The organism is Nakamurella leprariae (assembly GCF_016918035.1).
Lineage (GTDB): Bacteria > Actinomycetota > Actinomycetes > Mycobacteriales > Nakamurellaceae > Nakamurella > Nakamurella leprariae.
Window position 1 is genome coordinate 286,377 of the sequence record NZ_JAERWK010000010.1, and the last position, 57,671, is coordinate 344,047.

The 57,671-nt window shown below is 72.6% G+C and carries 46 protein-coding genes, 5 tRNA genes and 1 pseudogene (2 of these 52 cut by a window edge); 34 read left to right on the forward strand and 18 right to left on the reverse strand.

The window, feature by feature from the left end; all coding sequences use genetic code 11:
- The 5 genes from JL106_RS08940 to JL106_RS08960 all read left to right on the forward strand — a co-directional run.
- Positions 1-625, forward strand: the 3' portion of a protein-coding gene (locus JL106_RS08940) for a type II secretion system F family protein (protein WP_205260339.1). Its footprint begins 197 nt before the window's first position; 625 of the gene's 822 nt are visible here — the last part of the coding sequence; its start codon lies off the left edge, out of view; its stop codon occupies positions 623-625.
- A gap of 137 nt (positions 626-762) precedes the next feature.
- Positions 763-1,350 carry a type II secretion system F family protein gene (locus tag JL106_RS08945; RefSeq protein ID WP_205260340.1) on the forward strand — a complete coding sequence of 196 codons (588 nt, stop codon included), beginning with the start codon at positions 763-765 and terminating at the stop codon, positions 1,348-1,350.
- 176 nt (positions 1,351-1,526) lie between these two features.
- Positions 1,527-1,766, forward strand: a complete 240-nt coding sequence (locus JL106_RS08950) for a DUF4244 domain-containing protein (protein WP_407940132.1) — start codon at positions 1,527-1,529, stop codon at positions 1,764-1,766.
- Positions 1,767-1,921: 155 nt separating this feature from the next.
- Positions 1,922-2,233, forward strand: coding sequence for a TadE family type IV pilus minor pilin (locus JL106_RS21575; RefSeq protein ID WP_328841850.1), 312 nt, complete (start codon positions 1,922-1,924; stop codon positions 2,231-2,233).
- A complete protein-coding gene (locus tag JL106_RS08960) occupies positions 2,230-2,652 on the forward strand; it encodes an Rv3654c family TadE-like protein (RefSeq protein ID WP_205260343.1) in 423 nt (140 codons plus the stop codon). The genes JL106_RS21575 and JL106_RS08960 overlap by 4 nt, the downstream gene beginning before the upstream one ends.
- A 50-nt stretch (positions 2,653-2,702) precedes the next feature.
- Here JL106_RS08960 and JL106_RS08965 read toward each other — a convergent pair whose 3' ends face one another.
- Positions 2,703-5,129 carry a DEAD/DEAH box helicase gene (locus JL106_RS08965; protein WP_205260461.1) on the reverse strand — a complete coding sequence of 809 codons (2,427 nt, stop codon included), beginning with the start codon at positions 5,127-5,129 and terminating at the stop codon, positions 2,703-2,705.
- Between the two features lie 326 nt (positions 5,130-5,455).
- Here JL106_RS08965 and JL106_RS08970 point away from each other — a divergent pair, with 326 nt between their 5' ends.
- From JL106_RS08970 to JL106_RS21580, 9 genes are all read left to right on the forward strand, one after another.
- Positions 5,456-7,792 (forward strand): sodium-translocating pyrophosphatase, encoded by a 2,337-nt coding sequence (locus JL106_RS08970; RefSeq protein WP_205260344.1) that lies wholly within the window; start codon positions 5,456-5,458, stop codon positions 7,790-7,792.
- Positions 7,793-7,935: 143 nt separating this feature from the next.
- Complete coding sequence (locus JL106_RS08975) at positions 7,936-8,625, forward strand: hypothetical protein (protein WP_205260345.1); 690 nt, start codon at positions 7,936-7,938, stop codon at positions 8,623-8,625.
- 218 nt (positions 8,626-8,843) lie between these two features.
- Positions 8,844-9,548, forward strand: a complete 705-nt coding sequence (locus tag JL106_RS08980; RefSeq protein ID WP_205260346.1) for a hypothetical protein — start codon at positions 8,844-8,846, stop codon at positions 9,546-9,548.
- 264 nt (positions 9,549-9,812) lie between these two features.
- On the forward strand, positions 9,813-12,650 hold the full coding sequence (topA, locus tag JL106_RS08985; RefSeq protein ID WP_205260347.1) for a type I DNA topoisomerase: 2,838 nt from the start codon (positions 9,813-9,815) through the stop codon (positions 12,648-12,650).
- A 114-nt stretch (positions 12,651-12,764) separates the two neighbouring features.
- Positions 12,765-13,490 (forward strand): hypothetical protein, encoded by a 726-nt coding sequence (locus JL106_RS08990; protein WP_205260348.1) that lies wholly within the window; start codon positions 12,765-12,767, stop codon positions 13,488-13,490.
- A gap of 73 nt (positions 13,491-13,563) precedes the next feature.
- Positions 13,564-15,699, forward strand: coding sequence for an MFS transporter (locus JL106_RS08995; RefSeq protein ID WP_205260349.1), 2,136 nt, complete (start codon positions 13,564-13,566; stop codon positions 15,697-15,699).
- An 87-nt stretch (positions 15,700-15,786) separates the two neighbouring features.
- Positions 15,787-16,629, forward strand: coding sequence for a class I SAM-dependent methyltransferase (locus JL106_RS09000; protein WP_328841856.1), 843 nt, complete (start codon positions 15,787-15,789; stop codon positions 16,627-16,629).
- Complete coding sequence (locus JL106_RS09005; RefSeq protein ID WP_205260351.1) at positions 16,626-17,822, forward strand: DNA polymerase III subunit delta'; 1,197 nt, start codon at positions 16,626-16,628, stop codon at positions 17,820-17,822. The genes JL106_RS09000 and JL106_RS09005 overlap by 4 nt, the downstream gene beginning before the upstream one ends.
- Before the next feature lie 94 nt (positions 17,823-17,916).
- Positions 17,917-18,753, forward strand: a complete 837-nt coding sequence (locus JL106_RS21580) for a PSP1 domain-containing protein (protein ID WP_205260352.1) — start codon at positions 17,917-17,919, stop codon at positions 18,751-18,753.
- Between the two features lie 77 nt (positions 18,754-18,830).
- On the opposite strand, the gene JL106_RS09015 is transcribed toward JL106_RS21580, so the two are convergent.
- Both JL106_RS09015 and JL106_RS09020 read right to left on the reverse strand, forming a co-directional pair.
- Positions 18,831-18,906, reverse strand: a tRNA-Thr gene (locus tag JL106_RS09015).
- Positions 18,907-18,976: 70 nt separating this feature from the next.
- A complete protein-coding gene (locus tag JL106_RS09020; RefSeq protein ID WP_328841858.1) occupies positions 18,977-19,468 on the reverse strand; it encodes a MarR family winged helix-turn-helix transcriptional regulator in 492 nt (163 codons plus the stop codon).
- A gap of 246 nt (positions 19,469-19,714) precedes the next feature.
- On the opposite strand from JL106_RS09020, the gene ribD reads away from it, so the two are divergent.
- Positions 19,715-20,812 carry a bifunctional diaminohydroxyphosphoribosylaminopyrimidine deaminase/5-amino-6-(5-phosphoribosylamino)uracil reductase RibD gene (ribD, locus tag JL106_RS09025; RefSeq protein ID WP_407940133.1) on the forward strand — a complete coding sequence of 366 codons (1,098 nt, stop codon included), beginning with the start codon at positions 19,715-19,717 and terminating at the stop codon, positions 20,810-20,812.
- 285 nt (positions 20,813-21,097) lie between these two features.
- Here ribD and JL106_RS09030 read toward each other — a convergent pair.
- Positions 21,098-21,170 (reverse strand) — tRNA-Lys (locus JL106_RS09030).
- Positions 21,171-21,304: 134 nt separating this feature from the next.
- Here JL106_RS09030 and JL106_RS09035 point away from each other — a divergent pair.
- The 7 genes from JL106_RS09035 (at position 21,305) to JL106_RS09065 (ending at position 27,421) form a co-directional block, all read left to right on the forward strand.
- The gene (locus JL106_RS09035) at positions 21,305-22,351 is read left to right on the forward strand and encodes an ABC transporter ATP-binding protein (RefSeq protein WP_205260354.1); all 1,047 of its coding nucleotides are present in this window, start codon (positions 21,305-21,307) and stop codon (positions 22,349-22,351) included.
- Positions 22,348-24,555: a YhgE/Pip domain-containing protein gene (locus JL106_RS09040; RefSeq protein ID WP_205260355.1), complete on the forward strand. Its 2,208-nt coding sequence runs from the start codon at positions 22,348-22,350 to the stop codon at positions 24,553-24,555. The genes JL106_RS09035 and JL106_RS09040 overlap by 4 nt, the downstream gene beginning before the upstream one ends.
- 151 nt (positions 24,556-24,706) lie before the next feature.
- Positions 24,707-25,288 (forward strand): MarR family winged helix-turn-helix transcriptional regulator, encoded by a 582-nt coding sequence (locus JL106_RS21990; RefSeq protein WP_205260356.1) that lies wholly within the window; start codon positions 24,707-24,709, stop codon positions 25,286-25,288.
- A gap of 145 nt (positions 25,289-25,433) precedes the next feature.
- Positions 25,434-25,506: transfer RNA gene (locus JL106_RS09050), tRNA-Glu, on the forward strand.
- A gap of 89 nt (positions 25,507-25,595) precedes the next feature.
- Positions 25,596-25,669 (forward strand) — tRNA-Asp (locus JL106_RS09055).
- Positions 25,670-25,718: 49 nt separating this feature from the next.
- Positions 25,719-25,795: transfer RNA gene (locus tag JL106_RS09060), tRNA-Phe, on the forward strand.
- Between the two features lie 84 nt (positions 25,796-25,879).
- Positions 25,880-27,421: a dihydrolipoyl dehydrogenase family protein gene (locus JL106_RS09065; protein ID WP_205260357.1), complete on the forward strand. Its 1,542-nt coding sequence runs from the start codon at positions 25,880-25,882 to the stop codon at positions 27,419-27,421.
- 99 nt (positions 27,422-27,520) lie between these two features.
- Here JL106_RS09065 and JL106_RS09070 read toward each other — a convergent pair whose 3' ends face one another.
- The 3 genes from JL106_RS09070 to JL106_RS09080 form a co-directional block, all read right to left on the reverse strand.
- The gene (locus JL106_RS09070; RefSeq protein ID WP_205260358.1) at positions 27,521-28,990 is read right to left on the reverse strand and encodes a sugar porter family MFS transporter; all 1,470 of its coding nucleotides are present in this window, start codon (positions 28,988-28,990) and stop codon (positions 27,521-27,523) included.
- Positions 28,991-29,161: 171 nt separating this feature from the next.
- On the reverse strand, positions 29,162-30,382 hold the full coding sequence (gene ribB / locus JL106_RS09075) for a 3,4-dihydroxy-2-butanone-4-phosphate synthase (RefSeq protein WP_205260359.1): 1,221 nt from the start codon (positions 30,380-30,382) through the stop codon (positions 29,162-29,164).
- Between the two features lie 227 nt (positions 30,383-30,609).
- Complete coding sequence (locus JL106_RS09080; RefSeq protein ID WP_205260360.1) at positions 30,610-31,779, reverse strand: ROK family transcriptional regulator; 1,170 nt, start codon at positions 31,777-31,779, stop codon at positions 30,610-30,612.
- A 124-nt stretch (positions 31,780-31,903) separates the two neighbouring features.
- Between JL106_RS09080 and JL106_RS09085 the strand changes: the two genes are divergently transcribed.
- The 7 genes from JL106_RS09085 to JL106_RS09115 all read left to right on the forward strand — a co-directional run bounded on the left by JL106_RS09085 (position 31,904) and on the right by JL106_RS09115 (position 38,750).
- Positions 31,904-32,980: a sugar ABC transporter substrate-binding protein gene (locus tag JL106_RS09085; protein WP_205260361.1), complete on the forward strand. Its 1,077-nt coding sequence runs from the start codon at positions 31,904-31,906 to the stop codon at positions 32,978-32,980.
- A gap of 163 nt (positions 32,981-33,143) precedes the next feature.
- Positions 33,144-34,166: a zinc-dependent alcohol dehydrogenase family protein gene (locus JL106_RS09090; RefSeq protein WP_205260362.1), complete on the forward strand. Its 1,023-nt coding sequence runs from the start codon at positions 33,144-33,146 to the stop codon at positions 34,164-34,166.
- Positions 34,167-34,183: 17 nt separating this feature from the next.
- Positions 34,184-35,269 (forward strand): zinc-dependent alcohol dehydrogenase, encoded by a 1,086-nt coding sequence (locus tag JL106_RS09095; protein ID WP_205260363.1) that lies wholly within the window; start codon positions 34,184-34,186, stop codon positions 35,267-35,269.
- Between the two features lie 59 nt (positions 35,270-35,328).
- Positions 35,329-36,336: an ABC transporter permease gene (locus tag JL106_RS09100; RefSeq protein WP_205260364.1), complete on the forward strand. Its 1,008-nt coding sequence runs from the start codon at positions 35,329-35,331 to the stop codon at positions 36,334-36,336.
- On the forward strand, positions 36,333-37,124 hold the full coding sequence (locus JL106_RS09105; protein ID WP_205260365.1) for an ATP-binding cassette domain-containing protein: 792 nt from the start codon (positions 36,333-36,335) through the stop codon (positions 37,122-37,124). The genes JL106_RS09100 and JL106_RS09105 overlap by 4 nt, the downstream gene beginning before the upstream one ends.
- A gap of 49 nt (positions 37,125-37,173) precedes the next feature.
- Positions 37,174-38,043, forward strand: coding sequence for a sugar phosphate isomerase/epimerase family protein (locus JL106_RS09110; RefSeq protein ID WP_205260366.1), 870 nt, complete (start codon positions 37,174-37,176; stop codon positions 38,041-38,043).
- Entirely contained in the window at positions 38,040-38,750 is a 711-nt protein-coding gene (locus JL106_RS09115; RefSeq protein WP_205260367.1) for a nucleoside/nucleotide kinase family protein, read from the forward strand. The genes JL106_RS09110 and JL106_RS09115 overlap by 4 nt, the downstream gene beginning before the upstream one ends.
- Before the next feature lie 98 nt (positions 38,751-38,848).
- Here the strand turns inward: JL106_RS09115 and JL106_RS22490 are convergent.
- From JL106_RS22490 to JL106_RS09130, 4 genes and pseudogenes are all read right to left on the reverse strand, one after another.
- Positions 38,849-39,046: pseudogene (locus JL106_RS22490) on the reverse strand (hypothetical protein); the annotation flags it as partial.
- A 215-nt stretch (positions 39,047-39,261) separates the two neighbouring features.
- Positions 39,262-40,254 carry a 3-hydroxyacyl-CoA dehydrogenase gene (locus JL106_RS09120; protein WP_205260368.1) on the reverse strand — a complete coding sequence of 331 codons (993 nt, stop codon included), beginning with the start codon at positions 40,252-40,254 and terminating at the stop codon, positions 39,262-39,264.
- Complete coding sequence (locus tag JL106_RS09125) at positions 40,251-41,522, reverse strand: iron-containing alcohol dehydrogenase (protein WP_205260369.1); 1,272 nt, start codon at positions 41,520-41,522, stop codon at positions 40,251-40,253. The genes JL106_RS09120 and JL106_RS09125 overlap by 4 nt, the downstream gene beginning before the upstream one ends.
- Positions 41,519-43,012 carry an NAD-dependent succinate-semialdehyde dehydrogenase gene (locus JL106_RS09130; RefSeq protein ID WP_205260370.1) on the reverse strand — a complete coding sequence of 498 codons (1,494 nt, stop codon included), beginning with the start codon at positions 43,010-43,012 and terminating at the stop codon, positions 41,519-41,521. The genes JL106_RS09125 and JL106_RS09130 overlap by 4 nt, the downstream gene beginning before the upstream one ends.
- Before the next feature lie 149 nt (positions 43,013-43,161).
- Between JL106_RS09130 and JL106_RS09135 the strand changes: the two genes are divergently transcribed.
- Both JL106_RS09135 and JL106_RS21995 read left to right on the forward strand, forming a co-directional pair.
- Positions 43,162-43,881, forward strand: coding sequence for a GntR family transcriptional regulator (locus JL106_RS09135; RefSeq protein ID WP_205260371.1), 720 nt, complete (start codon positions 43,162-43,164; stop codon positions 43,879-43,881).
- Positions 43,882-44,006: 125 nt separating this feature from the next.
- Positions 44,007-45,707: a sigma-54-dependent Fis family transcriptional regulator gene (locus JL106_RS21995; RefSeq protein WP_205260372.1), complete on the forward strand. Its 1,701-nt coding sequence runs from the start codon at positions 44,007-44,009 to the stop codon at positions 45,705-45,707.
- A 36-nt stretch (positions 45,708-45,743) separates the two neighbouring features.
- On the opposite strand, the gene JL106_RS09145 is transcribed toward JL106_RS21995, so the two are convergent.
- The 4 genes from JL106_RS09145 to JL106_RS09160 all read right to left on the reverse strand — a co-directional run bounded on the left by JL106_RS09145 (position 45,744) and on the right by JL106_RS09160 (position 51,328).
- Positions 45,744-46,775: an ABC transporter permease gene (locus JL106_RS09145; protein ID WP_205260373.1), complete on the reverse strand. Its 1,032-nt coding sequence runs from the start codon at positions 46,773-46,775 to the stop codon at positions 45,744-45,746.
- Positions 46,772-49,348 (reverse strand): ATP-binding cassette domain-containing protein, encoded by a 2,577-nt coding sequence (locus JL106_RS09150; RefSeq protein WP_205260374.1) that lies wholly within the window; start codon positions 49,346-49,348, stop codon positions 46,772-46,774. Before JL106_RS09150 ends, JL106_RS09145 begins: the two co-directional genes overlap by 4 nt.
- A gap of 11 nt (positions 49,349-49,359) precedes the next feature.
- The gene (locus JL106_RS09155) at positions 49,360-50,082 is read right to left on the reverse strand and encodes an SDR family NAD(P)-dependent oxidoreductase (protein WP_205260375.1); all 723 of its coding nucleotides are present in this window, start codon (positions 50,080-50,082) and stop codon (positions 49,360-49,362) included.
- A 67-nt stretch (positions 50,083-50,149) separates the two neighbouring features.
- On the reverse strand, positions 50,150-51,328 hold the full coding sequence (locus tag JL106_RS09160) for a substrate-binding domain-containing protein (RefSeq protein ID WP_205260376.1): 1,179 nt from the start codon (positions 51,326-51,328) through the stop codon (positions 50,150-50,152).
- Positions 51,329-51,564: 236 nt separating this feature from the next.
- Between JL106_RS09160 and JL106_RS09165 the strand changes: the two genes are divergently transcribed.
- The 3 genes from JL106_RS09165 to JL106_RS09175 all read left to right on the forward strand — a co-directional run bounded on the left by JL106_RS09165 (position 51,565) and on the right by JL106_RS09175 (position 55,058).
- Entirely contained in the window at positions 51,565-52,482 is a 918-nt protein-coding gene (locus tag JL106_RS09165; protein ID WP_205260377.1) for an alpha/beta hydrolase fold domain-containing protein, read from the forward strand.
- Between the two features lie 38 nt (positions 52,483-52,520).
- A complete protein-coding gene (locus JL106_RS09170; RefSeq protein WP_205260378.1) occupies positions 52,521-54,194 on the forward strand; it encodes a flavin-containing monooxygenase in 1,674 nt (557 codons plus the stop codon).
- Positions 54,195-54,287: 93 nt separating this feature from the next.
- On the forward strand, positions 54,288-55,058 hold the full coding sequence (locus JL106_RS09175) for an SDR family NAD(P)-dependent oxidoreductase (protein ID WP_205260379.1): 771 nt from the start codon (positions 54,288-54,290) through the stop codon (positions 55,056-55,058).
- Positions 55,059-55,143: 85 nt separating this feature from the next.
- On the opposite strand, the gene JL106_RS09180 is transcribed toward JL106_RS09175, so the two are convergent.
- From JL106_RS09180 to JL106_RS09190, 3 genes are all read right to left on the reverse strand, one after another.
- Complete coding sequence (locus tag JL106_RS09180) at positions 55,144-55,434, reverse strand: hypothetical protein (RefSeq protein ID WP_205260380.1); 291 nt, start codon at positions 55,432-55,434, stop codon at positions 55,144-55,146.
- Positions 55,435-55,525: 91 nt separating this feature from the next.
- The gene (locus JL106_RS09185; protein WP_205260381.1) at positions 55,526-57,055 is read right to left on the reverse strand and encodes a DEAD/DEAH box helicase; all 1,530 of its coding nucleotides are present in this window, start codon (positions 57,053-57,055) and stop codon (positions 55,526-55,528) included.
- A gap of 203 nt (positions 57,056-57,258) precedes the next feature.
- Positions 57,259-57,671 carry the 3' end of an ABC transporter ATP-binding protein gene (locus JL106_RS09190; protein WP_205260463.1) on the reverse strand. It continues 1,501 nt past the right edge of the window, so the window shows 413 of its 1,914 coding nt (coding positions 1,502-1,914); its start codon lies beyond the right edge, outside the window; it ends in the stop codon at positions 57,259-57,261.

A 57,671-nucleotide genomic window follows, 5' to 3' on the forward strand; every position in this document is an offset into this window, starting at 1 on the left:
CGTCGGCCGCGCCGGGCCGGCCCTGGCCGCCACGACGGTCGTCGCGGCCGCGACCGCAGCGGTCCTGGTGCGCACTGCCCTCCGCCGCCGCCGGCATCGCCGGCTGAGCGCGGAGCTGCTCGCTGCGACCCGCCAGTTGGCCGCGGAACTGCGGGCCGGAGCCGCCCCGGAGCGGGCGGTGCAGCTGGCGGCGGACGCTGCCACGCCGACGGTGGCCGACGGCATCCGTCGAGCCGCGCGCACGTCCCGGACGGATCCGGATCGCGGACCGGTCCGGGTCCCGTCGGACGTCGCACAGGGTCTGGACCTGCTGGCCGCCGGATGGTCGTTGGCCCATCGCCACGGGCTGTCCCTGGCCACCGTCGTGCAGTCCGTGGTGGACCAGCTCACCCGCACCGCCGAGGCCGACGAACGGCGCGCCGCCGAGGGATCCGGCGCCCGGCTGTCCGGTCACCTGCTCGCCGCGCTGCCGCTGCTCGGCCTGGTGCTGGGCACCGGCATGGGCGTGGATCCGGTGCACGTGCTGCTGGGCACCGGCCTCGGCAATGTCGCACTGGTGACCGGGACGGCCCTCACGGCCGCTGGGCTGTTGTGGACGGCCGCTCTGTCCGGTCGCCCGCGATGAGCACTCCGGCAGTGCTGATGCTGCTGGCCGGCGCCGTCGTGCTGTGGCCCCCCGGGGGGTCCCCGCGATCGCCGAGCGCTCGGTCGGCGCGGTCGTCAGCACATCCGCTGCGACCGTGGTTGGCACCGGGAGTGCTGGTGACGGCCGGCGTGGCGGTGTCGCCGGCCTGGTGGTGGATCTGGCTCGCGGTCGGCGCCGGGTTGGTGGTGGTGACACGTCGTTCGTCGTCCCGCAGGCCGGTCGACCCGGCCGCCGGACGGTGGGTCGCCGCGACGTCCGGCCTGCTCGCCGAGTGCGTGGCCGGCGGTCTCGACCTGGCCACCGGGCTGGGCTCGGTCCGGCGGGCGTTGCCGCCGCCCCGCGCCGGGCCGAGCCAGCCCCGTCCCGCCGCCGGCCCGGACAGCACCCTCGCCGCGGTGGAGTCGATGCTCAGCCTGGGCGTCGACCCGGAGCAGGCCTGGCGGCTGGCCGATGACGATCCGCTGGTGGCACCGATCGCGGCAGCGGCCCGCCGGTCGGCGGTCTCGGGAGTCGCCCTGGCCGATGCGCTGCGGATGCACGCCGACGATCTCGAGCGTCGGGACGGCGCGCGGGGACGGCGAAGGGACGCGCGAGCGGGCGTCCTGGTGACGCTGCCGCTGACCCTGTGCTTCCTGCCGGCGTTCGGTTGTCTCGGGCTGGCTCCGGTGGTCCTGGGGCTGCTCGACCAACTGCAACTGCCGTGATCCGGCCGACTTGTCCACATGCCGGAGTTGTCCACATGCAAGGCCGTGGGCACTGTCGTACCTGGGCGAGATGCCCGATGGTGCACATGTTCTCGCCGGGTCACCGCGACCCGGTCCCACCACGCCCCGGAGGAGACCCAGCCATGACGACCATCGACCTGCCGACCCGACCGCCGATCGACGCTCCGCTCGACGGACCGGATCCGACCGCCGTCGAGCCCGATGCGGGCCGGACCGCGGTCGCGGTCGGCGTCGCCCCGGACGCGCGGGACGCCGGCATGAGCACGGTCGAGTACGCGGTGGGCACCGTGGTCGCTGCGGCGTTCGCGGCCGTGCTCTACCGCATCGTCACGGGTGACTCGGTGGTGTCCGGACTCACCGATCTGATCAACGGCGCGCTGTCCTCGGCGTTCTGATCCGGCGCGGCATGGATCCCGGAGGCCGGGGCCACGGACCCCGCACGGGGGTCGTGGTCCGTCCGGCGTGGGCGACCGGTACCGAGACGCGTATCGAGCCGCTCGTCGGCGGCGGCGGGCGGTCCGGAACCCTCGCTGACGGTGGCAGTGTCACGGTGGAGGCCGCACTGGCCATGGTCGCCGTGGTCCTGGTGTTCACCGCGTGCCTGTCCGGGCTCGCGGTGATGAGCACGTCGCTGCGGGTGCAGGACGCCGCTCGCGAGGCGGCCCGGCTCTCGGCCCGCGGCGACGACGACGGGGCCCGGTCCGCGGTCGACCGGCTCGCCCCGCCCGGGTCGCGGCTGCAGGTCAGCGGCGACGGTGACCTGCTCACCGTCCAGGTCACCGCGGGACCGTTGCGCGGGTTGCTGCCGGACGTCTACGGCCGCGCGATCGTGGCCCGGGAAGCGGACGGGGTCCGGTCATGACCGGAGGGCACGGCGCCGCGCACGCGGGGCCGCGGACGCCGGACCGCGGGTCCGTCACCGTCCTCGCCGGTGTGGCGGTGGCGATCCTGGTGGTGGTGGCGTCGACGGTCGTACTGCTCGCTGCGGCGACCGGCGCCCGGCAACGGGCGGAGCGGGCGGCCGACCTGGCCGCCCTGGCCGGAGCGGCGGCGTTGGTCGGTGGTGCGGACCGGGCGTGTCAGGCCGCGGTCCGGGTCGCCGTGGCCAACGACGCCAGGGTGGAGTCCTGCCGCGCCCGCGGTCTGGACCTGCTCGTCGAGACGGCCGTGCCGCTGCAGCTGGGTCCGGTCGGCGGCACCGCCGTCGGCCGGGCCCGGGCGGGACCGGCTGTCGCCGTCGGCAGCCTGCCGCCGGACGGCTCGTCGTCGGCCGACCCGTGACCCGGCCCGTGACCGGCCCCGCCGCGCCGGCGGGATCCGGGCGGTCGAGCTCAGGCGGCCTCGATCCCCGGTGCCGGGCCGGGGTGTGCCTGCCCCGCGTCCCCGGGACCCGGGATCGGGCGAGGGTCCTCGGCCGTGGGCACTTCGTCGGCCGCGCGCAACGCCTCGACCATGAGCGTCAGGACCCTCACGGCAGCGTGCTTGTCCAGCGGGGAGTTGCCGTTGCCGCACTTGGGCGACTGCACGCAGGACGGGCACCCCTGCGCACAGGCGCAGTCGGCGACCAGATCACGGACGGCGGTGAGCCAGTCGGTCATCACCTGGTGACCGCGGTCGGCGAAGCCGGCGCCGCCGGCGTAGCCGTCGTAGACGATGACCGTCGGTTCGCCGGTGTCCGGGTGCAGGTCGGTGGACAGCCCGCCGATGTCCCAGCGGTCGCATCCGGCGAACAGGGGCAACAGGCCGATGGCGGCGTGCTCGGCGGCGTGCAGGGCGCCACCCACGTCGACCGGCGAGATCCCGGCCGCGGCCAGCCGGTGCTCGGGGATCGAGTACCAGACGGCGCGGGTGCTCAGCACGTGCTCGGGCATGTCCAGCTCGTGCGCGTCGATGACCTCCCCACCCGGTCGCCGGCGCAGATAGCCCACGACCTGCCCGGTGACGCAGACCGGCCCGGATCCCGCCCGGATCCCGCCGGGCAGCATCTGCACCGCGTGCTCGCCGGTCAGCTGCACCGTCGAGGTGGACCGGGCCACGGTGGTCCACTCGACCGTGGTCGGTTCGACCAGCGCCACGCCGCCGTCCAGGTCGAGGTCCAGGACCTGGTAGGTCTGCCCGCGGTGCAGGTGCACGGCACCCGGGTGCACGGTGGCCGGCGCCCGGCCGGCGTCCACCGTGCCGAGCATCCGGCCGGTCTCGGCCTCGACCACCGCGATCTGGGCGCCGCTGCCGCGCAGGTCGACGTCACCGGCGGGACTGCCGGGGTCGACGGTGAACCAGCCGTGCGGCCGGCGGCGCAGCACCCGCCGGTCGACGAGCTCGTCGAGGACGGCGGCCACCCCGGGGCCGCCGAACAGCTCGAGGTCCGGCTCGGTCAGGTGCAGTTCGGCGGCCGCGCAGGCCAGGTGCGGTCCCAGCACGCACGGGTTGGTCGGATCGATCACCGACGCCTCGACCGGATGGCCGAAGACCCGCTCCGGGTGGCGGACGAGGTAGGCGTCCAGCGGGTCGTCCCGGGCCACGAAGACCACGAGCGGGCGGGGTTCGTCACTGCGTCGCTCGGTCCGGCGTCCGGCCCGTCCGGCCTGCTGCCAGACCGAGGCCAGCGTGCCCGGGTAGCCGGCCAGGACGGCCGCGTCCAGCCCGGTGATGTCGACGCCGAGTTCGAGCGCGTTCGTGGAGGCCACTCCCAGCATCTGCCCGGAGTCCAGCGACCGTTCCAGGGCGCGACGGTCCTCGGGGAGGTAACCGCCGCGGTACGCGGTGATCCGGTCGGCCCGGTCGGGATCGGACTCGGCCAGCCGACGGCGGGCGGCCAGGGCGGTCTGCTCGGCGCCCGCCCGGGAGCGGACGAAGGTCAGGGTGCGGACGTCCTCGCCGACCAGGTCGGCCAGCATCCGCGCCGCCTCGGCCGGGGCGGACCGCCGCACCGGGGCGCCGTGCTCGCCGGCGGCGTCGTGCAGCACGGCCGGCTCCCAGAGCACGAAGTCGGTCTCGGCGCGGGGAGCGCCGTCCTGCACCACGGGGTGGGCCGGGCGGCCGGTGAGCCGCTGGGCGGTCACCGCCGGCTCCGCCGTCGTCGCCGAGGCCAGCACGAACACCGGTTCGGAGCCGTACCGGGCGGCGATCCGTCGCAACCGGCGCAGCACCAGCGCGACGTGCGAGCCGAACACCCCCCGGTAGGCGTGGCACTCGTCGACCACCACGAACCGCAGGTTGCGGAGCACCCGCGCCCAGCGGGCGTGCTGGGGCAGCAGGCCGCGGTGCAGCATGTCCGGATTGGTCAGGATCCAGCGGCCGTGCTCACGCGCCCAGTCGCGGTCCGACATCGAGGTGTCGCCGTCGTACGCGGCGGGCCGCAGGGCCGCCAGGGCACCCCGGCGGGAGCCGTCCGACCGCATCGCGGCCGCCGTCTGGGTGAGCGAGGCGAGTTGGTCCGCGGCCAGGGCCTTGGTCGGGGACAGGTGCAGCACGCACGCCTTGGGATCGGTCAGCAGGGCGGTGAGCCCGGGCAGCTGGTAGGCCAGCGACTTCCCGGAGGCCGTCCCGGTGGCCAGCATGACGTCGTGCCCGGTGTGGGCCAGGTCGGCCGCCTCGGCCTGGTGCGTCCAGGGCCGTTCGATCCCGCGGTCGATCAACGCGGCGCGCAGCTCGGCCGGGACCCAGGCCGGCCAGTCCGTGCGCTGTCCGTCCCGGTGCGGCAGCCGTCGGAGGTGGGTGACGGGGCCGTCCGACGAGCCGGTCCCACAGGCCGCCATGATCACCGGGACCAGGTCACGCCCGGTTCCGGGGTCGATGAGATCGGCGGGCGGCACCCGGGAATTCTGCCGGACTGCAACACCAACGGCGGGTTGCCTCGCCGGACACGCCGGTTCATGTTCGAATGTGACCCGGGTCATGATCACCGAGCGCGTGGTCGCGGCCCGAGAGTCGGTGTTCCCGTCACGCCGCACCGGTCGATGCCCACGGTCCCATGCCGGGCCAGGGCACCACCCGACCTCCGCCCGGCGTGACGTCCTTCGTTGTCGACCAGCGCCGGTCCGCGACTGTTCGGGCCGGTGCCGCGTGCACTGGAACGGGAGCCATGGACGTCATCCCCTCCGAACTGGTCCTGAGCGGCGGTGACCGCGCGATCGTGATCGCCGTCGGCGTCGTCGCCCTCGTCGCCCTGGTGATCGCCTTCGTGCTGCGAGCCGGGGTCCTGGCCGCCGGCCAGGGCACACCGCGGATGCGGGAGATCTCCGAGGCGGTGCAGGAGGGAGCGACGGCGTACCTGGGCCGTCAGTTCCGGACCCTGGCCATCTTCGTCGTCATCGTGTTCGGGTTGCTCTTCGTGCTGCCCGCGGACACCGTCGGCGAACGCATCGGCCGGTCGCTGTTCTTCCTGGTCGGCGCCGGGTTCTCCGCGTTCATCGGGTACCTGGGCATGTGGCTGGCCACCCGGGCCAACGTGCGGGTGGCCGCCGCCGCGACCACCGAGGGACGCGAGAAGGCGATGCAGATCGCGTTCCGCACCGGTGGCACGGTCGGGTTGGCCACCACCGGCCTCGGCCTGCTCGGCGCCTCGTTCGTGGTGCTGGTGTACGTCGGTGAGGCGCCGAAGGTGCTCGAGGGCTTCGGCTTCGGCGCCGCCATGCTCGCCATGTTCATGCGCGTCGGCGGTGGCATCTTCACCAAGGCGGCCGACGTGGGCGCGGACCTGGTCGGCAAGGTCGAACAGGGCATCCCGGAGGACGATCCACGGAACGCGGCCACCATCGCCGACAACGTCGGCGACAACGTGGGCGACTGCGCCGGCATGGCCGCGGACCTGTTCGAGTCGTACGCGGTGGTGCTGGTCGCCTCGCTCATCCTGGGCAGCGCGGCCTTCGGGGCCAAGGGGCTGATCTTCCCGCTGATCGTGCCGGCCATCGGGGTGCTGACCGCGATGCTCGGCATCTTCCTGAACAAGGCCCGGCCGGGGGAGAACGGCCTGCGCACCATCAACCGGTCGTTCATCCTGTCGGCGGCGGTCTCGGCCGTGGCGTCGGCCGTCGCCTCCTTCGTCTACCTGCCCGGTGACTTCGCCGCCCTGGGGTTGCCGGGTGAGCCGGGCAACCCGGCGCTCATCGCCTTCCTGGCCGTGCTCATCGGCATCGTGCTGGCCGCCGTGATCCTCTGGCTGACCGGGTACTTCACCGGCACCGAGACCGAGCCCACCCAGGACGTGGCCCGCACCTCGCTGACCGGTCCGGCCACCGTCATCCTGTCCGGCATCTCGATCGGCTTCGAGTCCGCCGTGTACACGGCGTTGGTCATCGCGGCAGCCGTCTTCGGGGCGTACCTGCTGGCCGGGTCGCTGATCGTCGGGCTGTTCATGATCGCGCTGGCCGGATGCGGTCTGCTCACCACGGTCGGCGTCATCGTCGCCATGGACACCTTCGGCCCCGTCTCGGACAACGCCCAGGGGGTGGCCGAGATGAGCGGCGAGGTCAGCGAGGAGGGCGCGCGGATCCTCACCGAGCTGGACGCGGTCGGCAACACCACGAAGGCCATCACCAAGGGCATCGCCATCGCCACCGCCGTGTTGGCGGCGACCGCGCTGTTCGGCAGCTACTCGGATGCGATCGGCAAGGCGATCAGCTCGGCGCTGGGTGAGCTGTCCGGACTGACCGGCGGCCTGCTCGACGATGCCGGCGACTTCGTCGATGTCGGCACCGGCTTCTTCGTGGCCAACGTGGTCCAGCCCGGCACGCTGGTCGGCGTCATCCTGGGCGCGGCCGTGGTGTTCCTGTTCTCCGGCCTGGCCGTGAACGCCGTCTCCCGGGCCGCCGGCGCGGTGGTCCAGGAGGTGCGCCGCCAGTTCCGCGAGATCCCCGGGATCATGGAGGGCACCAACCGTCCGGAGTACGGCCGGGTGGTCGACATCGTCACCCGCGACTCGCTGCGAGAGCTGGCCACGCCCGGTCTGCTGGCCGTCTTCGCACCGATCGCCGTCGGGTTCGGCCTCGGCGTCGGGCCGCTGGCCGGATACCTGGCCGGCGCCATCGCCACCGGCACCCTGATGGCCGTCTTCCTGGCCAACTCCGGCGGTGCCTGGGACAACGCCAAGAAGATCGTCGAGGACGGGAAGTACGGCGGCAAGGGCTCGGACGCCCACGCCGCCACGGTCATCGGCGACACGGTCGGCGACCCGTTCAAGGACACGGCCGGCCCGGCCATCAATCCGCTCATCAAGGTGATGAACCTGGTCTCGGTGCTGATCGCGCCGGCCGTCATCGTGCTGACCGTCGGTGACTCGGCGAACGACGCCGTGCGGATCCTGATCTCGCTGGCCGCCGTGGCCATCATCGTGGCGGCCGTGGTGGTGTCCCGGCGGCGAGCGTCGACGCTGCAGGCCGACTCGGCTGAGCCGACGGGGGCGCCCGGGCGACGATCATGACCGATTCGTGACCTCGACCGGGTGAAGGATCTGCGGAGCGACGACGGGAAGTGGGGGAGGATCGGCCCGGCGTCCGGCGTACTCCCTGCGGGCCGACCCTGCACCGGAGCGGGCGCCGACGGACCGAAGGGAACGGCTTCCCCATGAAGCGCACGACCACGATGTTGGCCGGCCTGCTCACCGCGGGCACCTTGGTGCTGGCGGGGTGTGGCTCCGACGACCCGGCGCCCGCCTCGTCGAACTCGGCCCCGTCGAGCTCGAGCTCCTCCTCGGAGGCGTCCAGCAGCGCCCCGTCGACGAGCTCGAGCGGCTCCGCGTCGTCGTCCTCGAGCAGCGCGGCCCAGACCGCGGGCGGGGACACCACCGAGCTGGACGCCCAGTCGGCGGCCTGGTTCGAGACGGCCTGCGACGGCCTGGCCCCGATCGCCGAGATCCCCGACCAGGTCACCACCATCACCAGCGGCGCGTCCGACACGCCGGAGGCACGGCAGCAGGCTCTGGCTCAGCTCGGTCAGATCCTGACCCAGACCGGCGACGGCCTGGTGAACACGGGTGACACGCTGGCCGACACCCCGCCGCCCACCTTCGAGAACGGCGAAGCGCTCGCCCAGAGCGGCGTCGACGCCATGCGCACGATCGGAACCGAGTTCCAGAGGTTCGGTGCTGAGATTCCGCAGATCGACGTCAACGACCCGGCGGCTGCCCAGCAGAAGTTCACCGAGTTCGGACAGACCATGGAGCAGGCTGGTTCCACCATCACCGACTTCGATGTTCCGGCGACGCTGCGGTCGGCGATCGGTGAGCTGCCCGCCTGTGAGCCCATCTTCGGCTGACGCCTCCATCACCCGGTCGGGCGCGGGTCCACACCGCGCCCGACCGGGCGATGCCCCGCGGGTCGACCGCGACGACCGGTCGACCGTCGCCCACACTGGGGCGGCACCTGCACGGCCGGATCAGCACCCCGAACGGAGAACAGACGATGCGATCGACCATGCGATCGACCGGGCGATCGACCACGTGGGGGACCGCCCGCGTCAGGACCGTGGCGGCGGTGCTGGCCGCGGGCCTGGTGCTGGCCGGCTGCGGATCGACCACCGGCGGGACGGCCCAGGTCGACCCGAACGGGGTGAGCACCAGTTCCTCCTCGAGTGAGGAGTCGAGCCGGACGAGCACGTCGTCCAGCCGGTCCAGCAGCTCGCAGTCCTCCACCTCGTCCCGGTCGAGTGAGTCGTCGTCGGAGGACAGCTCCAGCGACGACAGCACCTCGAGCGAGGACGGCACGGAGGACTCCACCAGCGACGACCCGAGCGGGGTCCTGGACGCCCAGACCGAGGCCTGGTTCACCACCTTCTGCCAGGCCACGCTGGACGCCGGCCAGTACGCCAGCCCCAGCACCGCTGGGCAGTCGCTGGAGGAGGCGCAGCTGACCATCGCCCAGGCCTACGCCGACATCGCGGGCAGCGCCGCTGACTCGGTGGTGATCCTGGAGCAGACCGAGGCGCCGACCTTCTCCGGCGCGGACACGTTGAAGCAGTCGTCCGTCGGCCGGTTCCAGACGCTGGCCGACGTCTACGGGCGGGGCTCGCAGACCATCGCGGCCCTGACCGTCACGTCCGAGCAGGACCTGCGCGACGCGGTCGACGCCGTCGAGGGCGAGGCGACCGCTGCCCTCGATGCCGGTGCCCGGGTGCAGGTGCCGGACGACATCCTGGCCGCGGCCAAGGCCCTGCCCGCCTGCGAGAACGTGCTCGGCTGATCCCCCCGCGCGGTCCGGTCCGCACGGATCAGCACAGATCCGCACGGACCGGGGCGGCCGGCGACGTCGACGCAGCGACCGGGCGCCGTCGGACCCCTGTGGCATCCTGACGCGACGAGTGACCGGTCGCCGAGCACAGCGTGACCGTCGTCACCGACGTTCGACGCCGCCGGATCCCGGCCGCCTGGGCGTACCGTCTGGCGACGGCCGGCGTCCGGAACACCCCGGCGACGCCGAGTCCCGTGAACGAGGAGATCCAGAGCAATGGCCAGCAGCAAGAGCGCCCGCCCCGAAGGGGGTGTCCGGCTGGTCGTGGTGGAGTCGCCCAGCAAGGTCAAGTCCATCGCGAACTACCTCGGCGACGGCTACATCGTGGAGTCCTCGTACGGGCACATCCGGGACCTGCCGCGCGGCGCCGCCGACGTGCCGGCCAAGTACAAGGGCGAGTCCTGGGCGCGACTGGGCGTCAACACCGACCACGACTTCGAGCCGCTCTACATCGTCTCCCCGGAGAAGAAGAGCCAGGTCGCCAAGCTCAAGTCGCTGCTGTCCGAGGTCGACGAGCTCTACCTCGCCACCGATGAGGACCGCGAGGGCGAAGCCATCGCCTGGCACCTGCTGGACACCCTCAAGCCGAAGATCCCGGTCAAGCGGATGGTCTTCAACGAGATCACCCCGGCCGCCATCCGGGCCGCCGCCGCGTCGCCCCGCGAGCTGGACAACGACCTGGTCGACGCGCAGGAGACCCGGCGCATCCTGGACCGGCTGTACGGCTACGAGGTCAGCCCGGTGCTCTGGAAGAAGGTGATGCCGAAACTGTCCGCCGGCCGCGTGCAGTCGGTGGCCACCCGGATCATCGTGGAGCGCGAGCGGCAGCGGATGGCCTTCCGCGCCGGCGCCTACTGGGGCCTGGACGCGCTGTTCGCGCCGACCGGTCAGGCGCAGGAGCCGGCCTTCACCGCCGCACTGAACACCGTCGACGGCCACCGCATCGCCGTGGGCCGCGACTTCGAGGAGACCACCGGGCAGCTGCGGCGCAGCGCGGTCGATGCCGGGGTGGTGCTGCTGACCGAGCAGTCCGCGGGCGCCCTGGCCGCGGGGCTGGCCGACCGGCCGGGCACGGTCAGCTCGGTCGAGGAGCGGCCGTACACCCGCCGGCCCTACGCGCCGTTCATGACCTCGACCCTGCAGCAGGAGGCCGGTCGCAAGCTGGGCTTCAACTCCGAGCGGACGATGCGCACCGCCCAGCGGCTGTACGAGGGCGGCTACATCACCTACATGCGGACCGACTCGACCACGTTGAGCCAGACCGCGCTGGACGCGGCCCGCGCCCAGGCCCGCGAGCTGTACGGGCCGGAGTACGTGCCCGAGGCGCCGCGGCAGTACACCCGCAAGGTCAAGAACGCCCAGGAGGCGCACGAGGCGATCCGCCCGGCGGGCGAGACGTTCCGGACCCCGGGCCAGCTCGGCCGCGAGCTCTCCGGGGACGAGTTCCGGCTCTACGAGATCATCTGGCAGCGGACCATCGCCAGCCAGATGGTGGACGCCCGCGGCCAGACCCTGTCGGTCCGGATCACCGCGACCACCAGCGGCGCCCAGCCGCAGGAGCTGGTGTTCTCCGCGTCCGGCCGCACGATCACCTTCCCGGGCTTCCTGCGCGCGTACGTCGAGACCGTCGACGCCGAGGCCGGTGGCGAGGCCGACGACGCCGAGCGGCGGCTGCCCAACCTGACCGTCGGACAGGCCCTGGACATCCGGGAGCTGACCCCGGGCTCGCACTCCACCAGCCCGCCGCCGCGGTACACCGAGCCGTCGCTGGTCAAGGCGATGGAGGAGATGGGCATCGGCCGCCCGTCGACGTACACCTCGATCATCCGGACCATCACCGAGCGCGGGTACGTCTGGCGCAAGGGCCAGGCGCTGGTGCCATCGTGGATCGCGTTCGCGGTGGTCGGCCTGCTGGAGCGGCACTTCCCGCAGCTGGTCGACTACGACTTCACCGCCGCGATGGAGGACGAGCTGGACGCCATCGCCGGCGGCCGGCTGGGCCGCACGGCGTGGCTGTCCTCCTTCTACTTCGGCGACGCCAACGGCGCGGCCGGGTCGGTCGGCAACAGCGGCGGTCTGAAGAAGCTGGTCGGCGACCGGCTGGAGTCGATCGACGCGCGCGAGGTGAACTCGCTGCCGCTGCTGACCGACGAGCAGGGTCGCCAGGTGCTGGTCCGGGTGGGCCGGTACGGCCCGTACCTGGAGCGCGTGCTCGGCCCGGACCCGGAGGCGCCGGACGGCCCGCCGCTGACCGAGCGGGCCAACCTGCCCGAGGACCTGGCGCCCGACGAGGTCACCGCCGACACCGTCGACTCGCTCTTCGCCCAGGCCGAGGTGGGGGACCGTGAGGTCGGCGTGCATCCCGACTCGGGCTACCCGATCGTGGCCAAGGACGGGCGGTACGGCCCGTACGTCACCGAGGTGCTGCCCGACGACGTCCCGACCAAGGGCAAGAACGCGGTGAAGCCGCGGACCGCGTCGTTGTTCAAGTCGATGAGCGTGGAGACCGTCGACCTGGACACCGCGCTGAAGCTGCTGTCGCTGCCGCGGGTGGTGGGGATCGACCCGGCCAGCGGCGAGGAGATCACCGCGCAGAACGGTCGCTACGGTCCGTACCTGAAGAGGGGCACCGACTCCCGGTCGCTGGTAGGTGAGGACCAGCTCTTCACGGTGACGCTGGACGAGGCTCTGGCGCTGTACGCCCAGCCCAAGACCCGCGGCCGGTCGGCGTCCGCAGCCCCGCCGCTGCGCGAACTCGGCGTCGACCCGGCCACCGAGAAGCCGATGGTGATCAAGGACGGCCGGTTCGGTCCGTACGTCACCGACGGCGAGACCAACGCGTCGCTGCGCAAGGGTGACGAGGTCGAGTCGCTGACGATCGAACGCGGCGCCGAACTGCTCGCCGAGCGGCGGGCCCGCGGCCCGGCACCCAAGCGGGCCACCCGGGCGAAGGCACCGGCCAAGAGCGGTACCAAGACCGCGACCAAGACGGCGACCAAGGCGAGGGCGACGACCGCGACGCGCAAGCGCAGCACCACCACGACGACCGACTGATCGCACCTGGTCCGCTCAGGGATCACCCCTGAGCGGTCCGGGGACTCCCTGAAATCCCCCGTTGCCTCCATGGGGAGCACCGGGGAACGGAGCACGGCGCTCTACGATCTGCGCATGACAACGGCCGGGACCGCACCGTCGCGGCCGGTCCGGCGTGCCCCGCGCAGCAACGTCATCACCGACGGCGCTGCGGCGGCGTATGGGCCGGACGGCACCGCGGACGCGGTTGCCGACGTGCTGACCTGGGAGATCTTCGACGATCCCACGGCCGACCCGGCTCCGCAGCGTCGAGGTCGATCCGGGTCGGGCGCCGCGGTGTTGCCGGCTCCGGAACTGGTCCGGCCGCTGCCGCCGCCGTCCCCGCCGTCGCCGCAGGTCGGCCGCAGCGCCGGTCCGGCCTCCCGGCCCCCGGCGCCGACGGTCGCCGCGCGCCGACCTCCGTCCAGCGCATCCGGGCCGATCCCGCGGACCGGCGCGGCCGGCCGGCCGGCGGTACCGGTCAGCGTCCGGCCGGCACCGCCGCCTGCCGCCCACTGGACGCCGCCGACGCTGCCCCCGCCGCCGACCGGTAGGGCCCCGAACCGGCCGGCGCCGTCCGTCCCGACACAGCACCGCCCGCCGCCCAACCGCCCCGCGTACCGACCCGCCACCCCGAGCGCCCCGTGGGTCGCGCCCGCCGACCAGCGAGCCGGCTCGTCGGCGCGCGGCACCCGGCCGCGGAAGACCGGGGCGCAGCGGGCGGGTGGCTGGATCGTGCTCGCCGTCTTCCTCGTCATCGGATTCGCCAGCGGACTCCTCCAGCAGGTGATCAACCTCCTCGTCGATCTGCTGGGTGGGTGAGCATGACCGATCGCTCGCGGTGCACCGCGACCACACCGCCGGGGTCCCCGGCCCACCGACCGGAGGGACCCCGGTGACCCGGGCGAACCGACCCAGCCAGCCGAACGGCGTGGTGGTGCTGCTGCGCATCACCGTCTTCCGGCGGCTGTGGGCGGCGTTCGCGCTGTCCAGCCTGGGTGACTGGCTGGGTCTGCTGGCCACGTCGGCGCTGGCCTTCTTCCTGACCCAGGACGCCTCCGGGCTCGCGCAGGGCGCCGCCGTCTCCGGCGTGCTGTTGACCCGACTGCTGCCCGACCTGCTGCTGGCCCCGGTGGCCGGCGCGCTGGTCGACCGGTTCGACCGCCGCAAGGTGGCCATCCTGGGCGACACCGCGGCCGGGTTGCTGTACCTGTCGATCGCCTTCGCCGGCGACCTGACCTGGCTGTACATCGCGCAGTTCCTGGTCGAGGCGATCGGCCTGTTCGCCACCCCGGCCAAGCAGGCGCTGTGGGTCAACATCACCCCGCGCGAGCGGCTGCCGGTGGCCAACCAGCTCAACTACGTCTCGGTCTACGGGATGGTGCCGGTCGCCGCCGGTCTGTTCGCCGTGCTGTCGACGGTCGCCCAGTTCTTCGGGGCCACCGAGGTGGCCACCGGCTCGGACGAGGACGCGGTCGGCGCGTCCTCCCTGCTCGGCGGGACCACCAGCTCGCTGGCCATCACCATCGCGTTGTGCGTGGACGCGCTGACCTACTTCATCGCGGCCACCACCGTCTTCGCCTCGCGGCGGATGATCCCGCCGTTCGTCGGTGAACGCAGCACGTCGACCAACATCTTCAGCCTCATCGCCGAGGGCATCTCGTTCGTCCGCAAGAACCGCCTGATGCGGTCCATCTACATCGGGATCCTCGGCGCGTTCGCCGGCGGCGGACTGGTCGCGGGCGTGGCCCTGCCCTACGTCACCGGACTCGGTGCCGGCGACGCGGGGTTCGCCATCCTGTTCGGCTCGGTGTTCACCGGGCTGGCGCTCGGCATGCTCATCGGCCCCAAGGTGCTGCCCACCGTGCCGCGTCGGATGATCTTCCCGCCGGCCATCGGGGCGGCCGGGCTGGCGCTGATCGGGATGAGCCTGCTGCAGGACCTCATCGGTGCCGTGGTGGCCGCCGCGGTCATGGGCCTCTTCGCCGGCATCGCCTGGATCACCGGGTTCACCATGATCGGCCAAGAGGTCTCCGACCAGCTGCGCGGCCGGGTGTTCGCGTTCGTCATGTCCTCGGTCCGGGTGGTGCTGCTGGGCACCATCGCACTCGGACCGGTGCTGGCCGGGCTGATCGGCTCGCACGTGCTGGTCATCGGCGGGTTCGAGTGGCCGTTCAGCGGAGCCGCGGTGGTGCTGGCCATCGGCGGTCTGGCCGCGATCGCGGTGAGCACCATCGCCGGGCACCAGATCGGCGGGCTGGCCTCGGCGCTGTTCCGGCGGCTGCTGGGCCGGCGCAGCACCTGGTACGAGCCGGACGACCACAGCGGCGTGCTCATCGCGGTCGAGGGGGTGCACGCCGACCAGGTCGCGACCCTGGCCCTGGCCGTGAACGACGAGCTGCACCGGCAGGGCTGGCGGACCGAGTCCGAGCGGTTCGACGCGCACCTGCGCCAGCCGGTCGGGCAGGACACCCCGGCCGGTGCGCTGCGCGCCATCGCCGACCTGGCCGAGTTCACCTCGGAGCGGCTCCGGCCGTCGCTGCAGGCCGGTGCGGTGGTGGTCTGCGAGGGCTACGTCGACGCGGTCGTGGTGCGGTTCATGTCGCTGGACGGGCAGCCCGAGGAACGGATGTGGCGGGCGGCGCAGTGGGCCGTCGGCGGCCTGCGTCCCGACCTCATCGTGCTCATCGATCCGCGGGCGTCGATGGTCACCGCGGTGCCGTCGGAGTCGGCCGTCGACGACGACGCGGTGACCACGATCGAGTCGGCCGGTCCACCCGCGCCGGTGCCGGCCGCGGATCCCGTCCGGCTGGACGCCCTCGTCGACGAGCACGACGACGATCCCGACCACCACGTCGACCCGGCCCAGGCCTACCTGGACCGCGCGTCCTACACCCCCGAGCGCTACCTGGTGGTGGCGCCGGTCGGGGAACCGTCGGCGGACCTGCTGTCCGCTGAGCTGCGGGAGCGGATCGGCTCGGTGCTGCGGCAGCGCTCGCCGGTGCTGGCCGAGTCGCAGCGCACCGGCTGACCCGACCGGCGCGACCACGCGCTGTCAGGGTCGGCGGCTAGCGTCCACCGCAGACACGGCGGACGGCCGTCCGGGACGGAGGTGCTGGTGACCGGGTCGGTCGGCACCGAGCTGGCGCGGTGCTGCGTCTGCGGCACGACCGGTCGGACCCTGGCCCGACGCCCGCCCTGGGCGATCGTGCAGTGCCCGGTGTGCGGACTGCGGTTCACCTCGCCCCGGCCGGACGCCGCCGCCCGCCGACAGCTGTACGACGACCCCAGGTACCACGGGTCCGGCGGGACACTGCGGCGGCGGGGAGCCCCGCCTTCCTGGCTCACCCGGATCTGGACGGACGGGCGGCTGGCCGAACTGCGCTCAGCGGCGCCGGCGCCGGCTGCGGTGCTGGAGATCGGCGCCGGGTCCGGCGAGTTCGCCATCGCCGCGGCGGCACTCGGCCACCGGCTCACCGCGGTGGAGCCGTCGCAGCCGGTGGCGGCGCGGCTGCGGGCGGCCGGCATCGCGGTGGTGGCGGACCTGGCCGACGCCCCGCCGGGCCCGGTCGACGTGGTGTGCTGCTGGGACACCCTCGAGCACCTGTCCGACCCGGTGACGGTCCTGCGCGACGTCCGTGCCCGGCTCGGTCCCGGCGGCGTGCTGCTGCTGACCGTGCCGGCCGCCGACTCGGTGCCGGCCCGGCTGCTCGGCGGGCGCTGGTGGGGTCTCAAGCCCGAGCAGCACCTGTGGCACTTCACGGAGACCACGGTGCGGCTGGTCGCCGCGCGGGCAGGCCTGGTCGTCACCCGCGTGCACCGTGGCCCGGCACGCCGGGCGGTGCTGGTCCGGCCGGACGCGCTGGTCGCCGTCGTCCGCCCGCTCCCGGACCCGGACCCGGACCCGGCAGGATCAGGGGGACCGCACGGGCACACGACGACGATGGAGGGGACCGGATGAGCGTCTTCGACGACCTGGTCGGCCAGCCGGACGCCGTGGCCGAGCTGACCGCGGCGGTGGCGGCCGCGGACGGCGACCCCTCGGTCCCGGCCGCCGCGATGACCCACGCCTGGCTGTTCACCGGGCCGCCCGGTTCCGGCCGGTCGGTGGCGGCCCGCGCCTTCGCGGCCGCCCTGGAGTGCCCCGACCGCGGCTGCGGACACTGCGCGCACTGCCGCACCACGGTGGCCGGCACCCACGCCGACGTGCGCAGCGTGGTGCCCGAGGGTCTGAGCATCTCGGTCAAGGAGATGCGGGCAGTGGTCCAGCTGGCCGCCCGCCGCCCGGCCACCGGCCGCTGGCAGATCGTGGTCATCGAGGACGCCGACCGGCTCACCGAGGGCGCGTCCAACGCCCTGCTCAAGGCGGTCGAGGAGCCGCCGGCGCACACGGTCTTCCTGCTCTGCGCCCCGTCCACCCATCCGGACGACGTGTCGGTGACCATCCGGTCGCGGTGCCGCGGGGTGGCCCTGCGGACCCCGGCCCCGGCGGCCATCGCCGAGGTGCTGGTGCGCCGGGACGGCATCGACCCGGAGGCGGCCGACTGGGCCGCCGCGGTGGCCGGCGGGCACGTGGGCCGGGCCCGGCGCCTGGCCACCGATCCGGCCGCTCGGGACGAGCGGACGCGGATCCTGTCCGTGCCCGCGGCGGTCCGCGCGCTGTCCGACGTCTTCGCCGAGTCCACCGAGCTGCTCGGCACGGCCAAGCAGGCCGCCGCCGGGGTCGCCGAGCGACGCGACGCGGCCGAGCTGGAGGCGCTGCGGACCGCGCTCGGGGCGGGCGGCACCGGCAAGGGCGCGGCCACCGCGGCCCGGGGCAGCACCGGCGCGATCCGCGAGCTGGAGCGGCGGCAGAAGCTGCGCTCGACCCGCACCGAGCGGGACGTGCTCGACCGGGCGCTGGTGGACCTGTCCGGCTTCTACCGGGACGTGCTGACGCAGGGGCTCGGCGCCCGGGTGCCGCTGAACAATCCGGACCTGGACGACGACGTGCGCACCACCGCCGAGCGGATCGGCCCGGCGGGCGCGCTGAGCCGGCTCGAGGCGGTGTTGGCCTGCCGCGAGGCGCTCGAGCTGAACGTGAAGCCGCAGATCGCGGTCGAGGCGCTGATGGCCCAGCTGCTGGCCGGGTCGGCGGTGCCGGACGGCCGCTGAGCGGGCGGTGGACGGGCAGTGGACGGGCAGTGGACGGGCGCTGAGCCGGGACCGCGCCGGTCCGGTGGCGGGCGGAGGCGACTACCCTCCGGCCATGGGCATGCTGTGCGCGGTCACCTTCAGCCGCAACGGCCACCTGCACTACGCCGATCCAGGGGAGCTCCGCCCGGCCGTGGGTGACGCGGTGCTGCTGCCCACCCCGCACGGGTCGGTGACGGCGACCGTGGTGTGGGCGGCCGAATGGAGCAGCGAGGACACTTCAGGGTTCCCGCGGCTGCTCGGCCCGGCCACCGCCGAGGACCTGGCCGAGGCGGACGCGCAGCGCCGGGTCAAGGCCCGCGCGCTGGTCGCCACCCGCAAGCTGGTCCGCGAGCACGGCCTGCCGATGAAGGTGCTGGCCGTCGATCCGCAGCCGGCCAGCGGTGACGCCGGCGAGCATCCCGCCCGGATCGTCATCCACTACTCGTCCCCGGAGGTCGTCGACTTCCGATCGTTGTTGCGGGACCTGTCCGCCACGCTGGGCAGCCGGGTCGAGCTGCGGCAGCTCGGCGCTCGGGACGCCGTCCGCGTGACCGGGTCGATCGGCTCCTGCGGGCGGGACACGTGCTGCTCGACGTTCCTCAAGGACTACGACCCGGTCACCCTGGCCATGGCCCGCGAGCAGGACCTGCCGGCCAATCCGATGCGCATCTCCGGGGCCTGTGGTCGGCTGATGTGCTGCCTGAAGTACGAGCACCCGCTCTACCAGGAGTTCGCCGAGTCGGCGCCGGCGGTGGGGGAGCAGGTCGACACCCCGGCCGGACCGGGGCGCGTGGTCGGGCACTCGGTGCCGCGGGACGGTGTGGTGGTGAAGCTGGCCGCGGACGGCTCGAAGCAGGTGTGCCCGGTGGCGTCGGTGTGCAGCTCCCGGCAGGCCTACGAGTCCCGCTGACCGAGCGTGCCCCGAACCACGGAACGGTCCGGACAGCACAACGGCCCTGCCAGCGTTGCCGCTGGTCAGGGCCGTGATGGAGCCGCTTTGGGGAATCGAACCCCAGACCTTCTCATTACGAGTGAGATGCTCTACCGACTGAGCTAAAGCGGCAGCGCGACGAGTGTAGCCGCTCCACGGCGGCCTCCGTGACGCCCGCGCGGACGCCCGGGGCGAGGAGGCGTCAGGCCTCGGCCATCGCGTCGATGATCCGGCCGCACAGCCGGCCGAACTCCTTCTGCTCCTGCGGGCTCAGCGACTCGAACATGATGGCGCGGACGGTGCGGGCGTGGTCCGGCGCGGCGTGCACCAGCTGGTCGTAGCCGGCGTCGGTGAGGGTGGCCAGCTGGCCGCGGCGGTCGCCGGGGGACGGGGAGCGCTGCACCCACCCCCGCTCTTCCAACCGGGCGACCGCGTGCGACAACCGGGACTGGGACGACTGGGCGGCGGTGGCCAGCTGGTTCATCCGCATCGAGCGGTGGGGCGCCTCGGACAGCATGACCAGGATGGTGAAGTAGGTGTGCGGCATGCCCGCGGTGCGCTGCAGGTTGCGCTCGATCCGCTCATTCAGCTCACCGGTCATGCGGCGGAAGGTGCGCCAGACCGCCTGCTGGTCGGAGGAGAGCCAGGGCTCGTCGACTGCTGATTCGTCCTCGCCTACCGGCTCGTCTGACACCGCGTCACGATAGCGCGCAGGACTGCTCCGATCGTGTCATCTCCGATCACGGCGTTCGGGCCGTGGCGCCGCTCCGTCCACGTCCGGCCGTCACCCACTGCGGGACGCGCGTCCCGGCCGCGCACCCGGTGCGGCGCGGTCGGCCAGCCCGGGGAGACTGACCGGGTGCAGCCGTCCGTTCCCGTCCCGACCCCGGCCGTCGCTCCGGCTCCGCCGGACCCCGGTCCCGCTCCCACCCGTGCCGAACTGGTGGCGCTGGACCGGGCGGTCGAGCTGGCCGGGCGCGGCGCGGGCACGGTGCTGCCCAATCCGGTGGTGGGCTGCGTGCTGCTGGACCCGACCGGCCAGGTGGTCGGCGAGGGCTTCCACCAGCGGGCCGGCGAGCCGCACGCCGAGGTGCACGCACTGGCCGCGGCGGGTGATCGCGCGCGCGGCGCCACCGCGGTGGTCACCCTGGAGCCCTGCAACCACGTCGGCCGCACCGGGCCGTGCTCCGAGGCGTTGCTGGCCGCCGGGGTGGTGCGGGTGGTGGTCGCCGTCCGCGACCCGTTCGCCCCGGCCGCGGGCGGCATCGAACGGCTCCGGGCCGGTGGGGTCACCGTGGTCGACCTGCCCGCCCACGCCGCCCTGGAGTCGGCCGACGACACCGCGGCCGCCGTCGCCGGTGCCATCGAGCACGCCGAGACGGTGAACCGGGTGTGGCTGCACGCGGTCCGCACCCGCCGCCCGTTCGTCACCTTCAAGGCGGGCATGACCCTGGACGGACGGATCGCGGCGCCGGACGGCACCAGCCGGTGGATCACCTCACCGGAGGCCCGAGCGGACGTGCACCGGCTGCGGGCCCAGGTCGACACCATGCTGGTCGGCGTGGGCACCGTGCTGGCCGACGACCCGGCGCTGACCGTCCGGGACGCTGACGGCACCCCGGTAGGCCGGCAGCCGCTGCGGGTGGTGGCCGACTCGACGGGCCGCACCCCATCGACCGCGCGGGTCCGCGACGACGCCGCCCCGACCTGGATCGCCGGCGCCGACGAGGTGGGCGATGGCACCCGGGTCGACCTGGTGCGGTTGCTGGAGGAGCTGTACCGGCGGGACCGCCGGCACGTGCTGCTGGAGGGCGGCCCCACCCTGGCCGCCGCGTGCTTCGACGCCGGCCTGGTCAACGAGGCGGTCCTGTACGTCGCCCCGACGGTGCTGGGAGCGGGTCGCCCGGCGGTCGACGGGGGCCGCTTGCACACCCTGGCCGAACGCACCGACGGCGTGCTCCGGTCGGTCCGCCAGGTCGGCCCGGACGTCCGCCTGGACGTGGTCTTCCCGGTGCTGCTGTCCCGTCCGAACTCTTGACGAGGGGCGGCTTCTCGCCCGAGAGGGAGGACTCGACGCGGGGAGATCAAGCGCTCGGTGGCCTGGTCCTGGTGGTGGCGCTGCTGCGCCGGCCCCGGACGTCTCCGGCGTCGTCGCCGGCGCTGGACGCCACGGCTCGGTCCTGACCCGGCGCCGGTCGCCCGCCCCACGGGACGGCGGCACGATGCGCAACAGGCCCGAACGCGGGCTTCACGCCAACTCGCGGTGCGTTGACACGCAACCACATAGAGTCACGACCACGGACGAGCGTCCATGACCGGTGGGTGGGCCCCGTGGGGATCGAACCCACAACCCGCGGATTAAAAGTCCGCTGCTCTGCCAGTTGAGCTAGAGGCCCTCGGGGTCCCGATGCCCGGCGGAGCACCGGAGCGGCGGGCGACCGCCGGGCAGCAGCCTACCGGCTGGACGCCGTCCGATCGGGCGTCGTGCACCGCACCCGGTGCACGGCACGAGGGGTGGCCGGAGGCAGCGGTGGCATGGTTCGGCAGGGCGCGGCGGGAATCCGCGGAGAACAAGCCGGGCGCGGGCCCGGACCCGGGTGCGCCCTTCGTCGACGACGCGCCGACCGGGCCGGTGGAGCGCTGGTACTCCGATCCGGACGCCCAGGGGCCGGACGAGGTGCCGGAGGACGAGCACGGCGATGAGGCGCAGGCGGCCGAGGACCCCGGGGCATCCGCGCCGCCCGCGGACGCGACCCCGTCGCCGGCCGGACCGGTGCGGCCGGCCGGTCCCGCCGTTCAGGTCGACCGGCTGACCGTGCACCACGGTGGGCGGTCGGTGTTCGCCGACGTCTCGTTCACCGTGCCGCGGGCCGCGGTGGTCGCGATCGTCGGTCCGTCCGGTGCCGGTCGGTCCAGTCTGCTGCTCGCGGTGACCGGGCACCTGGCGGTGACCGCCGGGACCGCGGTGGTGGCCGGTGTGTCGGTGACCGAGCAGGCCCACCAGGTGCGGCAGTCGACGTCCGTGGCCCGGCTGGGCGGGCTGATCGAGCCGGAGCCGGCGTTGACCGTCGGCGAGGCCGTCCGGGAGCGCTGCCTGCTGGACGGCGTGACCACCGCCGCGGGGCGGATCCGGTTCGACGAGGCGGCCCGCATCCTCGGGGCGCAGCTGCCCGACCACCGGCTGGTCCGGGACCTGGACGGAGTGTCGGCCGGGCAGCTGGCCGTGGCGCTGGCCTGCGCGCGGCCCAGCGACCTGGTGGTCCTGGACGATCTCGACGAGGGGCTGGACGGCCCCGGGCAGCACCAGCTGGCCCGGGCGCTGACCCGGCTGGCCGTGGTCGGCCCGGCCATCCTGGTCGCCACCACCGACCGCTGGCCGGTGGTCGACGTGGTGGACAGCGTGGTCGAGCTGCCGCCGCCGGTCCCCCCGGACGCGATCGTCCCGGCCCCCGGCGCGCCCGCACCGCCCGCGGCCGTCCCGACCCCACCGCCACCGTCCGGACCGCCGACCCCGCCGGGACCCGCTGACGGTCCGGATCCCGCCCAGCCGCGCACCGACCCCGAGGACGCCCGATGATCTCCGCAGCCCGGCTGGCCGGCGCCGAACTCCGCCGCTTCCGGGGGCCGCTGCCCAAGCTGGCCCTGACCTTCATCCTGCTGGTGCCGCTGCTGTACGGGGCGCTGTACCTGTGGTCGAACTGGGATCCCTACGGCCGGCTCGACCAGGTGCCGGTCGCCGTGGTGAACGAGGACCAGGCCGTGTCCGTGGACGGCCGCACCATCGACGCCGGCGACCAGTTCGTGGCCCAGCTGCAGCAGGAGAAGATCTTCGACTGGCACTTCGTCGAGCAGTCCGAGGCCCAGGACGGACTCCGTGACGGCCGGTACTACCTGATCATCACCGTCCCCGAGGACTTCTCGCAGAGCCTGGCCAGCGGCACCGGCAACGACCCGATGCGGGCGACCCTGCTGCTGCAGCGTGACGACCACAACGGGTACGTCATCGGCATGCTCACCGACTCGGTCCGCACCGAACTGGAGGCGGCCATCGACAAGGCCGCCATCGGGGCCTACTTCGAGGCGGTGTTCACCAATCTGCAGAACATCCGCGGCGACGTCCAGCAGGCCGCCGACGGCGCCGCGCAACTGGCCTCCGGTGCGGCGTCGGCGGTCTCGGGCGGGGGCGAGCTGGCCGGCGGTCTGACGTCGGCGAAGGACGGCTCCGGCCAGCTGGTCTCGGGTTTGATCGACGCCCGCAGCGGGTCCGGGCAGCTGGTCTCCGGTGCGCAGACCGCGCAACAGGGCGCCGCCCAACTCGCCGCCGGGGTGGCCGACGCCGCCCAGGGTGCCGCCGAACTCAGCTCCGGGCTGGCCGACCTGCAGACCGGGTCCGGCCAGCTGGTCACCGGGGCCGACCAGGTCGCCCAGGGCACCCAGCAGCTGGCCGATCAGGTCGTCCCGGCGCTGGACGCGGTGGCCGGCGCCATCCCCGGTCTGCAGCGGCTGAACACCGATTTCGATGCCCTGGTCGACCGCGACAGCGGCGCCGCCCAGGGCGATCTGGCCGCCCTCGCGCAACAGGTGCAGCAGCTGCCGGACAGCCCGGCTCGCACCCAGCTGCTGGCCACCCTGCAGTCGCTGACCGGGCGGGTCGGCCAGGTGGCCGACACGGTGGACGCGGTCACCGCGGCGCTGGACGCACAGGGCAGCACCCTGCAGGCCGACCTGACCACCGCGGCGAGCCGGATCGACGAGCTGGCCCAGGGCGCGGCCGAGGTGGCCGCCGGGGCGCAGGAACTGGACACCAACCTCGTCACGGCCGCCGCCGGCGCCGACACGCTCGCGGCCGGACTGGCCACCGCGACCACCGGCGCCCAGGACCTGGACACCGGGCTCACCACGCTGGTCACCGGGGCCCAGCAGCTCGACGCGGGCCTGGGCACTCTGCAGACCGGGGCGGTGCAACTGGACGACGGTCTGGACACCGCGCAGACCGGTCTGGGCACGCTGAACGACGGGCTCACCCAGCTGTCCTCCGGCAGTACCCAACTGGCCGACCAGCTCAGCGCCGGCGCACAGCGCATCCCCGCCCTGGACGACTCGCAGGCGGGCGCGGCGGCCTCCGTGCTCTCCCAGCCCGTCGCGGTGAGCACCACCATCGACAACGCGGCCGGCACCTACGGGCGGGGCCTGGCGCCGTTCTTCTTCTCGATCGCCATCTGGGTGTTCGGCATCACGGCGTTCCTGGTGTTGCGGCCCGGCTCGCCGCGGGCGCTGATCGGCCGGGCCTCGCCGGTGCGCCTGGCCCTGGCCGGCTGGTTCCCGGTGCTGGGCATCGGTGCGGCGGGCGCCATGATCCTCTTCCTGGTCGCCTGGTTCGCCCTCGGACTGGATCCGGTGAACATCGGCATCTCGATCGGCGTGGTGCTGCTGGCCACCGTCTGCTTCACCGCGATCGCCTACCTGCTCCGGGCCGCGCTCGGCGTGGTCGGCTCGGCCATCTCGCTGGTGCTGCTGATGGTCCAGCTCACCAGTTGCGGCGGCATCTATCCGGTGGAGACGCTGCCGCTGCCGCTGCGCGCCATTCATCCCTTCATGCCGATGAGCTACCTGGTCGACGCGCTGCGGGTGGGCTTCACCGGTGGCCCGGCCGACCTGCTGGTCCGGGACGTCCTGGTGTTGGCGGGCGTGGCGGTGGCCGCGCTGGTGGGCTGTGTGCTGGTGGTGCGGGGCAAGCAGCGGATGAGCGTCAGTACGTTGCACCCGGCGCTGAGCACCTGATCGCACCGGTCGGGACGGGAATCAAGATCGGCTCGGTGACGCGGCCGTGATTGCGCTCTGTGCGAACGACCCGGATCCTGGCACGCAGCACTGCACCGGACGGAGCGATCGGTCCGGCCCAGCCTCCGCCACCGACGGAACAGGAGCGTCCGTGACCACCGATGCCGCCGAGTCGACCCAGGACGCCGGGGTCCCGCCCCAGCCCCCGTCCCCGGCCACGTCGGCGGAGCCCAGGCCCTCGGCCGGCGGGGCCGACCTGCCGGCCGAGCTGGCCGACGCGATCATCGGTCTGGTCCGGCAGTACCACAGCCTGCGGGTACGGATCAACGACGGCAAGGACGTCGACGCCCCGCCGCAGATGGCCGTGCTGGGTCGGCTGGTCGACCTCGGGCCGTGCCGGGCCAGCGTGCTGGCCGAGGCGCTCCTGAGCGACCCGTCCACGGTGTCGCGGCAGGTGGCCGGGCTCGTCAAGGCCGGCTGGGTGGACCGGGGCCCCGACCCGGTCGACGGCCGGGCCGCGATCCTGTCCATCACCGAGGCCGGCCGGCAGCGTTGGGTCGAGCACTGGCGCCGCCGCGGTGAGGCCCTGGCGCCGGTGGTCGAGCGGTGGAGTGACGAGGACCAGGTGGACCTGGCCCGACTGTTGCGTCAGTACACCCTCGACGTCGACCGGCACTGGGACGAGGTCGTCACCGCGTTCCGCAAGCCGCCGGCGGCCGGTCCGGGCGCCTGATCCGACCGGTCGGTCGGACCCCGGTCGTCACGGCTGGAGCCCCGCCACCTGCGGGTCGGGTACCGTTTTGGAAGTCTCCACCGGCCTGCCGTATGCTTTCACAGCTCCCAACGGCCAGCCGTTGGAGGCGGGTTCCACCGGGCCGGCCCCCATCGTCTAGCGGCCTAGGACGCTGCCCTTTCAAGGCGGTAGCACGGGTTCGAATCCCGTTGGGGGTACGTGGTTCTCGAGCCGGATTCCGTCCGGTAGAGTGAGCCGCCGGCAGTACCGCAGGACGAGCAACACCCAGCAGGACAGCAGTACACCTGGCCCCGTGGCGCAGTTGGTTAGCGCGCCGCCCTGTCACGGCGGAGGTCGCGGGTTCAAGTCCCGTCGGGGTCGCAGGTCGGGGCCGGAGTTCGGAGTGGATCCGGACCCCGGCCCTCTCCATGGCCAGGTAGCTCAGTTGGTACGAGCGTCCGCCTGAAAAGTGGAAGGTCGCCGGTTCGATCCCGGCCCTGGCCACCACATCTCGCCCGCGAGCCGGTTCCCGGCTCGCGGGCTTCTTCTGTTCTGTGCCCGGGTGCTCGGTCGCATGGCTACGGTGACGGCATGACCGACGCCGAACAGTCGAGGGTTGCGAACGACAGTTGGGACGTGATCGTCGTCGGCGGGGGACCGCCGGGCGAGAACGTCGCGCAGTACGCCATCCAGGGCAGTGACCGCACCGCCGTGATCGTCGAGCGCGAGCTGGTCGGCGGCGAGTGTTCCTACTGGGCCTGCATCCCGAGCAAGGCGTTGCTGCGGCCGGTGCAGCTGCTGGCCACCGCCCGCAACCTGCCCGGCGTGCAGAGTCTGGTCGGGGACCACAGTCTCGACGCCGCCGCCGCGATGCGCCGCCGTGATCAGTTCGCCGGGCACGACGGCGACGAACCGGACGCCTCCCAGGTGCAGTGGGCCAACGGGATCGGGATCGAGGTGGTCCGCGGCCGGGCCCGGCTGTCCGGCCCGCGCACGGTGCAGGTGACTGCCGCCGACGGCACCACGCGCACGCTCACCGCCCGGCAGGCGGTGGTGCTGGCCACCGGCACCACGGCCGCGGTCCCGGACGTGCCGGGTCTGCGGGAGGCGCTGCCGTGGATCTCCCGGGACGTCACCAACCTGCACGAGGTGCCGCGCCGGATGGCCGTCATCGGCGGCGGGGTGGTGGCCTGCGAGGCGGCCACCTGGCTGCGCGCCATGGGCGTCGACGAGCTCACCGTGATCGTCCGCGGCGGCAGCCTGCTGACCGGCAACGAGCCGTTCGCCGGGGAGTTGGTGGCCGGGCAGTTCGGCCGGTCCGGCATCCGGGTGCTGACCGGCAGCCAGGCCACCGCGGCCCGCCGCACCGCTCCCCGGGACACCGGCGAGGGACGCATCCACGGCGGCCCGGTCGAGCTGACCGTGCAGACCCCGGACGGCGAGCAGACCCTCACCGTGGACGAGGTGCTGGTCGCGGCGGGGCGCACCCCGAACAGCGGCGACGTCGGGCTGGACGCCGTGTCGGTGACGCCGAACGGCAAGGGGTTCGTCGAGGTCGACGACCACCTCACCGTGCCCGGCACCGCCGACGAGCACGGTGAGTGGCTGTACGCGGTGGGCGATCTGACCGGCCGGGCGCTGCTCACCCACATGGGCAAGTACCAGGCCCGCATCGCCGGGGCGGTGATCGGCGCCCGGGCGCAGGGGGCGTCGCTGGACGGCCCGCAGTTCACCGACCGGGCCGATCACGGCATGGTGCCGCAGGTCGCCTTCACCGAGCCGCCGGTGGCCTCGGTGGGGTTGACCGAGGCGCAGGCCCGGGACGCCGGCCTGCAGGTCGAGACGGCCGAGTACGACCTGGCCTCGGTCTCCGGGGCGGCGCTGCTGCGGGACGATTACGAGGGTCGGGCCAAGCTGGTCATCGACGCCGCCACCGACCGCCTGGTGGGCGCCACGTTCGTCGGGCCCGAGGTGGACGAGCTGCTGCACTCGGCCACGATCGCGGTGGTCGGACAGGTGCCGGTGAGCACGCTGTGGCATGCGGTGCCGTCGTTCCCGACGATCAGCGAGGTGTGGCTGCGGCTGCTGGAGACCCTCGCCGAACACCGGAGGAGTCGCGCGAGCGAGGCATGAGGGGGCGCAAGCTCCGACCAGTAGACCCCGCCGGGGTTGGGACGACACCGGCCCCTCCCCGACGGATCGGGAGGGGGCCGGTGTCGTGCTGCGTGCTGGTCACGTGCGGGACTGCTTGGGCGTCCGGACGTGCGTGTCCAGCGTCATGTCCTCGAGCTCCTTGCCCTTGGTCTCCGGGATCTTGGCGAGCACGAAGAAGAAGGACAGCAGTGCGAACGCCGCGTACAGGCCGTAGGCGACGGTCAGGCTGACGTCGGCCAGCGGCTGGAACGTCTCGGTGACGATGAAGTTGAAGATCCAGTTCGAGGCGGTGGCGATCGCCATCGCCTTGGCCCGGATCCGGTTCGGGAACATCTCGCCGAGCAGCACCCACATGACCGGGCCCCACGACCCACCGAAGAACACGATGAACAGGTTGGCGGCGACCAGCGCGATGCCGGCCCAGGCGCCCGGCAGGCTCACCACTTCCTTGCCGTCGGCACCGGTGGTGATGACGGCCTGGGAGAAGGCCAGGGCCATGGTGGCCAGGGACAGGAACATGCCGATCGAGCCGACCAGCAGCAGCGGCCGGCGCCCGACCCGGTCGACCAGCAGGATGGCCACCACGGTGACCAGCACGTTGGTGACCGACCCGATCACCGAGATCAGGAACGACTGGCTCTCGTCGAAGCCGACGGCCTGCCACAGGGTGTTCGAGAAGTAGAAGATGACGTTGATGCCGACCAGCTGCTGGAACGCGGCCAGCAGGATGCCCACCCAGACCAGCGGGTGCAGGCCGAGCCGTGGGCCCTTCAGGTCCCGCAGGCTGGGCTTGTCCTCGCGATGCAGGGACTGCCGGATGTCGGCCACCCGCTGCTGGATCTTCGCCGGGGTCTCGCCGAGCACCCGGGCGAGCACCTTCTCGGCGGCCGAGTCCTTGCCCTGGGCGACCAGGAACCGCGGCGACTCGGGGATGCCGATCGACAGGATGCCGTAGACCAGCGACGGGATGACGCCGACCAGGAACATCCAGCGCCAGGCCTCCAGGCCCAGCCACAGGTCGGCGGAGGCGCTGTCGTTGATGCTCTGCAGCCAGTTGTTCGACAGCTGCGAGACGAAGATGCCGATGACGATGGCCATCTGCTGCAACGAGGCCAGCCGGCCGCGCAGGTGGGCCGGGGCGACCTCGGAGATGTACGTCGGCCCGATGACCGAGGCGATGCCGATGCCGAGCCCGCCGACGAAGCGCCAGAGGGCCAGGTCCCACGCCTCGAAGGCGATGCCGGAGCCGATCGAGGAGACCAGGAACAGCACGGCGCCGATGAGCATGACGCGGGGCCGGCCCAGCTTGTCGGCCAGCTGCCCGGCGAACCAGGCGCCGATGGCCGATCCGATGAGCGCGATGCCGACGACGAATCCGCTGGCGAAGGGCCCGAGCGTGAAGCGGTCGTTGATGCTCTCGACCGCGCCGTTGATGACCGACGTGTCGAAGCCGAACAGGAAACCGCCGACCGCGGCGGCGATGGAGATGGCGGTGGCGCGCGCCGGATGCGTCTCGCCGGGCCCCACCGGTGTACGTGCTGAACTCATGTCCGCGTCCTCTCGCGCAACCAGCCTGGTCGCACGCCCGGCACCGTTGCCGAGATCGTGATCAGGCCCCCCGCGCGCACAGTAGCCCTACTTGGTGATCAGGGCGCGACAGTGGGTGAGGACGCGCGATCCGACCTGGATCCGTGCGCTCGCGGTCGGGGAGCCGCGGGATCAGCCCAGGGCGGTGGCGCGGAGCAGCGTGCGCAGGTCGCTGGACAGCGTGTCGACGGGCACCCCCGCCCCGCGGAGCTGGGCGGCGAACCGCTCCGAGCCCGGCAGCAGCCGGACCGAGGCCGGGCCCAGGTCGCGGAGGATGTCGACCAGGATCTCGGCGGGCGCCTCCGCCGGCGGGCAGGGCCGGCCGGTCGCGGCGAGCGCGCGGGCCTGGTCCTGCAGCTGGTAGCGACGGAGCGTGTTCAGCACGCCGGACCGGCTGTCGGCGCCGGGCTCCTCGTCGCGCAGGTAGAGGACGATCCCCGGCGCCTGCTCGGCGGTGGTGTCGACGTCGGCCAGCAGATCGCCGCGGCACTGGCAGCGCAGCGACCCGAAGGCCTGCCCGGCCAGGCACTCGGCGTGCACGGCCAGCAGCACCTCCCGCTCGCCGGCGACGGACCCGGAGACGACGGCGACGTACTCCCGGCCGTCGGAGCCGCGGTACCCGACCATCCGGGCGGTGGCGTTGGGCATGGGCAGCCGGACCGAGGCGACCCGCTCGGCGCCGTGCGACGGCACCAGGTCGGTCGGGGTCGGATGCACGATCGGCGCCTGGTGGGCCTGCCGGTGGGCGACCAGCATCGCGATGGAGATCATGGCCAGACCGTGCCGGTCGGCGAACTCGCGCAGCTCGGGGGCGCGGGCCATCCCGGTCGGGTCCTGCTCGCTGACCACCTCGACCAGCGCGCCGACCGGCGTGCAGCCGGCCATCCGGGCCAGGTCGACGGCGGCCTCGGTGTGGCCGGTGCGCTGCAGCACGCCGCCCGGCTTGGCCCGCAGCGGCAGCACGTGGCCGGGGCGGGTCAGCTCGTCGGCGCGGGTGCCCGCCTCGCCGAGCAGCTTGATGGTGAGCGCGCGGTCGGCGGCCGAGATGCCGGTGCTGACGCCGTGTCGGGCGTCCACGGTGACGGCGTAGGCGGTGCCCTTGGGGTCGGTGTTCTTCGCGGCCATCGGCGGCAGGTCCAGCTCGTCCGCGCGGGTCTCGTCCATCGCGACGCAGAGGATCCCTGAGCTGTAGCGGACGGCGAAGCCGACGGTCTGCGGGGTGGCGAGCTCGGCGACCCAGATCAGGTCGCCCTCGTTCTCCCGGTCCTCGTCGTCGACCACGACGACGGGCCGGCCCAGCCGGAGTTCGGCGACGGCCCGGTCGAGAGTGTCGAAGCGCACGCTGGCAGTCATGGGTTCCTTCCGCAACGGGACCTCGCCGGCGTCCCCTGAGACCGACGGGGACGAGTCAAGCTCCACGATGTGTCGGTCGGTCGCGTCCGGTGTGACCGTTGCTTTACGCCGATCGGGACGTCCCGACCGGCACTGGGCGGATGGTCGACCGTACGGCCGGTCGGCCGCCGGGTCCACGTGATTCCCATCGCACTGCGGTGCGGTTCGAGGCGGACCGGTCGGGATACCTACAGCCGGGCCAGCGTGGCGGCCAGGTGTTCCGGGGCCAGGATCCAGTCGGCCAGGGCGTGCGCGACGCCGGTGACGCCGACCTCGTTGGGCGAGTCGCTGGTCCGGATGCGCAGGTCGCGGGTGGCCAGCGGCAGCGAGTTGGCCGCGACGTGCTCGCGGATGCCGGAGAGCAGGTGCTCACCGGCCACGGCCAGCTGCCCGGCCACCACGATCTCCGACGGGTTCAGCAGGCTGACGGCCAGGGCGAGCCCGGAGCCCAGCACCCGCCCGGCCTCGCGGATCCGTTGGATCGCCCGCGGGTCGCCCGCCTGCAGCAGTCGGAGCACGTCGTTCAGCCCGGTGACCGCAGCGCCGTCCGCGGCCAGGTCGCGGGCGATGGCCCAGCCGCCGGCGTAGGCCTCGATGCAGCCGGTCTTGCCGCACCGGCACAACGGTGGCGCCTCCCGGGGGTGGACGGGATGACCCACGGTGTGGCCGAGATCGCCGGCAGCGCCCTGTGCGCCGTACACGATGCGGCCGTTGGCCACGATGCCGGCGCCGACGCCGGTGCCCACCTTGACCAGCAGCAGGTCGTCGGCCCGCGGCACCGAGCGGACGTGCTCGCCCCAGGCCATGGCGTCGGAGTCGTTGAGGATGAGGATCGGCAGGTCGTAGCGGGGGCGCAGCAGTTCCGGAACGGCGATGCCGTTCCACCCGGTCATGATCGGCGGCGAGACCACCCGGCCGGTGGAGATCTCGATCGGCCCGGGCAGGCTCATGCCCAACCCCCACGCCGGTGCGTCACCGGGGGCGCGAAGGCTCTCCAGCCGGTCGATCACCAGGCCGAGCACCGTGTCCGGTCCGTCCCCGATGAACAGTGGGACCGTGTCCTGGGCCAGGACCGTCCCGTTGAGGTCGCAGCGCGCCACCCGAGCTGCCGACGCGCCGACGTCGGCGATGAGGAGGGTGCCCTGCGAGGCGTCGAAGCCGAATCGGCCGGCCGGGCGGCCGCGGGCACCGTTGGCCGCTCCCATCGGGCGCACCAGCCGGGCGTCCAACAGTTCGTCGATGCGTGCATTCACCGTGACGCGGGCCCAACCGGTGAGGTCGCCCAGCTCGGCCCGGGTCCGGGGTGCACCCGACCGGATCACCCGGAGCAGGTCGCCCGCCTGTGGGCTCAGCTGCATGGACCCTCCCTCGTCGCTGCCCCAGATTAAGCGAACGCAGCGCGCACAAACAAGCACAATATTGTGACTTGACGCGACCGTGACGCCGCCTTAACGTCTAGCTGCAGACAAAAAGGGAGGCGCAATGTTGCGTAGGAACGTTCGTCGTACCGCTGTGGCCATCCTGGCCATGGCGCCCGTGCTGGTGATCACCGCGTGTGGCGATGACTCCAGCTCGTCCGACACCACGACGACAGCCGGGAGCTCCACCGCCGCCAGCAGCGGCGACGCCGGCGGGGCCTCGGGCCAGCCGATCGCGGCCGTCATCAAGGGTCTGGACAACCTGTTCTTCCAGACCATGCAGCAGGGCATCGAGGCCGGCGCGGACGCCGCCGGCGTGACCGTGGAGATCCAGGCCGCCCAGTCCATCACCGACACCACCGGCCAGGCCGAACGTCTCGCGGCGCTGGCGCAGCAGGACTTCGGCTGCTTCATCGTCAACCCGATCACCGGCAACAACCTGGTCCAGGGGCTGGCGCAGATCGCGCAGAAGGACGTGCCGGTGGTCAACATCGACCGGCCGATCGACGCGGACGCGGCCGAGGCGGCCGGCGTGGACATCGCCACCTACATCGGCACCGACAACGTCGAGGCGGCGGAGCTGGCCGGCCAGCGCATGGTCGAGCAGCTCGGCGGCACCGGCCAGGTCGCCATCATCGGCGGCGTCGCCGGCGACGTGACCAGCAACGACCGGGTCACCGGCTTCACCAACGCCGCGCAGGACTCGCTCGAGCTGCTGCCGGTCATCGCCGCCGACTGGAACCGTCAGCAGGCGCTGACCACCGCGACCGACCTGATGACCGCCAACCCGGATCTCAAGGGCATCTTCGCGGCCAACGACGACATGGCGCTGGGCGCCGCCCGCGCCGTGGCCAACGCCGGCAAGACCGACCAGATCACGGTCATCGGGCTGGACGGCAACGAGGACGCGCTGCAGGCCGTGCAGGCCGGCGAGCTCGACGCCACCGTGGCGCAGTACCCGTACGCCGTCGGTGAGCTCGGTGTGCAGGCGTGCGAGGCCGCACTCGCCGGGCAGACCCTGCCGGAGAACGTCAAGGCGCCGGTCGCCCTGATCACCTCCGACAACGTCTCGACCGCCCTGGAGAACTTCCCGCAGCCGGTCGAGGAGTACGACAACCCGCTCGAGACCACCGGCAGCTGAGCCGGTTCCCGCCGGGGCCCGCCCGTCGACCAGCGGTCGACGCGGGGGCCCCGGGGTCTGCACGTTCCCACCGCTGACGCCGCGCCACGGGATCCCCGCCGCCACGAACGGCGGTCGGTCCACCCCGACGGTCCGGTCCCCACACCAAGGAGTTCGACGCCTCATGCGAGCGGTTGTCTACGCCGGTCCCCGCGACTGGTCCGTCACCGAGATCCCCACGCCCGTCCCCGCCCCCAACGAGGTGCTGATCAAGGTCCGCGAGACCGGGGTGTGCGGTACCGATCTGCACATCCACGAGGGCGGTTTCTACGCCGAGTTCCCGCTGATCCCGGGGCACGAGGTGGTCGGAGAGGTCGCCGAGCTCGGCGCGGACGTGCCCGCCGGCCTCAAGCTCGGTGAGGCCGTCACCGTGAACCCGAACGCCCCGTGCGGGGTGTGCGAGTACTGCCAGGCCGGGCAGCGGCTGGTCTGTCCGAACCTCAAGGGCGTCGGCACCAACTACCCCGGCACCTTCGCCGAGTACCTGGCCGTGCCGCACTGGTTCGTCTACTCCACCGAGGGCATCCCGGACGAGGTCGCGGTGTTCACCGAGCCGATGTCGTGCGCCGTGCACGGTGCCGACGTGCTCGACATCCGACCGGGCAGCACCGCGCTGGTGTTCGGCGCCGGTCCGACCGGCCTCCTGCTGGCCCAGCTGCTGCAGCACTCCGGCGCCTCGCACGTGACCGTGGCGGCCTCCTCGCAGTTCAAGCTGGACCGGGCCGAGGAGCTCGGCGTCGACGCCACCCTGCTCATGGACCGGGCCGACCTGGCCGGCAGCGTCGAGCGGCTCCGTGAGGTGTCCGGCGGCGGCTTCGATGTCGTCGTCGAGGCGACGGGTGCGCTCGACGTGGCCGAGGCGTGCGTGCCGCTGACCCGCAACGGCGGTCAGGTGATGATCTACGGCGTCACCGACGCCGACGACCGCATCTCGATCAGCCCGTACGACGTCTTCCGCCGCGAGATCACCATCAAGGGCTCGTTCGCCCAGGTCGACGACTTCCCGGGCGCGGTGGCCGCCCTGCGCAACGGGCGGGTCAAGACCGACGGGCTGGTCACCCACCGGTTCCCGCTCGAGGACTACGGCAAGGCGCTGGAGGCGCTGCAGCAGGACCGCACCGTGCACAAGATCGTGCTGGTGCCGTGAGTCCCGCGGCTGGTCCGGTGACGGCGACCTGGGTGCACGCCCGACCCGAGGGGCTGGTGCTGGAGACCGGTGAGGTGCCCGAGCCGAAGCCGGGGGAGGCACTGATCCGCAGCGTCTACGTCGGCATCTGCGGTTCGGACATGCACGCGGTCGCCGGGCACCATCCGTTCGTGCCGTTGCCGTACCGGCCCGGCCACGAGGTGGTGGCGGTGGTGGAGGCCCTCGGCGGCGACGCCACCGCGGCCACCGCAGCCGGCGCGGCGGGCGGCATCGGTCCGGCCACCGTCTCGGTCGGCGACCGCGTGGTGGTCGAACCGCCGCTGGTCTGCGGCGAGTGCAAGCACTGCGAGGCGGGGCGCACCAACCTGTGCGAGCGGCTGGACTTCTTCGGCTGCGGCAACTCCCAGGGCGGCATGGGCGAGCGGTCCGTGGTCCGGGCCGACCGGCTGCACGTGCTGCCGGACGAGCTCACCGATCTGCAGGCCTCGCTCATCGAGCCGCTGGCCACTCCGGTGCACGCGATCCGGCTGGCCGGTGGGCACGCGGCCGGCGAGGGCGAACCCGATCTGTCCGGACGGTCGGTGGTCATCATCGGCGCCGGCACCATCGGCCTGCTGGTGCTGGCCGCGGCCCGCTGGTCGGGTGCCGAACGGATCGTCGTCACCGACGTGCTGCCCGCCAAGCGGGAGCGGGCGTTGCAGCTGGGCGCGGACGCGGTGGTCGACGCGGCCGCCCCGGACGTGGTCGAGCAGGTCCGGGCCGCGCTCGGTGAGAGTGCCGACGTGGTCTTCGACTGCGTGTCGGTGCAGGGGACGGTCGACCAGGCCGTCCGCATGGTGCTCAAGGGCGGCACGGTGGTGATCGTGGGGGTTCCGGTCGGGCCGGTGACGGTCGACCTGCCCACGATCCAGGACCTCCAGGTCCGCATCCAGGGCACCATCACGTACGTGTCGCGCGACTACGCCACTGCCGCCCGCATCATCGCCGAGGGTGGCGCGCGACCCGAGGATCTGGTGACCCTGGTGGCGCCGCTCGACGAGGTCGAGCAGGCGTTCGCCGCCGCCCGCAGCGGTGAGCACGTGAAAGTGCTGCTGGCGCCATGACCCGGCCGGCCGACCCACTGACGCGGCCACCGCAATCCCATCCCACAGGAGCGCAGAGCATGTCCCCGACGACTTCCGAGCAGACGGCGGAGCCCGCCGCCTCCGGTGCCGCGCCCGTCGAGCGGCAGAGTGTGTCCCAGCGTCTGGCCAGCTTCACCGGGTGGTCCGAATGGGCCGCCCCGATCGGCCTGCTCGTGCTGGTCATCGTCTTCCAGATCCTGAACTCGACGTTCCTGTCCCTGGGGAACATCGAGGCGATGCTGGCCGCGGCGGCGATCCTGATCCTGCTGTCGGTCGGGCAGACCTTCGTGGTCGCCACCGGCGGCATCGACCTGTCCATCGCCTCGACCATGACGCTCAGCGCGGTCATGTTCGGCGTCGGCTACGGCGCCGACTGGAGCATCTTCCTGTGCTGCCTGCTCGCGGTGGTCACCGGCTCGCTGTTCGGGCTGCTGCAGGGCGTCATCATCGGCCGCGGCAAGATCACCGACTTCATCGTCACCCTCGGCGGGCTCTCGGTGGCCTCGGGCCTGGCCCTGGTCATCTCGGACGGTCAGCCGGTCACGGTGATCAGCCGTTTCATGCTGCGACTCTCGACCGACGGCATCGGCATCATCGGCTGGCCGGTCATCGTCGCGCTGGTGGTGGCGCTGATCTTCCACGGCGTGCTGTTCCACACGCGGTTCGGTACCCACGTGCTGGCCGCCGGCGGGTCCGAGGACGCCGCCCGCGCGACCGGCATCTCCATCGCCCGGATCAAGACCGCGGTCTACACGGTGGCCGGCATCATGGCCGGCCTGGCCGCGATCCTGCTGGTCGCCCGGGTCGGCGCCGCCGAACCGGCCGCGAACACGCAGTTCCTGCTGAACTCGGTGGCCGCCGTCGTACTCGGCGGGGTCAGTCTGGTCGGCGGTCGGGCCACCATCTGGAGCCCGGTGTGCGGCGCGCTGCTGCTCACCGCGCTCACCAACGGCCTGACCCTGCTCGGCGTCTCGCAGTACTACCAGCCCATCGCGGTCGGCGGCGTCGTCGTCCTGGCCGCCCTCCTGGCGAGGTTCCAGAAGTGACCACTCCGCTGACCAAGCAGTCCACCGAGTCCGGCTCCCGCGCGGTCGAGCCGCTGCTGAAGGTGCAGGACGTCTCGCTGTCCTTCGGCAGCGTCAGGGCCTTGCGCAACGTCGACCTGCAGCTGATGCCGGGGGAGATCACCGCCATCGTCGGTGACAACGGCGCCGGCAAGTCGACCCTGGTCCGCTGCATGAGCGGCATCCACCGGCCCAGTTCCGGCACCATCGTCTTCGACGGCGCCCCGATCGACTTCCGCTCGCCCGAGGACGCCCGCGAGGCCGGGATCGAGACCGTGCACCAGAACCTGGCGCTGGTCGAGGATCTGACCGTCTGGCAGAACCTGTTCCTGAACCGGGAGCTGGTCACCAAGCTCGGGCCGGTCGGCATCCTGAACCGGCGCAAGATGAAGTCCGAGGCCGAGCGGATGGTTTCCACGCTGGCCGTGAACGTGCCCGCAGTGACCTCCCGGGTGCGCCGGCTCTCCGGCGGGCAGCGGCAGGCGGTGTCCATCTGCCGGGCCGCCGGGTTCAGCTCCAAGCTGGTGATCATGGACGAGCCGACCGCGGCGTTGGGCGTGCAGGAGACCGCCCGCGTCGAGGAGCTCATCCAGCGGTTGCGCAGCGAGGGCCACGCCATCCTCATCATCAGCCACAACTTCGCCCAGGTCATGCGCCTGTCGGACCAGGTGTGGGTGATGCGCGCCGGGCGCTGCGTCGCCGGCCGCCGCACCGCGCAGACCACCGGCGAGGAGATCGTCGCGCTCATCACCGGGGCCCAGGCCGCCTGAGCCGCCTACCCGCACCCCGCCTCTCGACGTTTCCCGGAAGGAACCACCCATGAGCACCAATCCCCTGGGCGTGCACGCGCTCGTCTGGGTCGGCGACACCTCGCCGGAGTCGGTCAGCACCGCGGTCCGCCAGACCAAGGCGGCCGGTTACGACCTGCTCGAGTTCTCGCTGCACGACAGCATCAACCTGGACGTCGACGCGGCGGCCAAGGAGCTGGCCGACGCCGGCCTGTCCGTGGCCTGCTCCCGCGGGCTGGCCTTCGACGCCGACGTCTCCAGCGACGACCCGGCCGTCGTCGAGCGCGGCGAGGGGCTGCTGCACGAGTCGCTGGTGCTGACCCACAAGCTCGGCGGCACGCACCTGACCGGCGCGCTGTACTCGGCGCTCGGCAAGTACCCGGCGCCGCTGTCCACCGCCGGCCGGGCCAACGTGGTGCGGGTCCTGCAGGGTCTGGCCGCCGAGGCCGCCGGGCTGGGCATGACGCTCGGCCTGGAGGTCTGCAACCGGTACGAGACCAACGTGGTGAACACCGCCGCGCAGGCGCTGCGGCTGGCCGACGACATCGGCGCCGACAACGTGACCATCCACCTCGACACGTACCACATGAACATCGAGGAGGACGACTTCGTCCGACCGGTGAAGCTGGTCGGCGACCGGCTGGGCTACGTGCACATCGGCGAGAACCACCGCGGCTACCTGGGTTCCGGGCACCTGGCCTTCGCCTCGTTCTGGCACGCGCTGGCCGACGTGGAGTACACCGGCCCGATCACCTTCGAGTCGTTCTCCTCGTCGGTGGTGGCTCGCGGCTTGTCCAACGACCTGGCCGTGTGGCGCGACCTGTGGGACGACGGCTTCGACCTGGCCACCCACGCCCGCGCGTTCATGGAGAACGGGTTGGCCGCGGCCGGCCGGCGATGACCGGCATCACCCCGGTGGCAGGATCGCTGGTGGACCCGGATCGGCGGGACTCGTTCGCGGATCTGGTGTCCCGCGCCCGGGCGCTCGCCGGTGCTGGTGGCCCGGCACTGCTGGGCATCACCGGGGCGCCGGGGGCGGGCAAGACCACGCTGGCCGTCGCCCTGGTCGCGGCGCTGGCCGCCGACCCGCCGGCGGGGGAGCCGTCCGACTGGGTGGTGCACGTCCCGATGGACGGGTTCCACCTGGCCGACATCGAACTGCGGCGGCTGGACCGGCTGGGTCGCAAAGGCGCGCCCGACACCTTCGACGCGGCCGGGTACGCCGCGCTGCTGCGTCGGCTGCGCACCCCGATCACCGACGAGACGGTGTACGCGCCGGCCTTCGACCGGGAGATCGAGCAGCCGGTGGCCGGGTCGATCCCGGTCGGCCCGCAGTGCCGGCTGGTCATCACCGAGGGCAACTACCTGCTGGTGGACGAGGAGCCGTGGCGCCGGGTCCGGCGGGAGCTGGACGCCGTCTGGTACTGCACCGAGGACGACGAGTTGCGCAGGGACCGATTGGTGCAGCGGCATATCCAGTTCGGCAAGGAGCCCGAGGCGGCGGTGGCCTGGGTGACCGGCACCGACGAACGCAACGCCGAGCTGGTCGCGTCCACCGCGACGCGCGCCGATCTCATCGTGACCAGCCGGGACGTGCCGACCGTCTGAGTTGGGCACCGAAATGACGACCGGGCTGGCCGTGGCAGCAGCCGCGGCCGGCCCGGTGTCGTTGCGGCTCTGCGGGTATCGCGGCGGCTGTGCCGGAATCACTCGGCGCAGCCAGACCCGCCGAGCCCGCGCTCAGCCCCGCGGCGCCCCCGGCACCGAGCGCGACACAGCAGCCCGTCGACCTCGTCGAGGAACGTCTTGGCCACCGGGGCCCGATCGGTCAGGCAGCCGGCGGTCATGGCCCCGTCGCGGAGCATGACGAAGTGCCGGGAGGCCGGTTCGGCGAGGCGGTCGCCCGCCCCGTGTCAGGACGTCGCGAACCGGGTCAGCACCGGATGTCCCGGCCTGCACCGAGGAGTGGCCTCGCCCGACCGGCACCCCGGCGCCGCGCGGGTGTCCGTCGTGATGGCGCTTCGATCGAAGACGGACTCCGTCTTCGATCTCACCCCGCAGGGCGCACGGATCTGCAAGCCGTTCGGCTGCACCATGGAAGCCCCCGATGGCAAGCCGATCAGCGGTCGGCGATCGGTGCCCCGGTGGGCGCCTCGTCGGCCCGAGCGTCGAGCGCGGCGTTCCACAGCGGTGTGTGGGCGAGCAGCTGGGCGTCCCGCCACGCCACCCGGTCTGACCAGTCCTCGAGCGGCAGGGTGGTCCGGCGCTGAGCGGTCACCTCCGCGACCAGGTCGGCCGTCCAGGGATCGTGCTGACCGCGCTCGGCGCCCATCCGCTCGTACGCCGGCCCCATCTTCAGCGCATGACTGGCGATGCCGCCCTGGGTGTTCAGGTCGACGCCCTCGAACGGGCCGATGATGCTCCACCGGCGGCCGAGCCCCAGTCGCACCACGTCGTCGATGTCCTGCACGGTGGCGACGCCGTCGCGGACCAGGCAGTACGCCTCACGCAACACGGCTCCCTGCAGGCGGTTGAACAGGAACCCCTCGACCTCCCGCCGCACGGTGACCGGGCGCAGACCCGTCTGGCTGAACACCGATCGCGCCAGGTCGAGCACCTGCGGCGCGGTGCGGGCGGACGGCACCAGCTCGATCACCGGCAGCAGGAACGGCGGATTGGCCGGATGGGCCACGAGCACCCGGGCCGCCACCTCCGGCGGCAACGGTTCGGCGATCCGTCCAGGGGCGATGGCCGAACTCGAGCTGCACAGCAGGGCGTCGGTCGGTGCGACGCGGGCCAGTTCACCGAAGATCTCGCGCTTGACGGTCAGTTGCTCCGGCCCGCACTCGAGGGCGACGGCGGCGCCGGTGGCGGCCGCGGACACGTCCGGCACGGCCGTCACCCTCGCCGCGGCCACGGACGGGTGGTCGTGCATCAGCCCGGCGCCGTGCAACATCCGGAGTCGGTCGCCGACGCTCTCAGGCACCCGGGCCCGGACCCGTTCGTCGGGATCGGTGATCCGGACCGACCACCCCGTCGCCGCGAAGACGACGGCGAAGGCGACCCCGATGGAACCGGCGCCGATCACGGCCACCGACTGTCCGTCGCTCATCCCCACCACGACCGGTCGCCGGCGTGACCGTGCTCCAGGATGGCCATGATCGCCTCGCGGGTCAGCGGACGTGGATTGTTGGCGGTGAGCCGAGTGGCCAGCAGGGCCTGGTCCGCCACGAAGCCGAACTGCTCGACCGGCAGGCCCAGCGACGCCAGATCCAACGGGGCTCCGATCGTCTCGAGCAGCGCCTCGATGCCGAGGATCCCGCTCCGGGCCTGGTCCTGCTCGTCCTGGCCGGCGACTGCGACCCCCAGGATGTCGGCGATCTCGGCGAACTCCGGGACCCGGGACGGCAGGTTGTAGCGCATGACCGCCGGCAGCAGGGCGGACACCCCGAAGCCGTGGGGGGTGTGAGTCAGCGCGCCGATGGGCGACTGGATGGCGTGCGCGCCTGCCGTCCCGGCGGTGTTGATCGCCATGCCGGCGCAGTACGCCGCGAGCATCACCTCGGACCGCGCGGACAGGTCCTGCGGATCGGCGGCGAGCCGGGGCAACGACCGGCTCATCAGGAGCAGACCGTGCCGGGCGAACAGATCGGTCAACAGGTTCTTGCCCGCGTACAGCGTCCCGGCCAGCGCGTCCGCCGTCGGGTTCTTGGCCCGCCCGGTGAACGACTCGACCAGGTGGGACAGCGCGTCGGCTGCGGTTGCCGCGGTCAGCCCGGGCGGACAGCTCAGGGTGAACTCCGGGTCGATCACGGTGATCCGGGCCTGCAGGTGCGGGCTGGCCACACCGACCTTCATCCCCTTGTCCTCGTCGAACAGCACGGAGATGCAGGTGACCTCGGCGCCGGTCCCGCCGGTCGTCGGCACGGTGATGATCGGCAGACCCGGTCCGGGGACCCGGAACTCGCCGTGGAACTCCCGAACATCGGCGCTCGACGGCAGCACCACGGCCGCCACCTTGGCCAGGTCCATGCAGGAGCCGCCGCCCAATCCGACCACGGCCCCGATGCCCTGCCCGGCGAACCGGTCGACCAGGGCTGCGACGTCACGCTCGGGGAGCTCGGGTTCGGTCTCGCCGAACACCGACACCCGGACGCCGACGGCGTCCAGGCCGCTGACCATCTCGGTGAACTCCGCGCTGGCCGCCATCCGGGCGTCAGTGACGACGAGGACGTGGCGGGCGATCTCGGCGACCAGGCGGGGCAGCTGCCGGCGCTGACCCGGCCCGAACAGCACGGTCGCCGGCTGCCGCAGCAGGCCCAGCGCCAGGACGTTGACCGAGCGGTCCGCGGTGGGCAGGACGGTGCTGGACAGGGTCACGACAGGGCCTTCCGGTCATCGACGGTGATGGCGAGGTACTTGGGCTCGAGGAACTCGTAGATGCCGTGGTGTCCGCCCTCACGGCCCAGCCCGCTCGCCTTGACCCCACCGAACGGCGCCGCGGGGTCCGCCATGATGCCGCGGTTGATCCCGACCATGCCGAAGTCCAGCTGCTCGGCGACGGTGAGGGCCCGGGAGATGTCCGAGGTGAACACGTACGCGGCCAGGCCGTAGCGGGTGGAGTTCGCGTACTCGATGGCCTCTCGGGCCGACGCCACCCGGTACAGCGCGGCGATCGGAGCGAACAGCTCGCGGTGGCAGATCGGGTTGTCCCGGTCCTTGACCGCGAAGACCGTGGGCTCGAAGAAGTACCCGTCGCCGGGGATCTCGTGTCCGCCGGTGAGCAGTTCGGCGTCGATCTGGCCGAACTCCTTGACCAGGCCGGAGACGGCGTCCCGCTGGCGGGCGGAGATGATCGGCCCGATGTCGGTCGTCTCGTCGAAGCCGTTGCCCACCTTCAGCGCCCGGGTGAGTGCCACGAACCGCTCCGTGAAGGCGTCGGCCACCGACTCGTGCACGATGATCCGGTTGGCCGCCACGCAGGCCTGGCCGGCGTTGCGGAACTTGCAGATCACCGCCTGCTCGGCGGCCAGCTCGAGGTCGGCGTCGTCCAGCACGATCAGCGGGCCGTCGCCGCCCAGCTCCATCGCGGCATTCACGATGCCGGGTGCGGCCTGACTGAGCAGGCGGGCGCCGACCTCGGTGGATCCGGTGAAACTCACCTTGCGCAGGCGATCGTCGGCCATGACCGCCGCGGACAGCGGCGCTGACCGGGTGGTGTGCACGAGATTGACCACTCCGTCCGGGAACCCGGCGTCGACGAGGGCCTGGACGAACAGCGCGCAGGTCAGCGGAGTCTCCTGGGCCGTCTTCACCACCACGGTGCACCCGGCGGCCAGAGCGGCCCCGGCCTTGCGGGCGATCATCAGCAGCGGGAAGTTCCAGGGAGTGATGAGCAGGGCCGGCCCCACCGGCTGGTGGGTGCTGACGACGCGGTACCCCCCGCGCGAGCCCTCGGCGAAGGTGCCGTGCAGATGGGCGATCTGTTCGGTGTACCACTGGAAGAAGTCCATGCTCAGCGAGAACTCGGCCCGGGCCTCGGCCAGCGGCTTGCCGCTCTCGGCGGTCATCACCGCCGCGATGCTCTCGGCCCGGGAGCGCAGGATCGAGTCCGCGCGGGCGAAGAGATCGGCGCGCCGACGGGGGGCGACCGCCCGCCACTCGGCTTGGGCGGCCACGGCCGCGTCCAGGGCCTGCAGGGCGTGCTGCGGCGTTCCGTCCGCGACCTCTCCGAGCACCGCACCGGTCGCGGGGTCCCGCACCGGGAAGACCGCGTCGGTCTCGACCCAGCGGCCGTCGATGAACAGCGCAGTCGGCACCTCGTGGTCGCGGACCCGCACCGAGCGGGACTGTGCCGTGGCACTGGTCATGTCGATCCTCCCTGATCGCCTGGTCGGCCCTTCCGGACCGATTTACGTACTACCGTATGATGGCTCGTGACCCGATCGGGTCGGGTGCGTCGAATTGAGACACCCGCCGGGCGTGGGCTCATCGATCGAGACAGCGGGGGCACGGACGGATGAACCAGATCAACAGGGTCGCCGCACCGTTGCGACAGCAGGTGCTGGCCTCGCTGCGCGAGGACATCCTCTCCGGCGAGTACCCGCCCGGCGCCCGGCTGCGCGAGGTGGAGCTGTGCGGGCGGTACGCGGTGTCCCGCACCGTCATCCGCGAGGCGCTGCGACAGCTGGAGTCCGAGAGTCTGATCCGCATGATCGCCGGGCGTGGCCCCGAGGTGGCCGTGCTGAGCAAGCACGAGATCGTCGCGCTGTACGAGGTCCGCGCCGTGCTCGAGGGACTGGCCGGAGAGCTGTTCGCGCGCAATGCTTCTGATGACCAAGCCATGCAGCTGCGCCGGCATGTGCAGGTGATGGAGGAGACCTACGTCCGGGGTGATTTGACCTCGCGCGAGGCGACCAAGGCCGAGTTCTACCGCCTGCTGCTGCTCGGTGGCGACAACGAGGTGCTGTCCGCTTCGCTGGCCGGTATCCACGGCCGCATCGGCATGTTCCGGCGGTACGCCTTCGTCGACGACGCGCGGGTCGAGCGGTCCATGGAGGAGGTGCGGATCATCACCCATGCCGCCGCCCTGGCGCGCGACCCTGAGGCCGCCCGGTCCGCGTGCGTGCACCACATCCGGCTGGCCGGGCGACTGGCGGTGCTCGAGTACGAGCGCCGGATCAGTGCGCACGACCCGACGGAGGCGACCGCCGGTCATGGGCTTGCCACCGGATCGTAATACCGTAGTATCGAGAACTCCGGCCAGGGTTCGCCGGGCCACCTTCCGCGTCGAGCCAGGGGAAGTCAATGTCGCCTTTCACGTCGTCGCCTTTCACGTCGTCGCCCGTTCCCACTCGCGGCCCGGTGCCGGAGACCTCCCCACAGGCCGACCTCCCGGATCCGCACGCCGGATCCGGTGCCTGGGCGCGACCCGCCGACCTGCGCAGCTCGTGGGAGCGGTCCCGCTCGGCGCTCGGCGCACCGGAGGCGGTCCGGGACGTCCCCCAGGTCGCGCCGGAGCTGCTGGACGCCAATCTGTTGGAGATGTTCCAGGCCCCGTTGGCCCGGGTGTCCGACAGCCTGGACGGCACCGGACTGGGTCTGCTGCTGGCCGATGCGGACGGCCGGATCCTGCAGCGATGGACGCACGACCGCGCGGCGGCCGCCCACCTCGACCGGGTCGGCACGCAGCGCGGCGCCGTGCTCACCGAGAGCGTGGTCGGGACCAACGGTGTCGGGACCGTCGCCGCCACCGGCCGCAGCGTGCAGATCATCGGTGCCGAGCACTTCGCGGACTTCTACCGCGAGGCTGTGTGCACCGGGGCGCCCGTGCGGCACCCGGTCACCGGACGCCTGGTCGCCGTGGTGACGATGTCGACCGTGGTGTCCGAGCGGACCGACCTGTTGCGCCCGTTGACCCGGTCCATCGTCGCCCAGCTCGAGCAGCACGTCCTGGACGTGGAGCAGCCGTCCGCCCGCTGGATGCTGGCCGAGTTCCTGCGGACGTCGCGACAGCATCACGGGCCCGTCGTCGGATTCGGGCCGGACGGCCTGACCGTGCAGAGCCAACGCGCCGGCCGGTTGACGGCCGCGGACATCGGCCTGCTCCGGCGGGTCTGCGCGGACACCACCCGCTCGGCCGACGTCGTGCTCGAGTTCGCGGCCGGGCCGGCTGCCGTCACCCTCACCCCGCTGCACGGCGGGGGAACGCTGGCGGCGGTGAGCGAACGGCCCCGCACCAGTCGGGTCGCGGTCTCGCCCCGGCCGCCGCTGGCCGGGAGGAACCCCACCCTGCTGGCCGTGGCGACCACCGTGGCCCGGCACCGCGACGCGCGGGAGCCCCTGGTGGTGTGCGGTGAGCGGGGCAGTGGGAAGACCTCGTTGGCGCTGGGCTGTCCGTATCGGGCGCCGAACCAGCACTCCGAGGCGGTCGTCGACGCCGCCGACCGGCACGTCCGGGGCAGCCGAGCGTGGTTGCAGGCGCTGGCCGAGCGGCTGCGGGCCCCCTCGTCGGTGGTCATCCGGGGCGTCGACTCCCTCGACGAGGCGATGCTCGAGGGGATGAAGTCGTTGATCGACGGCGCGCCCGGTCGAGGATCGGTGCTGATGACCGGCTCCTTCGACGATCCGGCCGCAGCGAGTGCGTTCGCCGCGCGGCTGGGCTGGTCCTCGGTGTGGGTGCCGCCGCTGCGTGAACGGCTGGGAGACATCCCGGCGTTGTGGCGCGCGCTGGCCGAGCAGGTGCAGCCGAACGGACCGCTGGTCGCGGACGCGGCCGCCGCGGCCGCCATGGAGAAGTACTCCTGGCCCGGCAATCTGGTGGAGCTGCGGAACGTGGTCACCCAGCTGGTGCTGGCCGGTCGCCGCGGGACCATCGGCGTCGCCGATCTGCCCGCGGGACTGCGTGGCGGGCGCGCGCTGTCGATGATCGAGCGGGCGGAGCTGCAGGCCATCCAACGCGCCCTGCAGGAATCGGGTGGCAACCGCTCGCAGGCTGCGGAGATCCTCGGGCTCTCCCGGGCCACGGTCTACCGGAAGATGAAGGCGTACCAGCTCACCGCGTGAACTGGTACGCCTCCATCGGCGCCGTGCCGCCGTGGTTCACGACGTGGATCGGCCGCGCCATCGCTGCCAGGCGGTCGGCACGACCACCCGCAGCACCACCACCAGGATGAGCACGACCGCTTGGGCGATCAGCTGGGACGAGTCCGGCCATCCCAGTGACCGCAGCAACTGGCCGAGCTGGCTCAGGAACAGGGCCGCGACCGCGGTGGCGGCGATCGAGGCGATGCCGCCGGTGAGCGCGGTGCCACCCAGGACGACCGCCGCGACCGTGGGCAGCAGGTAGCTGTCGCCCAGGAAGAGCGGTGGCGTCTTGGCGTAGCCGGCGAGCAGCAGTCCGGCGGCGCCGTAGCACGCGGCGGCGAAACCATAGGCGGACAGTCGGTATCGGTTCACCCGGATCCCGATGGCGGCGGCGGCCCGCTCGCTCACCCCGATCTGCGTGAGCCGATGGCCGATGATCGAACGGCTGGCCACCACCGCGGCGACGGCGATCACCACGACTGCCACGATGACCGTGTTGGGAACGCCGAGGGTGCGATCCAGCGTGAAGCGGTTCAGCCCGTCGGCGGCGCCGGACGGGGTGCCGTCGGACACCGCGAAGACCGTGCCCAGCAGGACGGCGTTCATGCCCAGGGTGGCGACCAGCGGGGTGATGCCGAAGACCGCGACGAGCACCCCGTTCAGCAGCCCGAACAGCGCCGGGACGAGCACGGCGAGGACGACGGCCGGGACCACGCCGACGCCGTACTGCTGCGGGAGGGCGGTGACCAGCACCGCGCCCAGGGCCATCATGCCGGGCACCGACAGGTCGAGCCCGCGTTGCTGCACCACCAGCGTCTGCCCGGCCGCGGCGATCGCCAGCACGGCGGCGAACGGCAGCATCGACAGCACCGACGCCGACCCGAGACTGCCCGGCGCGATCGCCGGGCTCACCGCGAGCAGTGCCACGGTGGCGACGGTGATCGGCACCCACGAGCCACCGAACAGTCGCGCCACCGTGCGTCCCGCGTGCCCGGCAGCCCGCGGTGGCGCCGCCACCGGCGTGCTGGTCCGTTCGGACGTGCTCATGATCGACCTCCGGGAGCGACGGTGGTGGCCCGCCGACGGCGGGCGGACGGCAGGCCGCCCCGCCGGGCGAGGGCGTACAACAGGGCGGCGGCGAGGGTGACCAGGCCCGGCAGCCAGTACGACCACGCCTGGGACAGACCCAGCAGGGGAGAGACGTTGAGGATCTGCTGGACGAGCAACGCGGCAACGAGCACGGCCAGGAACGACCCGCGGCCACCGAAGATGCTCGTTCCCGCCAGCACGATCACCGTGATCGAGGTCAGCGTGTACGACAGGGCCGGGCGACCGTCGCCGATGCCGATCTGCGCCATCATCACCACGGCGGCCGGCAGCACCAGCAGGGAACCCAGCACGTACGACCCCAGCCGGACGCGACCGGTCCGGATGCCCAGCCGGGCCGCCGCGTCGGCGCGGGAGCCGGTGGCCCGCAACCGGAGTCCCCACCGGGTGCGACGCAACGCCAGTTCCAGGACGAGCAGCACGGCGACGGCCACGACCGTGACCACGGGGACGAACCCGAACCGCGCCTGCACCCATTCCGACACCGTCGGGAAGATGATCCCGCCCGGGGTCGACCGGAGCGCCAGGTAGACGCCCTGCAACGCCATGGACATGCCCAGGGTGGCGACCACCGGGTTCACGTGGAACGCGGTCACCAGCACGCCGTTGATCAGTCCGACCGCGAGCGCTCCACCCAGCATCAGGCCGAGTCCGACCCAGAGGTTGCCACCCTCGACGATCCAGAAGGAGGAGAGCACGACCAGCAGCCCCATGAGCGGGCCGACCGACAGGTCGAACCCGGAGCCGAGCACGACGACCTGCTGCGCCGCCCCGACGAACAGGGCCGGTGCGGCCATGAACAGCAGGTTGTTGAGGTTGAAGGGGGTGAGGTACGCCGGGTTCGTCGCGCTGACCACCAGCCCGAGCAGCAACAGCAGCGCGCCGAGGACCAGCGCGGGAGCGTGATCCCCGCGGATCCATCGGCGGAAGCCGCCGGCCCGGTCCGCGTCGCGCCGATCGCGCAGTTGCGTCGACATCAGGGCCGCCCGGCCGATGGCAGCCTCGGTGACCTCGTCGCCGGTCAGCTCCTCCACGACCCGGCCCCGCGACATGATCAGGACGCGGTCGCACAGTCCCTGCAGTTCGATGCCGTCGGAGGACAGCAGCAGCACCGCGGCGCCGGAATCCGCGGTCTCGCGCAGGATCTGGTAGATGTCCACCCGGGCGCCGGCGTCGACCCCCTGGGTGGGCTCCTCGGCCAGCAGCACTCTCGGTGCGGCCAGCCGGGTCCGGGCCAGCACCACCTTCTGCTGGTTGCCACCGGAGAGCGCCGAGACCATGGTGGACGGACCCGGTGTCTTGATCCCGAGCTGCTCGATCTGCTGACGCGCCCGGGTGAGCACCCGGCGGGTCCCGACGAACCCGGCGCCGGCCACCTCGGGCAGCGTGGCCGCGGAGATGTTCTCGGCCACGTCCAGCGACATGAAGACGCCCTCGGCGTGCCGGTCCGCCGGGATGTACACGATGCCGGAGCGTCGAGCAGCCAGATTGCCGCGTGGGACCGGCTCGCCCTGCACCGACACGGACCCCTCGGCCGGGGCGAGGCCGGCCAGCGCCCGCAGCAACGCCGCCTGGCCGTTGCCCTGGACGCCTGCCAGGCCGACGATCTCGCCGGCGCGCACGGTCAGGTCGACGCCGTGGAAGCCCTCGCCCTGCAACCCCCGGACGACGAGCACCTCGTCGGTCCCCACGGAGCCGATCTCGGATCCCTTGGGCGGGAAGACGGCCTCCAGCTTGCGCCCGATGGCCCGCTCGATGATCTGTGCCTCGTCGACCTCCTCGGTGCTGAAGGTGCCCCGCACCGAGCCGTCGCGCAGCACGGTGATCCGGTCGGAGATCTGCTTGACCTCCGGGATCCGGTGCGAGATGTACACCACCGCCGCGCCACCGGCCACGATCTCCCGGACCCGGGAGAACAGTCGACTGACCTCGTCGAGGTTCAGGTGCTCGGTCGGTTCGTCCAGGATCAGGACGGTCGGTTCCAGCGCCAACGCCTTGGCGATCTCGACGACGAACCGCTGCTCGACGGACAGCTCATCCACCCGGCTGCGCGGGTCGATCGCCATGCCCCACGGATCGAGTCGGGCCTGCGACCAGGCGACGGCCCGGTGGATGCCACCGACCCGGCGGTGTCCGACCCCGATGGCCATGTTCTCGGCCACCGTGAGATCGGGGAGCAGGGCCGGGTCCTGCCGGACGATGGCCAGGCCGAGGTCGCGGGCCTCGTCGGGACTCGCCCCGGTCAGGCGGGTGCCGGCGATCTCCACCGACCCGCCGTCCGGGGCCAGCGCACCGGAGGCGACCGCCATCAGCGTCGACTTGCCGGCACCGTTCTCGCCGACCAGTGCGTGCACCTCGCCGCTGAGCACGGTCAGGTCCACACCGTCCAGCGCTCGCACCCCGGGGAAGCTCTTGTCGATCCCGGTCAGGCGCAGGGCCACCTGCTGCTCGGCGGCTCGCGTCACCACCGTGCCGACCGCGCCCGCGGAGGCCGCCGTCGGCGCTCCGTGCATCACCGGACCGCTCATTGGGCGAGGTACCCCCCGTCGATGACCAGCTCCGAGCCCGTGACGAAGCTCGCCTCGTCGCTGGCCAGGAAGACCACCCCGGCGGCGATCTCCGCCGGACGTCCGGCCCGGCCCATCGGGGTGCGGGAGACCACGAAGTCGTTCACATCCGGATCCTGGGCCTCGGTCAGCGGTGTGTCGATGAATCCCGGATGCACCGAGTTGACGCGGATGTTGTTGCGCGCGTAGGTGATGGCCGCGTTCTTGGACATGTTGCGCACCGCCCCCTTGGTGGCGTGGTAGGCGTGTGCCCCCTCCACCGCGGCGGAACCCCAGATCGACGAGAGGTTGATGATCGATCCGCCGCCGTGACGGAGCATCTGGGGGATCACTGTGCGCATCCCCAGCCAGACTCCGGTCTGGTTCGTCGCGACGACCCTGTTCCAGTCCGCCACGGTCAGCTCGTGCAGCGGTTCGTAGGCGATGATGCCGGCGTTGTTCACCAGCACGTCGATCGATCCGTGCCGGTCCAGGACGGTCGCGCAGACGGTGGCCCAGTCCTCGTCACTCGCGACGTCCAAGCGGTGGTAGTCGATGTCGCTGCCGAACGATCCGTCGGGTTCGCTCCGACTCGTCGCGACGGTCACCGCGCCCTCGGCCTGCAGTGCCTCGGCGATCGCGCGGCCGATGCCCCGACCCGCTCCGGTGACCAGTGCCACCTTGCCTTTCAGACGGTCCATGAATTGCTCCTGCGTGAGGTGGGGAGCCCGGATGTCCGGGGAGTCCGGGAGGTGTGATGGCCGACGGTCACGCGAACAGCTGCTGCAGCTGCTCGACGCTCAGGCCGGACGACAGGATGGCGTCTGCCGGCAGACTCGGCTCGCACTTGGGAGCCTTGGCGGGATCGGTCGAGTCCTCGATGATCTCGAGGTCGTAGGTGGACGGCTCGTCGTTCGGCAGGCCGTTCGCCGCAGCCAGCCCCTTGTGCAGCGCCACGGTCACGATCCAGTTGCGCGAGGACTCCGTGGCGATCTGGTAGCTCGGTTGGGCGTCCTTGTGCTCGTACCACAGGCAGGCGAACTCGTTGGAGTCGTTGGCACTCCACACCGGCAGAGGCTGGCCGGCCGCCTCGAAGGCGCGGATGCCACCCACCGAGCCGCCGCCGTAGTCGGCGACGATGCCGTCGATGGTGCCGTGCCTGGTGATCAGACCGGCCACCACCTGTTGGGTCTTGCCCGGTTCCCAGTCCGTCGACACCGGGCCGTCCTCGTTGAGCAGGGTCACCTCCGGATGCTCCTGCACGGCTTCCACGACACCGTCGAACACGGTCTGGGAGTAGGAGTTCCCGGCGATGCCGCCGAGCATGACCAGGTTGCCCCGACCGCCCATCTGATCGATCGTCCACTCGGCCAGGTTCCTGCCGTAGGTGTGGATGTCCTCGGACACGAAGTCCACGTAGTCGGTGCCGGGGGTGCCTCCAGGGGATCCCACGAACGGGACGACCTTGACACCGGCCGCGGTGGCCTTCTGGATGGTCGGCAGCAGCGCCTCGCCGCCGTCCACGAATGACACGATGACGTCGGCGCCCTGCGCGACCAGCGAGTTGACATCACTGATCGCCTTCTGGGTGTCGCCCTGCGCGTCGGTGTAGAGCACCTCGGTGATGTTCGGGCACTTCGCGGCCTCGGCCTCGAACAGCGCACGGGTGATCTTGCGCCACGAGTTGCCGCCGAAGCCGTCGGCCAGCGCGACGGTCAGCTCCTCGGTACCGCAGAAGGCAGAGATGTCCTGGATCTCCGACTGGGTACCGACGGTGCCGACGGTCACCGATGCGGTCGACGCGGACTGTGTGGCTCCGCCGGCAGCGCCGGTGTCCGCCGCCGGTGTGGTCGCGGTCGTCAGTGCTCCGGTCGAACAGGCGGTCGTGGTGACGGTCAGCGCCAACGCCAGGGCGGCGAGGCGGGACCGGGTGCTCTGGGGTCGCATGTGTCTGCCACCTTCTCCTCGTCGAGATCACCGGTCGTCGTGGTTGTCCAGAACTCCGGTGGTGCCGGGAATTGTCGATCGGGGCAGGCTGGCGTGACCGGCTCACCGTGAGACAGCGGTGCCTCAATCTGAGACACCTGAGGCTCCGGACGGACCGGACGACGGAGGCTGGACCCACGCCGGGCGGCCGCGCAGGGACGTCGGCGGCTGGGGGCATCCGCAACGAGGAGGGCGCCGTGACAGGCACTGGACCGACCGACCTGCTGGGTCGGATGTACGCCGAGTGGACGGAGGAGTTCGTCGCGGCACCGCAGATGTCGCTGCCGGTGATGCGCTGGGTGTTCGAGGACTGGCAGCGGGCGACCGCGGAGCCGGAAGACGTGACCTACCAGAGCTGTTCGGTGGGAGGAGTCCCGGGCATCATGGTGACTCCGCTGGACGCCGATCCGAGCCAGGTGCTCGTCGTCCTGCACGGTGGCGGGTTCGCCCTGGGCTCGGCGGCCAGCCACCGGAAGCTGGCCGGTCACCTCGCCCGCCGGTGCGGCGTGCATGCGTTCGTCGCCGACTTCCGGCGCGCTCCGGAACATCCGTTCCCGGCCCAGATCGACGACGCCGACGCGGTGATGGACGGCCTGCTGGACCGCGGCATCGCACCGCAGGACATCACCCCGGTCGGGGACAGCGCCGGCGCCAGCATCAGCATCGCGACCACCCTCCGACGAGGCGCGCAGGGCAAGGCGCTGCCCGGCCAGGTCATGGTCGTCTCGCCGTGGCTGGACATGCAGAACAGTGGCTCGACGATCGAGACCAACGACGCAACCGACTTCCTCATCGCGCGAGAGGGATTGCAGGGCAACATCGACCGGTACCTGTCGGGCGGCGCGAGTCCCACCGATCCACTGGCCAACCCGTTGTTCGCCGACTTCACCGGCTTCCCTCGGCTGTACGTCACCGCCTCATCGGCGGAGTCCCTCTACGCCGACGCCACCCGATTGGTCGACCTGGCTCGGAAGGCCGGGGTGGACGTCACCTTCGAGCCGGTCGACGGCGAGCAGCACGTCTGGACGTTGCAGGCCGGACAGCACGCCCCCGCCGACGCCTCCATCGAGCAGATGGCGGCCTGGTACCGGCGCGGCCGGACGGCCGGCCGTTGAACCCGAACCCTTCGTCCCGTTCCCCGGAAGGAACTGACATGTCCGCAGTTGCTCATGACCCGTCCGCGCACCCCGGCCAGTTCGGCACCGACTACGACGCCGTGGTGATCGGAGCGGGATTCTCCGGACTGGCCATGCTGCACCACCTCCGCGAGATCGGCCTGCGGACCATCGTGCTGGAGGGCGAGGAAGACCTCGGCGGAACCTGGTGGGTGAACCGGTATCCCGGCGTCCGGACCGACAGCGAGTACAGCTACTACTCGTTCTCCTTCTCCAAGGAGGTGCGGGACGAGTGGACCTGGAGCGAGCGGTACCCGTCCGGCCCGGAGGTGCTCGCCTACCTGCGTTTCGTGGCCGACCGGCTCGACCTGCGCAAGGACATCCGGTTCGACTCCCGGGTGCAGTCGGCCACCTACGACGAGGACCGCAACCTGTGGCTGGTGCAGCTGCAGGACGGTCAGAGCGTCACGACGCACTACCTGGTCAGCGCCATGGGCGTGCTGTCGCAGCCGATCCTGCCGGACATCCCCGGCATCGAGAGCTTCCGGGGCGAGGTGCACCACACCGCCCAGTGGCCGCGCGAGGGCGTCGACCTGGCGGGCAAGCGGGTGGGCCTGATCGGCCTGGGTGCCTCCGGCATCCAGGTGGTGCCGGTCGTCGCGCCGCTGGCGGGTGAGTTCTTCGTGTTCCAGCGCACGCCCAACTACGTGGTGGAGACCACCAACTCGCCGGTGTCCGAGGCGGACATGCAGTGGCTGCGCGAGCACTACGACGAGGTGTACGAGCAGGCCGCCAACCATCCGTTCGGTGTCGCCATGCAGCCTGCCGAGCACGGCGCCCTGGAGGTCGACGCCCAGCGGCGTCGCGAGATCTTCGAGAGCAAGTGGAACGAGGGCGGTTTCCACTTCGCCAACGAATGCTTCAACGACCTGGCCACGAACCACGAGTCGAGCGAGCTGGCGTCCGAGTTCATCCGGTCGAAGATCCGCGAGATCGTCCGCGACCCGGCCACTGCGGAACTGCTCAGCCCGCGCGGCTACTCGTTCAACGGCAAGCGGGTGCCCACCGGCCACGGCTACTACGACGCGTTCAACCTGGAGCACGTCCACCTCATCGACACGCAGTCGACACCGATCTCCGCGATCACGCCCGCCGGCGTCCGGGTCGGTGACACCGAGTACCCGTTGGACGTCCTCATCTTCGCGACCGGCTTCGACGCGATGACCGGCACCCTCACGAAGATCGACATCGTGGGTCGCGGCGGCCGGACGCTCCGGGACAAGTGGCAGCAGGACGGCCTGAAGTCCAACCTCGGCATCAACGCCAACGGCTTCCCCAACTTCTTCATGTCCCTGGGCCCGCAGACGCCGTACTCCAATCTGATCGTGCCGATCCAGCTCGGCGCGCAGTGGTTGCAGCGGGCGCTGCGGTGGGCGCAGGAGCACGATCTGGACTACTTCGAGGCCACCCCGGAGTCGGAGGAGTGGTGGCGGCAGGAGACCGAGCGCACCGGGCGAGCCACGGTGATGTACACCGAGGGCAAGAAGGCCAAGGCCTGGTTCCTCGGTGAGAACGTGCCCGGCAAACCCGAGGAGTTCCAGGTCTACATGGGCGGCGGTCAGGTCTACCAGGCCTACTGCCGAGAGCTCGAGGCCGACGACTACGCGGCGTTGCGGCACCGCGCCGAGCGGAACGCCGCGGTCGGAGTCTGACCGCGGTCGCCGGGACGACGCAGTCCCCGGCGGGGGCCCCACGAGTCAGCGGTGTCCCCGCCGGACCGGATGGGCAGGGAACAGGAGGAAGCAGTGGAACGCCTGCAGGGCAAACGAGCGCTGATCACCGGGGCCGGATCGGGCATGGGCCGCGCCACCGCCGAGTTGTTCGGCCGGCACGGCGCGGCCGTGGCCGTCACCGATCTCGATGACGCCAAGGTCTCCGAGGTCGCCGCCGGTATCACTGATGCCGGTGGTACCGCCGCGGCCTGGCGGATGGATGTCAGCGATGAGTCCGATGTCCGGCGATGTGTCGACGAGGCCGCCGATCGCTTCGACGGATTGGACATCCTGATCAACTGCGCTGGGATCATCGGGGTCGACAAGCCGACCCACGAGGTGTCCGAGGCGGATTGGGACGCGGTGTTCGCCGTCGACGTCAAAGGCGTCTTCTTCGCCACCAAGGCCGCCGTGCCGCATTTCCTGACCGCGGGGGGCGGGGCGATCGTCAACTTCTCGTCGATCTACGGTCTCGTCGGCAACGACGAGTTCACGCCGTACCACGTCGCCAAGGGCGCCGTGAACATGCAGACCAAGCAGGACGCCGCCAGCTACGGCCGGCACAACATCCGGGTCAACGCGGTGAATCCGTCGACCGTCCTGACCCCGCTCGTGGAAGGCATCGCCGCCGACTATCCCGGGGGCCTGCCGGCGTACGAGGAGATGATGACCGCGCACCAATCACTGCGCCGGCTGGGCCGTCCGATCGACGTCGCCCATGCCGTCCTCTTCCTGGCCTCCGACGAGGCCAGTTGGATCACCGGCGTCACGCTGCCCGTGGACGGCGGCTACACCGCGCGGTAGCACAGTGTCGTGCGGTCGGTCGTGCGGTCCGGTCGGTGGTGCACCACCGGGCCGCCCGACCGCCACGACGAGCTCGAGGACGGCTTCAGCCGCCGGGCAGCAGCACCGCGAGCGCGACGGCCACGACCGCCGCGAGCGCGCCGAGGATGCCGACCACGAACGCCCAGCCGTGGCGGCGCCCGCCGAGCGCGACGATCCCGGCCAGCACCGCGATGACCGCGGGGAACGCGATCCGCTGACCCTTGGCCGAGTCGGCGACGGCCCGCGGGGTGCCTTCGATCGAGAACCCGAGGATCAGCGCCAGCAGCAGCACCACCACGCCGGTACAGCAGGCCAGCAGTCCCAGAGCGACCGTCGGGGTCTCACGTCGCGCCATGTGCGGGTCCTCTCCGTCAGCGGGCACCGGTGCGGGCCGCGGAGGTGTCGGAGCCGGCCCGTCGTGATGGCGACGAGCCGGCCCCGCTGCGTCAGTTGGTGGCGAACCCGGCCAGCACCGGGTGGCCCGGCTGCACCGAGGTGGTCGGCGCGCTGATGCCGGCCTTGTTCATCAGCGTGCGCACCTCGGCGGCCTGCTCGGGCAGCATCAGGGTGACGACCTGACCGGCGGCGCCGGCCCGGGCGGTGCGGCCGGAGCGGTGCAGGTACGCCTTGTGCTCGGCCGGTGGATCGACGTGCACGACGAGGGTGACGTCGTCGACATGGATGCCGCGGGCGGCGATGTCGGTGGCGACCAGCACGCTGGCCTCGCCGGAGGCGAACGCGGCCAGGTTCCGCTCCCGGGCGTTCTGCGACAGGTTGCCGTGCAGGTCGACCGCGGGGATGCCGTGCTTGGTGAGCGTGGCGGCCAGCTTGCGGGCACCGTACTTGGTGCGGGTGAACAGCAGTCGGCGTCCGCGGCCGGCGGCCAGCTCGCGGACCACCTGCGCGCGGTCCTCCTTGCTCACCGCGAGCACGTGGTGGCTCATGGCCGCGACCGGGGAGGTCTCGCCGTCGACCGCGTGCACGGCCGGGTCGGTGAGGAAGTCGTTCACCAGCACCGAGATGCCGTTGTCCAGGGTGGCCGAGAACAGCAGCCGCTGGCCGCCCGGCGCGGTGGCGCGCAGCAGCCGCCGGACCGCGGGCAGGAAGCCGAGATCGGCCATGTGGTCGGCCTCGTCGAGCACCGTGATCTGCACGTCGGCCATGGTGACGTCGCCGCGGGTGATGAGGTCCTCGAGCCGGCCCGGGCAGGCGATGACGATGTCGACGCCGCCGCGCAGCGCCTGTGTCTGGTTGCCGTAGCCCACACCGCCGAACACGGTCATGGTGCGCAGGCCGGCCGCCTGGGCCAGCGGGTCGACGGTGCGGTGCACCTGCAGGGCCAGCTCGCGGGTCGGCACCAGCACCAGACCGCGGGGGCGGCCGGCGGTGCGGCGGCGGCCTTCGGCGGCGAGCCGGGCGACCAGCGGGATGGCGAAGGCGATGGTCTTGCCCGAGCCGGTGCGACCGCGGCCCAGCACGTCCCGGCCCTGCAGCGACGCGGGCAGCGTCACCGCCTGGATCGGGAACGCCGAGGTGGCGCCCAGCCCGGCCAGCGGCGCGAGCAGCGGGGCGGGCACCCCGAGGTCGGTGAACGAGGCACCCGCCGCCGGGGTGCTCGCGCTGGTCGCGGTGTCGGCGTGCGGCACGGCGGCCGGGTCGACGGCGAAGATCGGGGTCGGCGCGGTGCCGGCCGGGCGGGCGTGCTGCGCACCCGGGGTGCGGGCTGCGCCCGAGCCACCGCGACGGCGGCGCCGCGGCGCGGACGACCGGCCGGTCGTGATGTCGCGAGTGGAGTCGGTGCGGGCAGGATCGGTGCGGACGCTGTCGCCGCGGCCCTGGTGACCGGCGCCACGGCCGGCGTTCCCGCCGGCAGCGGCGGTGCCGGTGCCGGTGCGGCCGCCGCGGCGGGCGTCGCCGGTCGCGGGGCGGGCGCCCTGGCTGGTCTGGGTACGCCGGGGCGCGTTCTGGTTCGTCATGTGTCCTCGTCCGGTGCCGTGCTCGGGTGCCGCGTGCGCGACTCCCGGCGGGCACGCCCGCGGGAGCAGGCGTGAAGGAGGGACACCGGCACTGGCATCGATTCGGCAACGGCCGCAGACGTGCGTGACGCACATCAACCGGTTCAGTCTACGGTGCGCCGACCTCGCTGCGGCTCGCGGCCACGCGCGACCCGGTCACAGGCTCACACCTCGTCGAGCACCGCCCCGGCGAACTGCGCCTGGTACAGCCGGGCGTAGGCGCCGCCGAGCTCGACCAGTTCCTCGTGGCTGCCCTGCTCGACGATGCGGCCGTGCTCCATCACCAGGATGACGTCGGCGTCGCGGATGGTCGACAGCCGGTGCGCGATGACGAAACTCGTCCGGTCGCTGCGCAGTGCGGCCATGGCCCGCTGCACCTGCACCTCGGTGCGGGTGTCCACCGAGGACGTCGCCTCGTCCAGGATCAGCAGCGACGGATCGGCCAGGAACGCCCGGGCGATGGTGAGCAGCTGCCGTTCGCCGGCGGACAGGCTGCCCTCGTCGTCGTTGATCCGGGTCTCGAACCCGTCCGGCAGGGCGTGCGCGAACCGGTCCACGAACGCCGCGGTGGCCGCCG

What these genes read in the sequence shown, in the direction of transcription:
- JL106_RS08960 (WP_205260343.1), top strand. Translation starts at nt 2,230, where the DNA reads ATGACCGGAGGGCACGGCGCCGCGCACGCGGGGCCGCGGACGCCGGAC.
- JL106_RS08965 (WP_205260461.1), bottom strand. Translation starts at nt 5,129, where the DNA reads ATGGCGGCCTGTGGGACCGGCTCGTCGGACGGCCCCGTCACCCACCTC.
- JL106_RS08970 (WP_205260344.1), top strand. Translation starts at nt 5,456, where the DNA reads ATGGACGTCATCCCCTCCGAACTGGTCCTGAGCGGCGGTGACCGCGCG.
- JL106_RS08975 (WP_205260345.1), top strand. Translation starts at nt 7,936, where the DNA reads ATGAAGCGCACGACCACGATGTTGGCCGGCCTGCTCACCGCGGGCACC.
- topA (WP_205260347.1), top strand. Translation starts at nt 9,813, where the DNA reads ATGGCCAGCAGCAAGAGCGCCCGCCCCGAAGGGGGTGTCCGGCTGGTC.
- JL106_RS08990 (WP_205260348.1), top strand. Translation starts at nt 12,765, where the DNA reads ATGACAACGGCCGGGACCGCACCGTCGCGGCCGGTCCGGCGTGCCCCG.
- JL106_RS09005 (WP_205260351.1), top strand. Translation starts at nt 16,626, where the DNA reads ATGAGCGTCTTCGACGACCTGGTCGGCCAGCCGGACGCCGTGGCCGAG.
- JL106_RS21580 (WP_205260352.1), top strand. Translation starts at nt 17,917, where the DNA reads ATGGGCATGCTGTGCGCGGTCACCTTCAGCCGCAACGGCCACCTGCAC.
- JL106_RS09040 (WP_205260355.1), top strand. Translation starts at nt 22,348, where the DNA reads ATGATCTCCGCAGCCCGGCTGGCCGGCGCCGAACTCCGCCGCTTCCGG.
- JL106_RS09065 (WP_205260357.1), top strand. Translation starts at nt 25,880, where the DNA reads ATGACCGACGCCGAACAGTCGAGGGTTGCGAACGACAGTTGGGACGTG.
- JL106_RS09070 (WP_205260358.1), bottom strand. Translation starts at nt 28,990, where the DNA reads ATGAGTTCAGCACGTACACCGGTGGGGCCCGGCGAGACGCATCCGGCG.
- ribB (WP_205260359.1), bottom strand. Translation starts at nt 30,382, where the DNA reads ATGACTGCCAGCGTGCGCTTCGACACTCTCGACCGGGCCGTCGCCGAA.
- JL106_RS09080 (WP_205260360.1), bottom strand. Translation starts at nt 31,779, where the DNA reads ATGCAGCTGAGCCCACAGGCGGGCGACCTGCTCCGGGTGATCCGGTCG.
- JL106_RS09085 (WP_205260361.1), top strand. Translation starts at nt 31,904, where the DNA reads ATGTTGCGTAGGAACGTTCGTCGTACCGCTGTGGCCATCCTGGCCATG.
- JL106_RS09090 (WP_205260362.1), top strand. Translation starts at nt 33,144, where the DNA reads ATGCGAGCGGTTGTCTACGCCGGTCCCCGCGACTGGTCCGTCACCGAG.
- JL106_RS09100 (WP_205260364.1), top strand. Translation starts at nt 35,329, where the DNA reads ATGTCCCCGACGACTTCCGAGCAGACGGCGGAGCCCGCCGCCTCCGGT.
- JL106_RS09110 (WP_205260366.1), top strand. Translation starts at nt 37,174, where the DNA reads ATGAGCACCAATCCCCTGGGCGTGCACGCGCTCGTCTGGGTCGGCGAC.
- JL106_RS09115 (WP_205260367.1), top strand. Translation starts at nt 38,040, where the DNA reads ATGACCGGCATCACCCCGGTGGCAGGATCGCTGGTGGACCCGGATCGG.
- JL106_RS09120 (WP_205260368.1), bottom strand. Translation starts at nt 40,254, where the DNA reads ATGAGCGACGGACAGTCGGTGGCCGTGATCGGCGCCGGTTCCATCGGG.
- JL106_RS09130 (WP_205260370.1), bottom strand. Translation starts at nt 43,012, where the DNA reads ATGACCAGTGCCACGGCACAGTCCCGCTCGGTGCGGGTCCGCGACCAC.
- JL106_RS09135 (WP_205260371.1), top strand. Translation starts at nt 43,162, where the DNA reads ATGAACCAGATCAACAGGGTCGCCGCACCGTTGCGACAGCAGGTGCTG.
- JL106_RS09145 (WP_205260373.1), bottom strand. Translation starts at nt 46,775, where the DNA reads ATGAGCACGTCCGAACGGACCAGCACGCCGGTGGCGGCGCCACCGCGG.
- JL106_RS09150 (WP_205260374.1), bottom strand. Translation starts at nt 49,348, where the DNA reads ATGCACGGAGCGCCGACGGCGGCCTCCGCGGGCGCGGTCGGCACGGTG.
- JL106_RS09155 (WP_205260375.1), bottom strand. Translation starts at nt 50,082, where the DNA reads ATGGACCGTCTGAAAGGCAAGGTGGCACTGGTCACCGGAGCGGGTCGG.
- JL106_RS09160 (WP_205260376.1), bottom strand. Translation starts at nt 51,328, where the DNA reads ATGCGACCCCAGAGCACCCGGTCCCGCCTCGCCGCCCTGGCGTTGGCG.
- JL106_RS09170 (WP_205260378.1), top strand. Translation starts at nt 52,521, where the DNA reads ATGTCCGCAGTTGCTCATGACCCGTCCGCGCACCCCGGCCAGTTCGGC.
- JL106_RS09180 (WP_205260380.1), bottom strand. Translation starts at nt 55,434, where the DNA reads ATGGCGCGACGTGAGACCCCGACGGTCGCTCTGGGACTGCTGGCCTGC.
- JL106_RS09185 (WP_205260381.1), bottom strand. Translation starts at nt 57,055, where the DNA reads ATGACGAACCAGAACGCGCCCCGGCGTACCCAGACCAGCCAGGGCGCC.